Here is a 57,671-nt window from a genome sequence, read left to right on the forward strand (position 1 = left end):
CCGCATTTAAAAAAAATTACTCTGTCTGTAATATGCCCCCAAGATATTGAAAGTAGTTTCTTCCTTTCTCATCTGTCTGCAGTTTCGCATTAACGTTAAACAGTTCCCGCATCAATTGTTCGGTTATGACATCCTGTGGCTTTCCGGTCGCCGCAATCCTCCCCTTTTCCATCGCTATTACATAGTCGCAATAGCGTAACGCCATATTCATATCATGTACCGAAGTAAATATCGTGGTTCCTTCATGCTGTTTCATAATATCCAGAATCAAAAACTGATATCCGATGTCAAGATGATTTGTCGGTTCATCCAGAATAATCAGACTCGCCCGTCTCGCAAATGCACTGGCAATCAATACCCTTTGTTTTTCGCCGCCGGACAAACTCAGAAAGCTCCGTTCCGCGAATTCGAGCATTCCTACCGATGCCAGCGCTTCCCGGCAGATTACTTCATCTTCCCTGTTCAAATTTGAGAAAGTGCTCCGGTGTGCGTACTGACCGATCATCATCATCTCCATAACAGAAAAGTCAAAGCTTATATCATTTTCCTGTGTCACAACAGCCATTTTTTTCGCGACCTGGCGATTTGACATCCGGGTAATTTCACTCTCCCCGATATAGATCGTCCCTTCAGATGCCTTATTGACACGATAAATCGTTTTCAGAAGAGTAGATTTTCCACATCCGTTGGGTCCAATCAGTCCCACAAAACTTCCTTCCGGTATCTCCAGCGTAATTTTATGAATAATCTCTTTTTGTCCGACAATATAACTTAATTCTTTTGTTGATAACATGTCCGCCATATCGTTCACCCCCGGTTGAATGAATATCTGCTCTTGCGAAGAAGAACTAAAAAGAATGGCGCTCCAAGAAGAGCTGTCACAACGCCAATAGGAAGCTCTGACGGAGCAACTACAATTCGCGCAACTATGTCCGCGAGAACCATAAAAATACCGCCAAGCAGAACAGCGAATGGAATCAGCCTTTTGTGGACTGTCCCTACAAGTGTTCTGGAAATATGCGGTACAACCAGTCCGACAAAGCCAATTACACCACTCATGGAAACCATCACTCCTGTTACCAGTGATGAAACAATAATGATAGCTATCTTGAGTGTCTTCACATTTACACCAACCGTAATCGCAATCTCCTCCCCAAGAAGCAGCGTGTCAAGACTGTTATTCACCAGCAGCGTAAATACCAGAACCACAGACAGCGAAAATATAGCAGGCACTACATCTTCCCACTGTGCACCTGCAAAAGAACCTGTCATCCAGAACATTGCCGAGTTTATTTTCTGCTTCTCAGGACTAAGAAAAATCAGTACATTTGTACAGGCAGAGAAAATAGCTGACACTGCTGTTCCCGAAAGCACAAGAGAAGTCGGATTAAATCTGCCGGAAGAACCGGCAAAAACAAACACAATCAATGCCGAAGCCATTGCCCCCAGAAAAGCTCCCATCTGGACAGTCGAATTTTCAAACAACGGAATGCTTCCCATCAGAATTACCGCAGTGGCTCCAGTGGACGCACCAGAGGAAATCCCCAGTATATACGGATCCGCCAAAGAGTTTTTTGTCATCGCCTGCATCATAATTCCCACGAGGCTTAAGCCCCCTCCCACGCAGGCGGCTACAAGCATTTTGGGAAAACGCATTCCCCAGACAATTCCATCCATATACGGTTCCCATACGACATCAAAAATTTCTTTTCCTGAAACATGGTTGACAATAATCCGGAAAATCCAGTCGGGGCGAAGATCAACCGCCCCGACGTTAATTCCAAATACCATTGCCCCGCCCAGGAGCAACAACATTCCTATACATAATAATACAAAAGCCGTTCCTTTAAATTTTTTTAACATAATACAAACCGCCTCATACTTCCGGGTGGAAATAGGATGCAAGCAGCTCCACTGTTTCATCATTCCTCTCACTCGCGGAAATATCCGTCAGACCAAGAATAACAAAGCGTTCATTTTTCACTGCATCCAGTTCCTTAAGAGCAGGCTGCGTTTTCAGAAACTCAATTGTACCTTCCACATCATCCGCATTCGTATAATAATCAATTACAATCCAATCCGGATTTGCTTCAGCAACAACCTCCCAACTGACTTTTGTCCAGTTCAGACCTGTATCCGTGATAATATTCTTTCCGCCTGCCTTTGAAATCAGATCTGCCGGCAGACCCCCACCTGCCGTGAATGCCTGTTCTTCCGAAGAACCAATGTCACACACAAATACACTCACCGGTTCCTCATTTTTTATCCGCTCCTGTACTGCTGCTATGCGTTCCTGCATCTCTCCTACAAGTGCTTCTGCTCTGTCATCAACACGAAAAATTTTCCCTAAATTTAAAAAATCTTCATATACATCTTCCAGTGAAGAATTTTCTGTCCGCTCGCAATGGAATCCATAAGCACCAATTCCATTTTTTGACAGATTCTCATACGAAAAATAATCGTCTTCAGACCAGGATGCCCATGATAATACAAGATCCGGCTGTGCAGCCAGTACCACCTCCTCTCCCGGATCCATCCCCGGTTCGCAGAGCGGTGTCAACTTTTCAAACGCCTCCTGATACTGCGGCAATACATCATTATCCTGCCATGCATACCCTACAATTCTGTCTTCCAGTCCGAGTGCCAGCAGCATTTCTGTAGCAAATCCTGCCAGAGATACCACACGCTCCGGAGCCTTTTCAAATGTAACATCAATCTCCTCCTCACCGAATATCCCTGTTACCGTTACCGGCTCCTCCGCAAATGCCGGAGCGCTGCCAAATAATGATGCAGCTACAGCGCCAGCCAGAATCATACCTGTTACTCTTTTGCCATTCATAGCCTTTTATCCTCCATAAAATACATTTTTTTCAGATTAACAAATATTCTTTCACACAACAACCCCGGCTGGGGGATATCCTGGCATTCATATTTAGAATGGATATCTATTCAATATATAAAAAAGGGACTGCCATTCATAGCAATCCCCCTATGCTGTGCAGAATATTGAATGCACCTTATCCGGCTACTGCATACCCTGTACCTCAAACATATTTTCCACATACGACCGCATTTCTTCTCTGGAATTTACCCGGCTGGCGCCATCGATGTACGCCTGCTGCGCTTCCTCCGGCAGCGCCGAAAACTTCCGCAGCACATCCAGATGCTCCGCCAGCTCCATCGTAAATCCGATCGGCAGCTCCTGATTGTCAATCATCCGATTCCCCTCCGGGACCATCCTTGCGCGGACGCGTGGATTCTGGAAGCGGTTCTGTCTCCCACGCGGAATTTGTATCCACCTCCGGAATATTATCGTCATCATACACCGATTCCACATGCAGGTTGGCGGCATTTTTTGCCGGTTTTGCTGTATTGTTGTTCTTGCTGTTCATAGACATGCTCCCTTCGTGTTTCAAAATATCATTACTCCAGGAAGTATGTGTCAAAACGAAAAAAATATACTTTATTAAAGAAAAATACCTGCCCGCACACATTTTCCATTTCTTAAAATGCAAAAATATTTGCATGCTCAAGCTCTTTGCTAAATCATTTCTTTTTATATGTAATTATATTTTTATATTGATTTTTATTCTCTAATTGTATATAATACCATTATCTTAACACTTGGAGTTTTCTTCCTCACTATACGGGCAATTCTGCCCCATATTTCCACTTCTGAACAAATACAACCTTTAAACTACGCACTTACCAGAAAAGGAGCCCTTATGCAAAATATTCACGACATTTACGACCGGATTGCAAAACGATGTCTCTCGTTGTCCTCGCGCTGTACCATTCATTTAATAAACGGTCTTTTCGGCACACATTATCCTACAGACAGTAATGTAACCTACAACTGGACGGAACACACAGACAATGAATTAAAGCGAACGCTTGCCGATTCCATCATTACGATTGATGGACACTACAGTTATCATGTGGAATTTCAGATGACCAAGGACGGAGAGATCATGCTCCGTATGCTGGAATACGGCTTTCATCACGCTCTGAGCAGTCGAAGCGATATAGACCACATCTATTTTCCGGAGCCAATGCTGGTATATCTCTATGACAACGAAAATTTCCCGGATGACTATATCCTGCAAATTCATTTTGGCGATCAGGGAATTTTTTATTATAAAGTGCCCGTATTTAAATACCTTAAGCACTCGATAGATGAGTTAAATCAGAAAAAGCTGATTGTGCTGATTCCCTTCCAGTTGCTTCGCCTGCGCCGTGCAATTGAAAAAGAACGCACAGAAAATAATATCAACGCATTGAAAAGTCTCATCACTCATGATATACTGGATTCACTAAATCAAAATGTAGCTGCCGGTAATATCACACGGACGGAAGCATCAAAGCTTTCCCAACTGATCCTGCAGCTCTACCACCATATCTATGACAGATATGAAGAATTGGAAAGTGAGGGTATACATCATATGACAGAAGATGCCTTAATTTTTGACGTTGACATACTCGAATATCATCAAAAGCGCTTAATCCGCCTTCTGGCAGAAACCTACACACCTGAAGAGATTGCTGCCAGGGCAGACATCCCTCTGGAAGAAGTGAAGGAAGCGCTAAAAAAATACTGATACACGCTTTTTCTCCCCTGCCAATAGCAATACATCTGCTGCTGCCAAAAACATCTGCAGGGCAGTAAAAATGCCGGATGCTTTTCGCACCCGGCATTTTTATACACTTTTTTATATTTCTTCCTCTGTCATATCCTTTTTCCGATTGAAGATATCGTAAATACACGGCACAACGAACAGCGTCAGCAACGTTCCGTAGGTCAGACCGCCGACGGTTACGATTGCCATCGGCTGTACCATATCGGCGCCCATGCCGTTGCCCAGCGCCATTGTGAGCAGTCCGAGGATGGTGGTCAGCGCCGTCATGATGATCGGGCGAAGTCTCGTTCTGCCTGCCTCGATAATCGCCGCACGTTTTTCCATCCCGCCGCGGCGAAGCTGATTGATGCAGTCAACCAGCACGATTCCATTGTTTACAATGATACCGGACAGCATGACAAAGCCGATCATTGCAATGACACTGACCGGATTATCCGTCAGATACAGCGCCAGCAGACCGCCGGTGAACGCAAGCGGAATCGTAAACATGATGATAAACGGCGAGAGCAGCGACTGGAACTGCGCCACCATGATCAGATACATGAACGCAAGCGCCAGCAAAAGCATCTTAACCACCTCTGTCATTGCCTCATTGATGGTCTGGTCCTCGCCCGCCATTTCCAGGCTGTAGCCCTTCGGCAGCTCATAATTTTCCAGAGCCGCGTTCAAATCCTCAGATACCAGACCGATATTATAGCCGTCGGCAATCTGCGCCGATACGGTGACATAGCGCGTCTGTGCTTCACGGTTGATGGATGAAAAGCCCTCCGTGTCCACAAATTCCACCAGGTCGGCAACCGGGACCTCCACGTCCTTGCCTTCCTCATCCTTGCCGGTGATCGTCAGATCTTTTATCTTATCGCGCGTCAGCGTTTCATCGGTATCACTCACCACCAGCACCGGATAATCCTTGGAAAGCGTGGAGAGCGTCGTCGCGCTGGAAGCGTCCGCCAGCTTCGCCTGCAGGAACTGATAAACCTGGGCGGTCGTAAGCTGATAGCCCATCGCCTTATCCTTATCCACCACCAGGCGCAGCTCCAGCGTCTTCTCGGCAATTCCATCAGAAACGTCCGCGGTACCCTCGACGGATTCCACGATTTCTGCCACCTCGCCCGCTATGCGCTTCAGCTCATCCAGCTCGCGTCCCTTGATATTAATCGAGATTCCGCTGCCGCCAAGCGCCGACATATCCATCGTTGAGGTTTCCACGGCCAGTTCACAATCCAGATCCGAAGTCTTTTCCATGATCTGCGCCTTCAGCTCGTCATTCGAAATCGTCTTATCTTCACTGAGCAGCACATAAATCGATACGGACTCCGCGTCGGCGCTCTGGCTTCCGCCCATCATACTCATCATGCCGGAACCGCCCGACATTCCGCCCACATCCGTGACATCCGGGATCGTCCGTATACGCTCCATCACCTCATCCGCCATCTTTGCCGTCTCCGAAAGCAGACTTCCCTCCGGCATATTTAGTGTGACAGAAACCTGTGTACTCTCCATCTCCGGCATAAAAGCGGTTCCCTTCGAGAGCGCAAGCTTTGCGGAAAATGCAAGCAGACCGACCGCAAGCAGCAGCACCAGGAATTTCACCTTCAGAGACCAGCCAAGGAGCTTCGCATAGCCATTCTGTATCACCGAGAAAAACGGCGAACGCTTTTCCTTCACATTTTTCAGAAGCCCCGCTCCCATCGCCGGAACCAGCGTCAGTGCAACGATCAGACTGGCGCCGAGCGAGTAGGCAATGGTAAGTCCCATGTCCACAAAAAGCTGCCGGGTGATACCCTCGGTAAAGACGATCGGCAAAAATACGCAGACCGTTGTCAGCGTGGAAGCCGCGATCGCTCCCGCCACCTGGTTTGCGCCCTCCACCGCCGCCTTCTTCACGGAGTAGCCCTCCGCGCGCAGACGGTAAATATTTTCGATAACAACGATCGAGTTGTCGACCAGCATACCGATGCCGAGCGCCAGACCGGAAAGCGAGATAATATTTAACGTAATGTTGCTGAAATACATTGCCACGATCGCCGTCATAATACTGATCGGAATTGAGCAGGCGATGACCAGCGTCGGACGGAAACTCTTTAAAAACAGCAGCAGTACAAGGATCGCAAGTCCTGCGCCGGAGAGCATGTTCTCCAGAACCGAATCAACCACCAGGTCGATGTAAATGCCCTGGTCCATCATCTCAATGATATTAATGTTTTCGTCGCTCTCCTCCAGCTCGGCAAACTTCTCCTTGATGCGTTTTGAAACCTCGCCGGTGGAGTAGCCCGACTGCTTCTGCATGGTGAACAGGATGCCGGAATGACCGTTGATCTTTGCATAGACCTCATCACTGTTATCCAGGATCACCACATCGGCGACATCCGACAGGCGGATCGGCTCCAGTCCGTCCATGTGAAGATCCAGAAGCAGCAGATCTTCAATACTCTCCGTGCCGTCCAGCTTATTGCCAACGCGCACAAGAAAATCAACGCCGTCCTCGGTTACGTAGCCCGCGGGCATACTGAAGTTCTGCGCCGCCAGAATCCCCTTCACCATATCCGCCGTGATGATCTCCGTGACATCCGCCTGATCGTAAGCCGCTTCTTTCTGCTGCTTGATCTGCTCCAGTGCCGCGTCCAGCTCCTTCTGCCCGGCGCTCAGCTCCGCCTTGCCCGCTGCCATCTCGATGGTAGCGGAAATCTTCGCCTTGTTCAGCTCCCCGACCGCCGCGGAGACGCTCGTCTGCCCGGATGCGATCTGTGCTTTTGCCGTCTCAAGCTGTTTCTGTGCCGCGAGAAGCTGCGCGCGCCCCTCGGCAAGCTGTGCCTTGCCGCTCTCGATCTGCGCTTTACCTGCAATGATCTGCTCCATCTGCTCCGGCATACCGTCTATGGTCGTCTGCATCTGGGCGATGCCGTCCACGATCTGGATACGGCGCGCCACCAGCTCTGATTTTACCGTGTCGATGCTCTCGTCGCGCTCCTGCGCGGTGCCGTTTATGTTCACGCCAAGCGTCGCAAGCGCCGCGAGCGCCTGATTTTTTGTATTTTCCAGTGTAAGCTGCTGTGACTGCAGCTCCAGTATCTTTGTCTGAAGCGCGGCGATCACCGCTTCCTGCTGTGCATCTTGGGTAAGCCGGTCGATCTCCTCCTGGGAAAGTCCAGGATTGATCTGTGGTATCGAAACATCTGTCTGGTTCTGAGACGCTCCGCTCTCCCCTGTATTTTCTCCATCCAGAATCAGCTCCCCGTCGTCCGCCGCAAACGCATCCGCCGTCATGCTGTCATCAGAAGATACTGCTGTTGTCATGCCGTCCGCAAGCCCGACCGCCGTTTCCAGGTATTGTTCTGTCTCCGGCACAGAAGCTGCGGCTACATCTTCTGCTTCGCTTATCTCCGCCGCCTGCGTTTTTTCCGTCTCATTTTTTCGTATACCGGAGGTTTCCGGCTCCAGACTTTGGCTGTCCGCCTGCGATTCATTTCCACTGCCCGGCTGCGCGGCATCTGCCTGCGTTTCGTCCCCGGTATCCCCCTGCGCAGCATCCGTCTCCGTCTCACCCGGAACCGCCGCACCCTGCAGGTCTGCGATCTGTTTTTCCAGCTCTTTGATCGCGGCTTCCACACCGGCGATCGCTGTATCCAGCTCGGCAAGCTGCTGCGGAGCCGCCTCCAGCTGACTGATGCCTGCGTCAAGCTGCGCCTTCTGCGCCTCCAGCGCCGCCTTCTGCTCCGGCAGCTTCTGAAGCGCCGCCTCGCCCGCCAGCAGCTCCTGCTCCTTTGCAAGCAGCTCCGCCTCGGAATCATCCAGCTTTGTCAGTCCGCTCTGCACCTCCGCAAGCTTCTGGTCGATCTGCACCTGCCCGGTAATCATCTGACTGGTGCCGGAATTGATCTGGCTCTCCGCCGATGAGGTCTGGTCGGCAAGCTGCGTCTGTCCGTTCTCCAGCTCTTCTTTACCCTCGTCAAGCTTCTCCTGCGCCTCGGCAAGCTCACTCTCCGCCTCCGCAAATTTATCATCAAGCGCCTGCGTCACCCTGCGGTTCACCGCTTTGATCTTATCCTCGCGCAGCGTCACCTGCACCTGCTCTTCGATGGTACCGGTTGTGCTGACGCTCGCCACGCCCTCGATGCTCTCCAGCTCCGGCAGGATGGTATTGTTTACGAGATCGGTGAGGTCGCTCTGCGACATATCACCGTCCTCCATTGCCGCCACCATGACCGGCAGCATATCCGGATTCAGCTTCATGATGATGGGACTGCCAATTGAGTCATCCCAGTAGCCCTCAATCTGGTCCAGATTCTCCCGCATCTCGATCGTGACCGCATCCATATTCGCCGACTGGGAAAATTCCAGGATAACCATGGAAATATTCTCCGACGAAACGGAGCTGACATTTTCAATGTTGCTGATCGTCGCCATCGACTGCTCGACCGGACGTGTGACGATCGTCTCCACCTCCTCCGGGCTTGCCCCGGGGTATGTCGTGTAGACAATCGCATAGGGCAGCGTCATATCCGGCAGCAGATCAGTCTGCATACTCGTAAACGACACGTACCCCAGGATCAAAATTAAAACAACGCCCACTAATACGGTATAGGGGCGTTTTACACTATAGCGCGGTAACATACAAATCCTCCCATCAAAATCTCTCGTTTCTTCTAAAAAGATTTTAAACCAGAAAATCCGTATGTCAAGCAATTCAAAACAATTTATAAACTTTTCAGATTTACATTCAAATACCCCGCAGCAATCCGCGGGCTTTCATTTCAGGATGTCATGGAACGTAAGCCTTAACACAGCATCGCCACAACCGGAATCGTAATCACAGACAGAATCGTACTGAAAAAGATTCCCTTTGAAGCGAGACGCAAATTGCCGCCGTACTCGATCGCAAGCATAGTAGTATTGGTGGCAACCGGCATCGCCGCCAGCACGATCATAATTCCGGTAATTTCCGGCGTGCTGATGTTCAGTGCGCGCAGAAGCACCATCACCGCCAGCGGGATCACGCCGAGCCGGAACAGCGTAAACAGGTACACGCGCCAGTCGTCAAACAGCTCCCTGATCGGCATGGATGCAATTGTAGCGCCCAGGATCAGCATCGCCACCGGCGTCGTCAGATTGCCAAGGTAGTTCAGCGACGTCACCAGCACGCGCGGCAGCGACACCCCGGCAAAGAACAGCAGAACAGAAATAATTGCTGCAATAAACGGAATATTTAAAAGCCGCTTCGGTTGAAATTGAAAACCGCCTTTTCCGCCGCCGATCAGCGCGATCCCCAGTGAATACACCAGAACATTGAAGATCACATTGAAAATCACCGCGTAGATCAGCGCACTGTCACCAAAAATTGTGACGATCACCGGAAATCCCATGAAGCCGACGTTTCCGAACAGACACATAAAAAGGTAGGTGCCCCGTTCTTCCTTCGGCGCGCGCGTCACAAAAATAAAGAGTACGCCGACAAGCGCGGAAATCACATATACCAAAAAGGAAATTCCGAATACGGCAAGCACTACGCCGTTAGAAACCACGCCGCGGTTTTCCACGAACGAAGTAATAATCTGTGCGGGCAGAGAAATGTTCAGCACCAGCCGCGTGTAGCGCACGGTCGCCGCGTCGTCAATAATCTTCACCCTGTACATCACATATCCTATTATCATTATGATAAAAAGGGAAAGCATCTGATTTGCCACTGTCATAAAATCCATAATTACTTCTTTTCCTCCAGGCTCTTCCAAAAGTATTTCAGTTTTTCCGGCACGGTTCTCAGACTGCATGTCTCATAATCCGCCCACTCACGCGGAAAAATGTCGAGATACTGCCTGCGGCAGAACCGCTCGTCCAGAAGCAGGATCACGCCGGTATCTTCATCCGTGCGGATGACGCGCCCCGCCGACTGCATGACCTTGTTCATGCCGGGATACTGGTAAGCGTGCGCAAAACCGTCCATTTTGCGCCTGTCATAATACTGCTTTAAAATTTCCCGCTCGCTGCAGATCTGTGGCAGACCGGTTCCGACAATCACCGCGCCGATCAGTTTTTCGCGCTTCAGGTCGATGCCCTCGCCGAAAATACCGCCGAGCACACAGAACCCGGCAAGCGGCTGCGCGTTGTCCTCCGAAAAGCAGGCGAGAAATTCCTCCCGCTCCGTCTCTGTCATACGGGGATTCTGCGCAACCACGTGCACACCCGGATATGCCGCCTCAAAAACAGCCTGTATTTCCTCCAGCATCTTATAAGAAGGAAAAAACACCAGATAATTCCCGGTGCGCGCCTGCACCGTGCTGTAAATATATGCCGCGATTCTCTGATATTCCTCCGGTCCCCTGCGCGTGTAGCGGCTGCTGACGTCCGTTCCCACCAGCACCTTCTTTTTCCACAGTTCAAACGGAGAATGCGCATAGATCGCGTAATCATCCTGTGTGCCGGAAAGCAGATCCATATAGTAACGGATCGGCAGCAATGTCGCCGAGAAAAATACCGCCGCCCGTCCGCGGCTCAGGCACTCGCCAATCTTCCCCGCCGTGTCGATGCAGAACAGCTTTAGCTTAAACCTGCCGTCCGCCTCGTGCTCCGTGTAGATCTCGTAGCTGTCGTCCAGTTCCTCATAGATTGCAAGAAAGCTGCGCACCTGGAAATAAAATTCCAGCACCTTTTTGCGCAGGCCCTCCCCTGCGCCCGGCGCCTGCGGCAAATTTTCCGTCAGATGCGCCGCCCCGGCATACCGGTTCAAAGGGCTGTCGCCGTCCTCCAGCAGGGTTTCAAGCTGCGTGGACACGTTCATCAGCGCCAGCGCAAACGCGGCGATATCACTGTAGAGCGCATAACCGTCGCATTCCCGCTTCCACTCCAGCATATACTTGTTGCATTTATCCAGCGCCCGCGCCGCCTTCCGGCTCACCGGCATGAGCAGCTTTTTGATTTCCAGAAAATCTTCCTTATAAAGAGACGCACTGTACATCTCCCTGCCGCGCTCCACCAGGTTGTGCGCCTCATCGATCAGAAAGATATAATCGCCCTTTCCTCCGTCTGCAAAAAAACGTTTTAGCTTCGCCTGCGGGTCAAAAACATAATTATAGTCGCAGATCACCGCGTCCACCCAGAGCGACAGATCCAGAGACATCTCAAAAGGGCAGACCTGCCACTTTTCCGCGTGCGCGATCAGATCCTCGCGTGTGTAGCTGTCGTGGATGCCGGAGATCTCCTGTACGGCTGCAGTCGGCTCCGCTCCGTCATCTGTTCTTCCCCAGCCGGTCAGCAGTTCATACACAGCGTCATTTACGCGGTCAAAATGCCCCTTTGCATACGGACATTTTTCCGGATTGCAGTCCGGCTCCCCGCACATGCAGATTTTTTCCTTTGCCGTGAGCGTCAGCACCTTGTACTTAAGCCCCTGCATTTTTAAAAGGGAAAACGCCTCCTGCGCGACCGTCCGCGTGATAGTCTTTGCCGTCAGATAAAAAATCTTATCGCCAAGCCCTTCGCCCACTGCCTTTACCGCCGGGAATACCGTAGCGATCGTTTTCCCGACGCCGGTCGGCGCCTGGATAAACAGCTTCTTTTCCCGCGCAATCGTGCGGTAAACAGCCGCCGCCAGATCTTTTTGCCCCTCGCGGTACGGATACGGAAATACCGTTCCCGCGATCGACGCCTGCCGCACCTTCTTCCACTCGATCTGAAAGGATGCCCACTTTTTATACTCTTCGATCAGCTCTGCAAACCAGGCTTCCAGCTCTACAAAGGAAAATTCCTTGCGAATGCGCCGGATCTCCTCCGTTTCCCTGTGAATATATGTCATCTGTACGCCGATATCCGCAAGACTCTGCTGCGCGGCGTAAATATACGCATAGCATTTCGCCTGTGCCAGATGCACCGGAACCGCTTCCTCTAATTTATTCACATCAAAGCCGACACCCTTGATCTCGTCAATCCAGGTTTTTCCGTCCTCCGTGAAGATGCCGTCCGCACGGCCCTCCACGCTGATCACATAGAAAACGCAGTCGATCTCTGCCTTCAGGGAAACCTCCGCGCGGTAATCAGCGCCCATCTGCCCCTGTATCCTGCGGTGCAGACGGCTTCCGATCTGCATAGCCTCCCTGTCCGCCATTGCGCCGTGCCGATTGTCAATATCGCCGCTTCTTAAAATAAATTCCACCAGATTGCGGACAGAAATTCTGATTTTATCCACTGACTGCCTCCACTATGATCATTTGATCCAAATACATTTTATCATCTGGGCCGGTATTTCTCTACTAAAATTTTATTTCTTTCCTTCGGATGCATGGCAACACTAAAAAACGTCCACCGGACGTTTTTGTCGTATGCACAGCAAAAAAAGCCGCGCCCGGCATATCCCTTGCCCAGGCAGCGGCTCCTCATCTTTCTCATTTTATGCGGCAGCGTATTTGCTCAGCACATCCTCAAGCTGCGCGTCTTCTCCCCCGTATTTCACAGTAAGTACCTGCGACAGATCCAGACTCAGAACTCCCATGATAGATTTTGCATCGATCGTAATACGGTTGTAATATACATCTATATCAAAATCACATTTCCCGGCTACTGACACAAATTCCTTGACTTCCTTCATCTGACTCAGTCTGATTTTTCTTTCTGACATCATCATCTGCACCTCTCTCTATGATTTCTTTTTAGATTTGCTACATTATGTCACAACATCCAGAATTTGTCAACAGCCCCAAAATTCCTTTGCTGCAGCTTTTTGCGCTCCTCATTGTTTATTTTTCCCACATCCGTGCGTCTTTAAACACTTTTTTTAATTTTTCCGCTTCCTTCTCTATTACAAAATTAATACATTTATTGAAACTTTTATCAATTAACGCGTCAATGGATTGCATTTTGCGACAAAATGTGCTATATTTTCTTAAGTCTATTTTTATAGATTTTTTATTATTTTATGGTTTGTTTATTTTCGGACAAAGAGGTCCCTGCAAAACAGTCCGGGACTATCCTCCGGGCTTTTCTTTTTGCACGGCCCATTCCATCAGAAAAACAAACGACAAAAGGAGAGATAACATGGCGCCGGATCTGACAAGAGAAGAAATGCTGGAAAAGCTGCTCGACGCATACAGCGGATATTTTGATATTGAGCGTGCGGAAAGCTCTGCGCTTCCCCTTGTCGCTGTCTGTCACTTTAATGTGCGCACCGCAAAATACGTTCTTCTGAAAAAAGCCGAGCTGTGGAGCGCCGATTCCAACGAGCACGTTTACATATTTTCCGTACCGGAGCTTAACGAGGAGCTGTACCGCTCCTGCGAGAAGCTCGCCTACGACCGGGGAATGGCACTGATCGACCCGAAGCCCGGTCATATGTACACCTATATCACCGCAGTTTTCCTCTGTGACACCTGCACACCCGAAGCGGAAAAGCTTCTGAAAAGGTGCAGGCTTTACAAAAGTTTTCATTTTTCGCTGCACGGCTGGATGGATTTCCACACCGTGCTCGTCCGCCGGGGCGCAACGGATTTTCCGACAAACCGCAGCGGCAGGGCAAACGCGAAATTAATGAAAAATATATTCATGAAAAGAAAAAAGAAAAGGAGTGTGTGATTCATGAATGCAGCATTATTGTTAATCGTAGGCGTAGTTATTCTGGCAATTGGCTATGTCACCTACGGCAAATGGCTTGCGGAGCAGTGGGGCGTGGACGGCAAGCGCGTTACACCGGCCCACGAGCTGGAGGACGGAAACGACTATGTTCCGGCAAAAGCACCGGTCCTTATGGGGCATCATTTTTCCTCTATCGCAGGCGCAGGTCCGATCAATGGACCGATCCAAGCAGCCGTATTCGGATGGGTTCCGGTTATGCTGTGGGTACTCATCGGAGGTATCTTCTTCGGTGCGGTACATGATTTCGGTGCACTGTTTGCATCCGTAAGAAACAAAGGACAGTCTATCGGTGAGGTTATCGCAACCAGTATCGGAAGCAGAGCGAAGAAGCTGTTCATCATCTTCTCCTATCTGACACTGATCCTCGTGGTAGCGGCATTTGCATCCATTGTTGCAAATACCTTTAAGGCTACCTACGACGAAGCAGGCGCACTGGATGCAGTGGCAAGCGCGGCAAATGCCCGCACCGCTATGATCTCCATCCTGTTCATCGTAATCGCGATTATTTTCGGTGTTATGGTTTACAGAAGAAACGCTTCCCTCGTGGTTTCCACCGTTATCGGCGTGGCAGCGATCGTTGCCTGTATGGCAATCGGCTACAACTGGCATCCGCTCTATCTGAACGGAAGCACCTGGATGATCATCGTTGGTATCTACATTGCTATCGCTTCCGTCACCCCGGTGTGGATCCTTCTGCAGCCGCGTGACTATTTAAGCTCCTTCCTGCTTTACGGCATGATGATCATCGCTGTGGTAGGTATCGTGGGCGCTCATCCGTCGCTGGATATCCCGGCGTTCACCGGATTTGTTGATACCGCTGAGTACGGTGTGGGAAGCTCCCTCGGAAGCCTGTTCCCGGCACTGTTCGTAACCATCGCCTGCGGCGCAATCTCCGGTTTCCACTCTCTGGTAGGTTCCGGTACCACCGCAAAGCAGCTCGACAAAGAAACTGATGCCCGTCCGATCGCATACGGCGGTATGCTGATCGAGTGTGCGCTGGCTCTGATCTCTCTCTGCGCAGTTGGTTACATCTGGAAAGAGTACGTTCCGGGCGGTATCACCACCCCGACGGCAGTATTCGCAACCGGTATCTCCCGCATGTGTGCAACCATCCCGTTCCTTGCAGGTGCGCAGGATGTGATCTACTCCATGCTGATTCTTGCAGTATCCGCTTTCTGTCTGACATCCCTGGATACCGCGACCCGTCTGGCGCGCTACATGTTCCAGGAGTTCTGGCTGGAGCCGGGACAGACCTACAAGGATGCGACCGGTATTAAGAAAACTCTGACAAACCCGTATGTTGCTACCATCATCACCGTTGTGCTCGGCATCGCGCTTGGTATGACAGGCTATGCAAAGATCTGGGCGCTGTTCGGAGCTGCAAACCAGCTTCTCGCTGCACTCGGTCTGCTCGCTGTTGCCGCATGGCTCGGTAAGATGGGCAAGAACAATAAGATGTTCCTGTTCCCGATGGCATTCATGCTGGTTGTTACCATCGTATCCCTGGTTCAGACCATCATCACAAACGTGACAAACGCGGTTGACATGTGGAACTGGATCCGCGCAGGTCTCGGTACCCTGCTCGTTGTACTGGCAATCGTCCTCGCTGTAGAAGGCGTAAAGACAATCACAAGCCAGGCTAAGAGCAAATAACACATAACAATAAAGAGAAAAAATTTTATACGAAACGCCCGGGCACCTGTTACGATGTCCGGGGCGTTTTTCTCTCAGAGATGTATCACTATTTTATCCAATATCATTTATCCAAATGCACATCTCTCCGGCTCCCCTGTTGCCCCACAGATAATACGGTATCGCTTTTATACGAACCGGCTCTTTTTGTGCTTTTTCAAAAGAGTACAGTCGCTCTTTCCAGATCTCTTCCGATTCCCGATATCCGGCAAAGCTGACACATACGGCATTGTCTGGCAATGCATCATCCCAGTACTCTTCTGTATCCACCAGTTCCCCTACGCTCAATCCGCCCAGATTCTTTCCATTATCGGCTTCCTCCACGCAGTACACTACCGGACCTCTCATCAGCGCCGCTTTTCCGGCATCCGCATGAACTCCCGGATTGGCATATACTTTTCTGAGCGTTATCTCAAATTGAAGCGTGATACAATCCCGCTCCTTAAATTCCCGTTCTATACGGATATAGCCCTCTTCTTCCCGCAGGTTCTCCGTCTGCTCCCCATTAATTGCCGCCGCGTAACCCTTCACCCATCCCGGCACACGAATATACAATGCAAGTTTTCCCGGCAATCCATGATACCGAAAGCACACTTTTCCATTCCAACAATAAGAGCTCTCTGCCGTAAAGCCTCTCTGTCCATTATCAATAAGAATCTCTCCGCCGATAAACAGATTTACATATAGCTTTCTGCCCTGCTCCTCCCATATATATACATACTGATCCAGGGAAGCCAGCAATCTTGCGATATTCGGCGGGCAGCACGCACACCCCATCCACGCCTCCCGCCGGATTTTTACATGCTGCGTATCAAATCGCTTTTCTGCCTCTGCTGGATGAATTTCCAGCGGATTCACATAAAAATAATGTTTTCCATCTTCTGATATTCCGCTCAGCGCCCCATTATATAATGCCAGCTCCATGACGTCCGCATAGCAGCTCTTCTTCTCTAAGTGCAACATTCTCTTCGCCCAGAAAATCAGCCCGATCGAAGCGCAGGTTTCTGCATAAGCTCTGTCATTTGGCAGATCAAAGTCCGAGCTAAAGCATTCTCCATGCGCCTCGCTTCCGATAGCACCTGTAATATACATTTTTCTGGTCACAACATCTCTCCACAACCTCCGGAGAGCGTTTTTCATATCGGAATTTCCTGTTTCCATTGCCATGTCTGCCATTGCACTGTAAAGATAGACCGCTCTGACGCAATGTCCGACAGCAGCTTTCTGTTCCCATGCAGGCATATGTGCCTGATGATATTCCAGATCAAACCACTTATCCTTATATCTCTCGCCAAACCCCTCCTCCTTTAAAAGAAAAGAAGGCTGCTTTCCTCTCTCCATGATCAGATAAGTCATGAAGTCATAATATCTGACATCATGCGTGTATTGATATAATTTATACAGCGCCATCTCAATCTCCGGATGTCCGGAATAACCATGCAGCTTTCCCTCCCCTGCTCCTATCCGCTCTAAAAAAAATTCTACATACCGCTCCATCATATGCAGCATTTTCTCCTTCCCGGTGGCCAAGGCATATGCCACGGCAGCTTCTATCAGATGTCCGGCACAGTACAGTTCATGTCCATGAGAAAAATTTGTAAGCCGCTTTTCCAGATCCGTACAAATATAATACGTGTTCAGATAGCCATCCTCGCGCTGTGCTCTCTGCATTAAATCAACCAGACTATCTATCTTTTCCTCCAGCTCTCTGTCCGGACACAGCCGCAGCGACCAGGCAGCCGCTTCTATCCATTTTGCCACATCACTGTCCTGAAACAGCATTCCCTCGTACTGATCATCGGACTCCCCAGCAGCGATCCGGAAATTTTCAATCGCATGGCTATGCGGAATCCCTGCCACCGCATCATTTAACACCTCATACTGATACGGGATAATTTCCCTGCATATTTTTTCTATTCTGGGAGACCAGAATTCATCCCGGATTTTCACTTCTGCTTCCACCGCGCGCACCTCCTATCTTTCCTCAAAAAATGTTTTTATTCTCCCTGCTCCCCGGTTGTTCCACTGAAAATATGGAATCATGCGGATCTCACACGACTGAAGGGAAAACCTTTGTTTTCCATATAATCCATCCATTTCATTCCGGTATGAGGATCCCTCTGCCAAAATCGCATTTTGCTCTTTCTTCAAATATCCCCCCTGCTTCAGGCAGCACCTGGATAGCAGCGGATTATCGGTTTCCTCCGCACAATAAACCAGCGGTCCGCATATAACAGCGGCCTTTCCCTGCATAGACTCTGCTTCCGCTTTCGCATATATCTTCTCCGGTTTCATACACAGCCGGAGCGTAATCTCATGAACACTTCCTTTTTCTACAAAAATCTTTACATATCCCTTTTCTCTCTGAACAGAATAGTATTCTCCATTCTTTTGCACCATATACTTCTCGCACCATCCGGGAATTCTCAGTTTTACCGCACTGTCTCGCTCCGATTGTACTTTTATGAAGATTTCCCCATCATACGGATAATCTGTCCTCTGGCTGCACTGCCATCCATTTTCTTTCAGATCACTGCACATATACTGATGTATGCAGAGCTGTTCATCAGAGAAAGTATAAATATAATTTTGTACAGACAAAATCGTCCGCGCAATGTTCGCAGGGCAGCACGGGCAGGCAAACCACGGCTGCCTTTCCTTCATAACATGAGCATATTCTGGTCTCAGCCCGCACTTTTCCGGGTCCATTTCCAATACATTCGTATAAAAAAACCGATCTCCGCTCTGCGAAATTCCACAGAGTATCCCATTATAAAGTGCCGTTTCCATTACGTCCGCATAACAGCTGTCCTCCTTTAGCAGCATCATACGCCCCGCCCACAGCAGCAGTCCGACAGACGCGCAGGTTTCTCCATACATCAGATCAAGCGGCAGATCATATGCATACGAGAAGCTCTCCCCGCACTCCCTGGAGCCGATCGCTCCTGTCAGATACATCTTCCGCTGTGTCACATCCTCCCAGAGCTCTCTTAAGCTCCGGTAAAGCTCCTCATCCTGCTCAAGTCTGGCCATATCCGCTGCCGCGCTGTAAAAATACATTGCTTTCACAGCATGCCCCTTTGCTTCCTTCTGCCGGCGTATCGGCAAATGTGACTGCGAATGGCTGAAATCCGCTTCCTGTAATTCATAGACCAGATTTTCCTGTATTTTTTGATTTCTCTTTTCCATTTCAAAGAAAAACGGCTTTTGTCCTCTTTCTTCCACAAAAAACATTCCAAGTTTCCGGTACCGTTCTTCACCTGTACACTCATACAGTTTAAAAAGGGCAAGCTCCACCTCCGCATGTCCGTCATACCCCCGGATCTTTCCCTTCTCTTTTCCGAAGCTTCGGTCAATGCAGTCGGCATAGCGGCACGCGATATCCAGCAAATTCCGCTTTCCCGATACCTCATAATGAGCCACCGCCGCCTCTATCAAATGTCCGGCACAATATAACTGACAGGATTCCTTCAGATAAGACCAGCGCTGGCTGAGCCCGTTTAGAATATAATAGGAATTCAGATATCCATCCTTCTGCTGTGCATCTTCCAGAAGCATCACTGCCTGCTCAAGATTTTCCTCTATCTCTTTCGAGTCCTCCAGCACAAGAGCATAGGCGGCAGCCTCCATCCACTTAAACAAATCGCTGTCCTGCGAAACCAGTCCGAAAAAGTCTCCTCTTTTCTTGCCTGCCGCAATTTTAAAATTGTTTACCGCTCCGCTTCTGACAATTCCATCTATATCATCATTTAAAGCTCTCCAGATATATGGAATTGTTACCCTTTTTATTAATTCCTGTTTTTCCTTCCAAAATCCTCCGCTTATGCTTACATTACGAAAATCTGCTCTTTCGATCATGTTGTCCCTCCCTGTCTTTATCAGCTTTTCACAGCGCCTGCGGCAATTCCCTCAATAATCGTTTTCTGTGCAAAAATATACAATATCAGTACCGGTATAATTGCCATCACACCAGACGCCAGCAAAAGATTCCATCTGTTTTGCGTAAATTGATTATAAAAATTCAACTGCGACAGCGGGATCGTATAATATTCTTTTTTCGAGATCAGCACCAGGGGCAGCATCAGATCATTCCAGTAGCGAATAAAATACAGCACTGCCAAAGTCCCCGTAACCGGTTTCAAAAGCGGAAAAATGATCGCGAAAAAAAAACGATACCCGCTGCAGCCATCGAGGAACGCACATTCATCCAGTTCTGTCGGAATCCCCCTGATAGACTGACTGTACATAATTACCGCAAGCGAACAGGAAAATCCCGCATTCAGTACAGATATCCGTGTAAGATTATTCGTAATACCCATACTGGATGCCACGCTTGCCATCGGGATCATAATAACCGGAAACGGGAGCATCATGGCCATCATAAAAATCAACTGTGTTGCTTTTCCTGCCTTATTGTTCATCCGGGCAAGCTTATATCCCGCCATAGAGCCAAGTACCAGTACGATGGCTCCGCTCAGAACAGAAAAATAAATCGTATTTCCAAACACACGTACATAATTGCTGGTATTTAGTACTTCCACATAATTATCCATATTCCATACTTTCGGCAGCGCCAGCGGTTCCATCACAACCTCGCCAAACGTTTTCAAAGAATTCAGCAAAACAAACAGCATCGGCGCAAACATTCCGGCGCATAACCCCCACAGAGCCAACGCTATCAGAAAATTAACCCTCTTATTTTCCCTCATCGTCACTCCTCCTTTGTCAGCTTCATCTGAACAGCAGCGACAAGCATTACTGCAATTGTCAGAATGACCGCCAGCGCAGATGCATACCCCATATTATGGCTTTTAAATGCCTCCGTATAAATATACAGAGATATATTCTCCGATGCATGTCCGGGACCGCCGTTTGTAAGCGTCATCAGGAGCGGATACATATTTAACGTCTCTGTCACAGCCAGAAACAGACATACAAAAATCTTCGATTTCATCAGCGGAAGCTTTATATACGGGATCATCTTCAATCTTCCGCAGCCGTCAATAACCGCAGCCTCCAGCGGATCCTGCGGCAGCATCTGCAGTCCCGCAAGATAAATGACCATAAAGTACCCTACTGACTGCCACAATTTCACGAATACGACTGAATAAAGCACCAGTTTTTCATCGGACAGCCATCCCATGTTGAAAATGCCCCATCCCGTAGCCGGATACAGATCTGTCATCAATCTGCCCAGCAAAAACTGCCAGATAAACCCTACCGTAACATTATTAAAAATAAACGGGCAGAAAATGATCGCCCTCAGAGCTATCCTGGTTCTTATTTTCCGGTTGAGACACAGAGCCAGCAAAAATCCCAGCCCGTTTGCAGCAATCATGAACAAAATCGCAGATGCCGCTGTAAACCTCATGGAGCTGTGGAACACCGGATCTTTCCACGCACTCAAATAGTTTGCAAACCCTATAAATTCTTTATCCGGCGATATCCCATTCCAGCTGGTAAATGAGCACATGACCGTCTGTCCCAGCGGCACTAGAAAGAAAATTGTATAGAGCAGCAGCATTGGGCAGACAAAACGGATATAATCCAGTACTTCCTTTTTTCTTCTCAATTCTTCATCACCCCGCAAAAATTTTACAAAAAAGCCCGGAGCTGTTTTACGCCGTTCCTCCGGGCATTTTGGGTTATCCTAATGCGTCCGCATATTTATCAAATGCCGCATCAAAGTCCTTTATCAGCTGTTCGTGATCTTTCGACCCGCTATTTAAATACTGAACCGTTACCTTCCATGATTCCGCGTCAAATCCTGCCGGTTCATATGCATAATAAGTAAATACTGTTTTATTTTCTTCCAGATATTCCTGAAGAATCTCTGAAGCCTCATCCAGCTTCGGTTCCGCTACCGCATTTGCCGTCGGCACCCCGATCTCATCGTAATAATATCCGCCGCCATTTTCCGGATTGAGGAAGTATTCCATAAATGTATTGATCGCCGCCTCTTTTTCCGGATCTTCATCTGTTTTTGCCAGCACATTGATAACAAACCCATACTGTTTTGGAAATACAAGCGCTTCTTCATCTTCAGAGATCGGCAGCGGGAAAATTCCCATCTGCATGTCCGGATTTAATTCTCTGACCTGGAGGATAGACCAGTTTCCCTGCAGCATCATAGCCGCCTCTTCCTTTGCAAATACAGCATACTGTCCGGAAACATCGGTATCGAACGGCCTGTCCTGTGTATTCTCGTTTACAAGATCGAGCACGTCAAATGCAAGATCCATGCCCGGAAGATCAAACGTCCAGTTTCCTTTTTTGTAATTTTCTCCAAGCTCCACCGCCTTCGGAGTCAAAATAGAGGAGCAGCCGTATCCAAGATATTGTCCAATCGTCCACTCCGTACCGTACCCGGCGGCAAACGGTGTAATGCCGGCTGCCTGCAGCTTATCCACACATTCCCGCAGCTGCGTAACTGTTTTGGGGACTTCGGATATGCCTGCCTGTTCAAAAAGCTTTTTGTTGTAAAAAACGCCCCATGCCTGCGTATCCATCGGAATGCCATACACCCCGCCGTCAATCGTCACCGTATCCAATTCGGTGTCGCGGATGTACTTCATATACGGCTGGCCGCTGATATCCTTAATATGTCCTGCCTCCACATAGCTTGCCAGCTCGTAGCCCTGCAGCTGGCTGGTAAGATCCGGCGCTTCGCCGGTTGCAAGCCGCGTCATCAATTCTTCAAGATGGTTCGTCCCCGTCGCTGTGAATGTCACATGAACCTCAGACTGGCTTTCATTAAAGTCCTCCACGATCCTGCTGAAAATCTCCGTTCTGTTTGGATCACCGAACAAAAACTCCAGTTCAACCGGCTCCGCCGCCATTGCCGGTACCGTCATTACGGATGCTGCCAGAGCAGTTCCCAATCCAAAAAGCACTTTCCATAATGTTCTCTTCATAAATATTTAACCTCCCATAAATTTTTCTTCGAGCTCAAAGTAACCTGTATCATTATCATAATTCATTCGAAAACGTAAAACTATGGATAAAACCGACCGTTTTTAGCACAAAAAAGACAGCTCACGTTGAGCTGTCCTTTGCCTGCTCCGTCTTCACATACGCAGACGGCGGCATCCCATATTTCTTTTTAAATATGCGGCTGAAATAATTCACATCGTGATATCCGACCATTTCGGAAGCCCTGCCAACAGGATAGCCCCACAGAAGCAGCAGCTTTGCCTGCTCCAGCCGCACCGAATTAATATATTCGGTGATCCCCACTCCATATTTCTTTTTAAACAGCCGTGAAAGCACATCTTTATTTACAAAATAACGCTCCGCAAAACCGCTTACTGCAAGATTCTGTGAATAATTTTTGTCAATCTCCTCTTTAATCTGCCCGCAGATATCTTTTTCCGTTTTTTCTTTTGGAGCACTGCTGCTCAATTCCTGTCCGGTCTTTTTCAGAATCTCATTAAATTCTGTTCGGTTTACAGGCTTCAGTATATAATCCACAACACCGTAACGCAGCGCTTTCCGCACATATTCGAAGCTGTCAAAACCACTTACTACGATAATTTTTATTCTGATGTCTCTTTTTTTCAGTTCTTCCAGGATCTCTTCGCCGGACATTCCCGGCATACGCATGTCAAGAATCATGATATCCGGCCGCTGTTTTATAATAAAATCAAGCGTTGCGTAGCCATCCTCTGTTTCCCCGCATATCTCCATATCGAATGCTTCCCACTGCCCGATACGGCGGATCGCCCTCCTCACAATAAATTCATCATCTGCGATCAGTACTTTCAGCAAAACCTCACCTCCAACCATTTCCGGCCTACACTACGGGATATAAATAATAAGGACTGCGCCTTCTCCTGCGTTATTTTTCAGTTCAACCCCATATGCCTGTCCGAACTGCTGTTTTAAACGCTCGTTCAGATTTCTGAGTCCCTTTCTGTCATATACATTCTGCGGATATTCCTCTGTCCTCTCATGCAGCATCTTATTAATTTCAGCCAGCTTTTCTTCTGCAATGCCGCTCCCGTTATCTTCCACAAAAATCCTCTGCGTATGTTCCGATATCCGGTCTGCGTAAATTCGGATAATGCCTGGACCAACTTTTGTCTCCAGTCCATGCTTCATTGCATTCTCTACCGCAAGCTGCAGCGTAAACACCGGCACCATACACCCAAGCACTTCCTCGGATAACTCCCATTTCAGACAAATACGCTCCCCGTAACGATACTTTTGTATACACATATAGCTTTTTATATTTTCCAGTTCCTCTTCCAGCTTTACAAGACTCTTTTTCTTGCTCAGGCTATACCGCAGCATTCTGCTCAGATGATTATTAATCTCTTCTATTTCATATACATTTTTTTCAATTGCAATTCCGCTCACGGTCTGGAGCGTATTATAAAGAAAATGAGGATCAATCTGTGCCTGCAGCGCTTCCAGTCTCGCTTCTTTTTCAAGTATCTGACTTTTATATTCAGACTCGATCAGCTCTTCTATCCTGTCATGCATCTTCTGATAGCTCTGGTAAAGCACTCCTATCTCATCTTTTCTGGCTGACATACCGTCATCCTCAACCACAGCCCCCTGCTGATAATTGCGCATAATGCCTGCCAGCTTCTCGATCGGTCGCGTAATACGTCTGATATTCCTCTGCAAAAAAAGAAATCCCGCGACAAAAATAAGAAAAATAATACTGCAGTTCAGCAGCACCGTCCGCGCCGTATCCCTTAAAATATACTTTTCCGGAATGATCTTCAGCATGGTCCATGCATATTTTTCTGCTTTATTCTGTATCCCGATATAGGATATCCCATCCAGTGCTATTTTAAACCATTCCTGTTCATCCGCCCTTTCCGCTTTTACCATCTGGCAATAAGCCTCATTGTTTCCAAAATAAATATCATTTCCCTGGTCGTCCAGAAGAAAGACAAATTCCCCTTCCTCGCAGACCTGTCTCTCCAGCTGCTCAAAAAAAGAATGATCAATATTGATCGTGATGGCGTAATAGTCTTCGTTTCCCAGCAGAGGATACTTTAAGTATCTGGAAAAGCTTATCATAGATTCGTTTCCTCTGCGCATTTCCCGATTTCGTGTGACTGCCATCTTTCCTTCTTTATTCTGCGCTTCCACAAACCATTTTTCCTCGCTGATGTCCTCATACCCCGCGGAAAATGTATTACTCTGTTCTGTTTTTACCGGAAGTCCCAGAAAAGACGCTTCGTCCATCATATACAATTTATCCGTCCTGCTGCAAAACAGATAAATACTGTTTACGCACGCCATGGTATGCAGCTTGTTCGCCAGAATACTGTAAATCCGGCCTTCCAGCTCCTCCGAATTATCTGTATCCCAAAACACCTCATCATAAAAAATATCTCTCGTAATATTTTCCATTTCGCCGATGATCAGCGAAAGATAATTATTATTGGCCTGCTCCAGAACCCTTATATTGGCGCTGATAATTTCCTGTTTTCTGTTTTGGTAGGAAAATCCATAGATCACGAGCGAAGCGATCATCTGCAGTGCACAGATGATCACTACCAGACATAAAATTTTATTCCCTATTTTTTGCCTGAAGCCAACCAATCTTTTCATTTCTTTACCCAATCCGCTCCTTTTTGTAAATCATATCATACTCTTTTTCTTTGAGCAACCCATCCTCTTTTTTGAACTTTTTATTTTAAAATTGAACTTCTTGATTTTTCTATTGAACTTTCCATTCCATTAGTGTATAATCATCTTTGAACTTTTTTTGGAACCCCATTTTTCATAAGGAGGGCATCTATGGTAAACGAAACCTTTGCAGACAGACTCCGAAAAGCAATGGGCGATCGCGGTATCAAGCAGGTGGATCTTGTGCGTGCCGCCGCCGGGCAGGGCGTAAAGCTTGGCAAAAGCCATGTAAGCCAGTATGTGAGCGGAAAAACCGTCCCGCGGGCGGATATCCTTCATTTTCTCGCCGCCGCCCTGCAAGTGGATGAAGACTGGCTGTTAAACGGAAATATAAAAAAACCGGAAAAGATCAATGAGAGAGAAAATAAATCCCCAGGAGGAAGCATCATGCGTGAATTTAAAAAATCATCGAAACTGGATAATGTATTATATGACGTCAGAGGTCCTGTCGTGGAGGAAGCGAACCGGATGGAGAGCGCCGGAACTCACGTATTAAAGTTGAACATCGGCAATCCCGCTCCCTTCGGTTTCCGGACGCCGGACGAGGTTATTTACGACATGCGCCAGCAGCTCACCGAAAGCGAGGGTTATTCCGACGCAAAAGGGCTGTTCTCTGCCCGTAAGGCAATCATGCAGTATGCGCAGCTCAAACTCATCCCGAACGTCTCCATTGACGACATTTACACCGGGAACGGCGTCAGCGAGCTGATCAACCTTTGTATGTCCGCACTTCTGGACGACGGCGATGAAATCCTCATCCCCTCTCCGGATTATCCGCTGTGGACGGCATGCGCCACCCTCGCCGGAGGCAAAGCGGTGCACTACATCTGTGACGAGCAGTCCGACTGGTACCCGGATATCGACGATATCAAAAAGAAAATATCCGACCGCACGAAAGCGATCGTTATCATCAATCCCAACAACCCTACCGGAGCGCTGTATCCCCGCGAGGTTCTGCAGCAGATCGTGGACGTTGCACGGGAGCATCAGCTCATCATTTTCTCCGATGAGATTTACGACCGCCTGGTGATGGACGGCGAAGAGCATATCTCGATTGCTTCCCTCGCGCCCGACCTGTTCTGCGTCACCTTCAGCGGGCTGTCCAAGTCACATATGATCGCGGGCTTCCGCATCGGCTGGATGATCTTAAGCGGAAATAAGCGGCACGTGCAGGATTATATCGAAGGGCTTAATATGCTCTCCAACATGCGTCTCTGCTCCAACGTGCCCGCACAGTCCATCGTGCAGACAGCGCTCGGCGGTCATCAGAGCGTGAAGGATTATATCGTTCCCGGCGGACGCATCTATGAGCAGCGTGAAGTCATTTACAATGCGCTGACCGATATTCCCGGCATCACCGCCGTGAAGCCGAAGGCTGCCTTCTACATCTTTCCCAAAATTGATGTAAAGCGCTTTAATATCACAAACGATGAGCAGTTCGCCCTCGACCTGCTGCGCGAAAAAAAGATTCTCATCATCCACGGCGGCGGCTTCAACTGGAAGGAGCCGGATCATTTCCGTGTGGTATATCTCCCGCGTGTTGAGGTACTGGAGCAGGCGTCAAGGAAAATCGGCGACTTTTTAAGCACTTACCGGCAGTAAATACAAAGCAGGTGCTCTCCTGAAATTATGAGAGCATCTGTCATTTTAAAAGCCCGTTCCCTTTCATTTGTTCTGCTTTCACTTATAGGATACGTTCCAGATCTACCGAAACAAAATGTTTATGAACCACTCTTCTCCTGTTCCTCTTTGCTCTTTTTTATCAGGCTCTGGTACCTTCTCACATAAAGCACAAGCGATAATGCCATGAAGCCTATGCACACAATGATCAGCGTATTTGCCGCCGCTGTCGGCATATCCGGCAAAAAGATGAGAAGCAGCATGACGATGTAAAACACGGTCGTATTCACCTTGCCGTACCACATTGCTCCATCATTCCGGTTCGTTCGCTCCAGCACCTTGATCCCGGCAATTGCCATGTAACTCTCCTTCAGCAGGAAAAAGACGAACATCCATTTCAGGAGATCATATTTTGACAGCAGGCAGATCAGCAGTACGCCCTGCGTGATCTTGTCCGCTACCGGGTCAAGAATCTTTCCAAGCTCACTTACCATATTGAATCTCCTGGCAATTTTTCCGTCCAAAAGGTCCGAGATTGCGGAAACCACCAGGATCAGCGTCAGAACCGCCCGCTTATTCTCCACATCAGGATTATAAAACACTCCCAGAAATACCATCGCCAGAATCACTCTGAAAAAACTCAGAAGATTTGGAATTGTCAAAACATCTTTTCTGCTGCGAGCAACTTTCATACCATTACCCCTTCTTTCCGTTCGTATTTTTCCATTTTAAATCCTTTTTTGTTTAAATTCAATTTATATACCACTAAATTTACCAAGTTTATAAAATTTTCAGAACTAACAGGGCAGAGAGCCTGCCGACCCGTCAGGAAATATTGTAGATTCGCAGGAAGTCTGATATAATTCTAAGGGAAAGTAAGATGCCTCAATAAAAGAAAAACCAGCAAAAAACTTGCTGGCATCTTACTTTCCCGAATTGTACCGAGACGCGGACGGGAAGCTAGTATGTAAATTGTATCGATCTTTCTCTGCCATTGCTTTTCTGGATTATGGATACCTGAAAACAGATTCTGTCAGCCACAGCTGTCAGCAGGACATGCGGAATAAGCTCCCTGACGGAAGCTGTTGTGGGTATTCGGTTTCGGAGCCTTAGGCAGGGGATGTTCGTATCCCCCTGCAGCAGGCTAACCGGAGCATTGCATGAGCCTTACAGTGAGGGCACGCGGTGACGTCATGCCCCCATTTTTGAAAGATGACCTCTGCCGGGGAGAGGCCTTTGTATTTCTGGATATATTGCCTGTAGCCCTGAAGGTTGAAGATCAGGGCAAGGTTGTCTTTCCGAAAACGGTTATTGAGATAACCATAGTAACGGATCTTTTGGAAGCCTTTCGGAAGCACGTGGAGCAGGAAACGCTTCACAAACTCCAGAGGAGTGACGGTAAGTGTCCGGGATTGCCTGCCATCTTCGCCGCGTGCCGTGAAGACCACTTTATCCTCTTCCACGGAAACGATCCGGGAGTCCGAGATCGCCACTTTATAAGTATAGCGTCCCAGGTACTCGATGGCATTGCCGTTTCCGTTAAACGTTTCCTTGACTTTGGCGACCCATTTACATTGGTACAGCCTGTCCCGGAAAGCAGCCCATTCATAATGATTGCGCAAACAGGCTGCCGCTCCGGTAAGGACCAGACCATGCTGGCTATAAGCGTGGTCAAGCATGGAAAGGAACTTTCCCCGGAATTTTGCTGCGAGGATGCTTTCCGGAATAAAAAAGGAGTCCCGGTCAAGTGTTTTAAGCTGCCTGTCTGCCGTAAGCCCGCCGCCGGAGATCACGGCGTGGATATGCGGATGGAACAAAAGCTCCTGTGACCATGTGTGGAGTACCTGTATAATGCCAGGGGCAGCCCCGAGGTACTTTGGGTCTGCGGCCAGTTCCATGATCGTCTGTCCGACACACTTATGGAACATGGCGAACAGCTGTTTCCTGTTGGCAAGGAACAGGGAGTTGAGTTCATGGGGGCAGGTAAAAACCGCATGGTAATATGCGGAGTCGATCACCTCGCTGCTGCGTTCATCTACCCAGAGTTCCTTGCGCAGGCCGCCGCAGACCGGACAGTTGCGGTTTCCGCAGGAGTTGTAGTGGATCCGTTTAAAGCCACATTCTGTGCAGGTATCCATGTTAAATCCGCAGGCAATGGTACGGCATTTGCAGATATCGGAGACCAGTTTCTTCTGCTCCGGGGAAAGGACGATGCCTTTATCTTCCAGAAGCTGTCTGGAAGCCAGCTGAAAAATCTGCCGGATCTTAGAGCCGCTTCCGGAAGGCTCCGATAAAACAAAGGAAGAGGAGCCTTGCGGGATAAAGGGGGATAAGGATTCCGGGAAGTCCATCACAGCACCTCCATTCCATCCATGGGGCTTTTGATTTGTTCCATAGAGAGCATGGCCAAATGGACATAGTAACGGGTGGTGTTGGTGGAAGCATGCCCAAGCAGGCGGGAAAGGGTCTCCAGATCCATCCCGTTCTGATAGCTGTGTGTTGCAAAAGCATGGCGGAACGAGTGGCATGTCAGGCGGTGGGGCCAGTGGAGTGCTTCTTCCTGTTTGAAGAGGAAGGACTGAATGAACTGAGGGTAGATCGGCTTATCCACCGAGTGCTGCTGGGTAAAAAGCCAGTCACGGGTACGCATGGAGGCAGGAAGGTCCCGCCAGTAGGCACACAGGATCCGGTAAACATCTGCGGAAAGGATAGTGTAACGGTCGCGGTTGTTTTTGCTGGGCGCTACATAGATTCGGGAATTGGAATGTTCAATATGGGCGCATTTCAGGGTGCAGACCTCTGAGATACGCAGGCCTGCAGAATACATGAGGGAAACCATGGCTTTCTTTTTGAGGTCCTGAATACTGGAAAGGAAGTTTTCCACGATATCGGGGGTGGGGATAAAGGGGAGATGGAAGGTCTGCCTCCGGAGAGGGATCTGTTTTGCATTCCAGGGAAGCCCGAGGACCGCTTCATATAGGAAACGGATTTCGGAAAGGGCATGGTTGGTTGAATTATCGCATAGATTCCGTTCGGTCTGGAGTTGGGTGATAAAAGCGCGTATCTGAGCAGGAGAAACCTCAGCGGGATCTTTGTGCAGGGTACTGGAGCAATAATCCAGAAAAGGAGCGGTATATGTTTTATAGGACTGGATCGTATTGGGGCTGTATTTACCGAAGGAAAGGATTTCTTCGATCTGGTCAAGGTAATTTGTCATGGGAAACCTCCATTAAAGAATAGAACTACAGGTACAGAGATGGATCTGCAACAGGCGGAGGCCTGACAAAAGAAGTAAAAATTTCAAATATGTAGTTGTTGGGTTTAAAAATCCGTGATAAACTAAGCATAGCAGTTCTTGTGTATGTGTTTAAGGTTAAGTGTGGTAACTCAACAATACAACATATATTCAAAAACTGCTACTTTTATTTAGAAAAAATTTATTAATTATGAAAAAAAGTGGTGGTTTTACGTACTTAGGGCTAGCCGCCGCGCTAGCGGCTTGGTACAATGTGAAACAAAGAGTGAAAAATGAGTAAAGAGGACTTGCTGCTTGCCGCCGGTCTTACCAGAACTTGTAACGCTCAACTAAGCGTTTAGTATGGAATCAACGCTTAGTATGTTCTAAATAGATTCTCTTTTTGATATACTGCGGTCAAATATAGCAAAGGAGATTCGTCGTATGGATCAGAAAAAAATAGGTGCATTTATTGCACAGTGCCGAAAAGAAAAAAATCTGACGCAAATGCAGCTTGCCGAACTATTAGAGATTACCAGTCAGGCCGTTTCTAAATGGGAAAACGGCAGAGGAATGCCGGATGTATCGCTTTTACAGCCTTTGTGCAATGTTTTGGATATTAGTTTAAACGAGCTTTTTTCAGGGGAGCATATATCAACAGAAGAATACAAAGGGAAAGCAGAAGAAAATATTTCCAGACTTTTCAAAGAAAAACAGATTGCCCATCTTAAGCCTGTAAAGTACTTATTCTCCATATGTGCTAATATCACTTTGCTTGTAGCAGTGATTGAATTAACGATTGGTCTTGTTGGGAATTTTTTTAATTCAACTATATTGGAACCTATGTTAATCAATGCCTCTGTATGGCTAATATTGTTTCTGCTTTCAATGAGTAAACTGTTACATGACAAGAGAAAATTGCAAAAGCTGAAGCATTCGGGCACTTGTATGGATTCCGAGATAGAGGACATGATTCCGGCAGTCTGGATTCGCGTAGCAAACTACACCAGCTGCAGAATCGTCTGTCGGTTTATTTATGAGGGCAAAGAATACCATGCAGTAAGTAACTATTATGTTTTGACCCCATTTAAGCGAAAAGAAGATTTATATGCGAATGTTTATATCAGCAAAGATAATCCTGCCAAATACAGTGTAGAGCTTTTTCAAACATAAGCATAGCATAGCAAAAAATGACCGGCACCCCATCTGGTAACGTCGGTCATTTTTCTGGTATGATCGTTTTATTTATTCCGGCTGCTGATACTTTCCAAATGAACGGGAGCTAACAGCGTCCCGGATCAGGCTATTAAACCGCCTGGCATTCCATGCCGCTCTGCCGACAAACAACCCGTCGATCGATTTCTGCACGATCAGTTGGCTCGCATTGTCTTCATTGACGCTTCCTCCGTAGAGCACCGGGATCTGCACCGAAGCGTCACCGAAGATCTCGCCAAGGCACTGTTTGATCGTGCGGTGCATCGATTCGGCATAATCGGGCGTCGCCGGCGTCCCGTTGACGCCGATCGACCAGACAGGCTCATAAGCCACCCAGATATCTTTCGCCCTCTCTGTCGGCACCCCATGAAATCCGGCAATCAGCTGCTTTCTCAGTGTTTCAGCACCGACGCCGTATTCTTTCTCCTGGGCGGTTTCTCCGATACACAGCAGCACCTTCATGCCATGCCTTAAGCATGCCTTCACCTTTTGATTTTCCTGCACATCCGTCTCGCCAAACACATGCCTTCGTTCGGAATGCCCGACCATGACAAGGCCGATCCCCAACTCTTTGAGCATGAGCGGAGAAATTTCTCCGGTAAACTGCCCCTGATCCTCCCAGCTCACATTCTGCGCTCCGATGAGGATGTGGCGGACGTGCTTCCTGGCGCTCTCCAGCGCCGTGAACGAGGGGATAATAAACAATTCTATATCCGCGCCCCCAAGATCTGCCGTCAGGCTTTCCAGCTCCGTTAGATAGGACACCGTGTCCTGAATATTTTTATACATTTTGAGGTTGCTGCCAAAATACAATTTCTTCATACGTCATCCCCTCTTTTGGTCGTATTCCACGAAGGAATCGACCTTTTCCTGCGAGGCACACCCATGAACAAACTGCTTTGTCAAAAACTCATCGACCATCAGCTCTCTGGTCTTCGGCCCTGTCGTAAGCGCTCCCATACAGAGAATATTCGCATCGTTGCTCAGTCTCGCTCTCTGCGCCGTGTATGTATCGTATGCAAGCGCCGCATAGGCCCCTTTGACTTTATTGGCCGCCAGAGAGACGCCGATACCCGTCCCGCAGATCAGGATTCCGCAGTCATATTTTTTTGCCGCAACCTCCTCCGCCACCTTGATCGCCACATGGGCGTAGATCGTATCCTCACTTCCGAAATCTGTAACCGCACCATATCCTTTCCTGTTAATATGTACGATCAATTCTTCTTTTGCTTCCTGCGCATTTGGATCGCATCCAATCGCTATCTTCATATCTTTCCTCCCTGTCGCAAAAATGATCCCTCACGCATCGGAAGGAATCATTTTTAACCTGACTCCAACTTCGGATTACCCGTTGATTCGTCACTGTCATCCATTTTCAGGCTGTAGATCACATCGGCGCTCTTGCGTCTGTGATCCTGTACCTTGCTGTCAATGTTGATGTTATAATATAAATACAGCGTCTCCAAAACAAGATGCTCGCCGATACGCCTGGAGACGATATCTTTTGTATCTGTCGTGTCTTTGGTTCCCACATACAGCACGTACGTACAGTACCGCTGCAGCGGAGATTTTAAAGCGGCTGTGATCCCGATCACGGTCGCGCCCTGCTCATATGCGATTTTAGCCGCATTCACCACCGAGCGCGATCTTCCCGTATGCGATACGGCGATCACCACGTCCCCGACATCGGCGGTGCCGGCAGCGAATATCTGGATATCCTGATCGCTGTAATACATACACAGCCTTCCAATTTTAGCCATTTTCAGAGAAAACGATTCGCACGGGATAATTGCGTCGCCGTTTCCGAACATGAACACCTTATTTGCGTTAATAATCGCGTCTCCAGCATCCTTATACTGATCGGAAATCAGGCTAAGCGTGCTCTCCATCGTTTCTCTGTCGGAATCTATCACATTGTGCATCAAATTTTTAAACTGTTCCTTCTCCTGGTCTTCCTCGGAAACCTCACAATACTTATCGTCGAGCGCTTCGTTTCGTATGGCGTTGCGAAACTCCAAAAATCCGTTATAATCCATGCGCTTACACAATCTCGTTATGGTAGCGCTGCTGCACCCCGATTCCTTGGCGACCAGATCCAGCGTCATGAACGGTACCTGACCGAGATTGTCCATTATAAATAACGCCGCCGATTTTTCACCTTTGGGGAGCGTGGGTATCATAAATTGCAGCTTATACTCCAGTTCTTCACGTATTTCCATTTTTTCCCTCTCCAACGACTTTCCGGAAGTCATTTATTTACTAGGCATATTATACCATAAAGAAGGCTTAAATCAATAATCCAGAACGCATTTAATACCATAGAAATTACACATGTACTGCAATTCCTTTGCATAATTGCCGTATACGATCGCATAGTGGTGTCCGGTCGCATGTCTTAAAAACGAGTCCGCGTCTTTGAGCACAATGCCGCAGCCCGGCCAGCGCGTTCCGCCGGCGAACTGGTTGTTGGGATCCTCCTCGTCGTTATTTACACGAAGCGACGTCCTGGCAACCGCTGCATGAAACCTTAAACTGCCATCATTTCCTCCGAGCCGGAGCAGCGTAACCGTGCGGTCCCCTTCAAACTCAAATTCAATACACGCGCCGCCGGAATCGCCGTTCAGATACGGTTTGGCTACCGCTTCGTCCGGCACCAGCCGCGGAATCGGCCACAGCCGGTAGCCCTTGCCGTTTGCCATCGATACCGGCCCGGAGCCGCAGTTGAAAAAGTTCATGATCCCTTCCTCGGCGTTCAGCCTGGAAATATCCGCAAACATGACCGGCGCATGCGACAACTCTTTTAAAATATACATGGAGATTCCCGCCGGGATATCGCCCTCGCAGGCGGCGATCGTGGACTGCTCCTCATTTAAGAGAGCCGTTGCCAGGCAGGCTCCGTAGCTGTAGCCATAGCATTTGTTGACCAACTCCGGCATACACTTCGTCGCAAACATATCGACGTCGTATAAATTCTGAAACCGTTTGTATGCCAGATACAGTCTCATCTGCGACAGGATGGCATCTTCATTGATTTTCTCTCCGTTTTCCAGATTCCAGTTTATCTGCCGGCAATTTGCGGCAAACTCGTCGGCGAGTCGTTTTGCCTCCTCCTCGTCGATATTCTCCAGCTCCTTGAAGACCTCTGCGTGATCGTACTGCGGAAAATCAATGCCGAACACCTTCTTCCAGTTAAATTCATTTACCTGCGTCTGATACATCATCATGCACTTGCCGCCGATCAGGGCAATGTTTCTCCCACGAAGATTGTTCTTGGCCCATGCGGCGCTGAGCGCGGACTTAATATCGGCAGCTCTTTCCTTGTCGTCGATCTTTCCGTATAAGTATACAAACGGAAGCCCCATCTCCTCCAGCACATACCGAATCTGCACAGAGACTCCCAGCGATCCGTTGGCGATCTCATCGCAGAGACCATATACAACCGCTGGCTTGCCGTTCAACTCATTGATCGCCGTCGTCACGATCGAGGTATACATCCACGACCCGATAACGAACAGAAACATATCGCAGTCTGCCTTTTCCATCCCGATCACCGTCTTTTGCACATCATCATCGTCAAAGAGCGGTTCCTCTGGCATCATGATCTCGATATCAGGATCCTGCCCGAAGGTATTTTTCGCGACCTCGACATATTTCCAGATGTTTCCCTGATACTGGTTCGTCTTGCCGATCGGGACAATGCCCATCCTCGGCTTTGCATGGTAGTTGTGTTTTCCCATCTTCCCACCTCCGTTATGAAGTGACTTTTGTCAAGAGGTAAATTCAAAAAATAACAAACTTTTTTCTCTGACAAAACCCACATTTGTATTCTGGAGATATCTTGGAGAAGCCTTTTGTTTAACAGTTCCCGGCATTTGGCCACTCCGTTATTCGTGGATTGGTTACCTACAGGTCAATGGTCCGCCGTGGGCTCTGCTGTCCTAAAACGTGGATCAATGTATCGCTACCCTGCCGACAAGGAGGTGCCGCAGATAACCCGAACCTTGAAGTCTCAAAAGACTCCTTCAAGATATCTCCAGTTTTCTTTGTTTTCAGTTGCTGCTGATTAGGCAGCTACGCCTGCTTAATCAGCTTGATTGCCAGCTATCAGGATGGCAGCCGGCTGTCAAGGGCTGCGCAGCAGTTTATTTGTCCTTGACGGGCGGATGGCAGCCTGATATCACGCCATGCTGATATTGTCTGTCATCATGCCCCATATAAAGCAGGCAAGCTCCCTCGCAACGGCGGTTACCGCTACGTTCTTTTTCTTGCCGTGTCTTATCATTTTGTAATACTTCCTTCTCAGCCTTTCATTTGCTTTGTCTGCATATGCAATTACCTCCGGCGGGTTGCCGCTCTGTCTTGCTTTCAGATCTTTCGATTTATGCCCGACTGCTCCCTTGCAGATCCCTTTGGATGCCTCGACCAGCAGCTTCCTTACATGGCTGTTTCCAGCTTTTGTGATGGAAAGCCTGTTGATGTTATCGCTGCTTGAATCTTCCCCAGGCACCAGCCCCAGATACGCGGAATAGATATTCCCTTTTGCAAATCTCTGGAAGTCTCCTGTCTCAACCAGGCACGATAATGCCGTATGGGTCTTCACTCCGAGAAAGCACACCAGTTTTTTCACTTTCTCCACATACTCTGTCTCAGATGCCAGTTCCTCTATCCTCTTATCGAAAGTTTCAATCCGGTTTGTCTGATATTCATAAGTGATCAGATACTCGTTGAGCGTTTCCCTGTCCAGTCCGCCCAGTTCAAGTGATTTCAACCACTTTAAGTGTGCCTGCGTCCATTTGCCCTTGTCATAATGGAATCCCTGGCTTAAACAGAATGCACTAATCCTCTGTTTTGTCTTTTTTAAATCCAGTTTATGGTCATCCCTCATGCGGAGGTAGAGCTTTACATCGTCATCTTTATCAGTCGGGATATGCACAGCATGGTATCCGCCGTAAGACAGACACTGGGCAATCATAAGAGCATCCCTTTTATCTGTTTTAATTCTTTTTCCCTGCTGTGTCAGCATTGTGGTCGGAGCAAGGATGACACACCGGATTCCCTTTTTCACTAATTCATGATACAAAGAAAATCCCAGGCATCCCGCCTCATAGCCGCAGAGAATGTCGCAATCCTCTTTTATCTTTTTCTTAAGATTCTCAATGAACTGCACAATATTGTCTGGATCCGGCGTTACTTTAACATTTGCATAAATAATGTCGTCTCCATCAAATCTTGGCTCAATGGCGCATAAAGTGTAGTTTGTGCTATGGACATCCATTCCGATTCGTAGTATTCTTTTCATGTAAGTGGCCTCCTTTTGTATGCGGTAATCCCTGTTACCATTGTTTTTTCCAAAACTTAGTATACAGGTAAATCCACGTTGCTACAAATGTGGGGTCACTTCATATTGTCCTATGGCTGTATTTTGTTGAAGTCCTTCAGACTTTCATATAGCTTCGTATATTTTTGATAGTTCCTGTCATAAGCGGCAGTGTATTTGGGGTTCGGATGATACACCTTATCGATCTTCACGCATACCCTTACCGCTTCTTCCACTGTCTGATAGACGTTCTTGGCCTTCATTGCAATCATAGCGGCTCCCAGACACGCGGCGTCTTTTTCCACCACGTTCATCACATCGCGATTCAAAATATCCGCCTTTATCTGCATCCAGCACGGAGATTTGGAAACGCCTCCGACAACCCGGACTTCGTCAAAACAAAATCCAAGGCTCTCATAATATTCCATATTGATGCGGAACTCATAGGTAAGGGAATCCATGATCGCCTTCACAAGATCGTGCCTTGTCGTGTCAATCGAAAGCCCTACCATCGCGCCTCTGGAATCGAGGTCGTTCCACGGAGGCCCGCTGCCAATAAAATGCGGCAAAACCATTTCCTGAACCGGCCCCTCCGGCGCACGCCCGCACATGACATCGTAGACGTCCCTTCCGCTTTTTTCGGCCTCCTGTATCTCCGCCAGAGAAAAATTATTCTTATACCATTTCAGGAGCAGTCCTCCGACCTGAGACGATGACATCAGAAAATATTTGCCGGGAATCGTATAAACGTAGCAGGAGATCGCGGCGTCAAACGCCTTATCCGACGTGTACTTCTGATCCGTCACAACGCCCAGGCCTTCGATCGTTCCATGCGAATCTATCGCGGCCGAGCTGTCGATCAGGCCCGCGCCCAGAGCGGCGCATGTCTGATCCTGTCCGCCCGCCACCAGCTCTACCTGTTCGGTCAGCCCCAACGTGCCTGCCATCTCGGCACTCAGGCGCCCCACGATCTCCCCCGGCGCAAAGGCAGGACACAGCATGTCCATCTCAAGGCCGGCCTCTTTTACCAGCTCCTTTGACCATTCCTTTTTTTCAATGTCAAACATCATCGTCCTGCCAGCCTGCGGATAATCGATCGCCCCATCCGCAGCTCCCAGACGTTTCATGATAAACTCCGTAAACGTTACATATTTATATGTTTTTTCGAGAAGCTCCGGCTGATGCTTTCTCATCCACATGATCGTCGGCAGCGATCCCATCGGATGAGGCGGAAAGCCCGTCGTATCATAGATCCATCGTTTCCCCAATGCCCTGCACAGATCGTCCGTTTCCTGCTCTGCGCGGTAATCCATTCCGAGAATCGATGTCCGCAGCGGACGAAACTTCTTATCCACCGGCATAATTTCCTCACCGAGGATGGATGTGCAGATGGCAGCAAACTCTTCTGCCTTTGCGCCGTTTCTTTTTGCCGCATTTACCGACTCGGCAAGAACCTCCAGCACGCAGGCCCATACTGTCTCCGGGTCCTGTTCCGAGTACCCCGGCTGCGGGTGAAGGACATCAAACTCCCGGTAAGCTTTACCCAGGCTTTTGCCGGTTTCGTTATATACCGCCGCTTTGCACCCTGTCGTGCCGACGTCCAACCCAATAAATAACATATTCACCATCTTTCTCCGTTCAAAACACGGTTTACGCCGCTTAACTCTTTTTCATTCAGTTCATATGCTCCGCCTAAAATCTTTGTCGTCAGTACGGCATGGCAGACCGCCTCCAGGCACTCCAGCTTGTAGCAGGCATCCATAACGTCTTTTTCAGAAAAGCAGAGCACTCCGTGACCGCGCAGGATCATTGCCCGCACCCTGGGGTTCTTTTTGATGCACGCGCCCACGCACTGCGGAACCTCGGCAGTGGTCGGAACCGCAAATTCCGTTGTGTCAATTCCGCCAATATCTAAAATAGCTTCCGGCATCATGAACCGTTCCACATGATAGTTCGACATCGCAAAACCGGTAGAAATCGGCGGGTGCGAGTGGACGATCGCGCGGATCTCCGGCATATCCCGGTAAACCTCCAGGTGCATGCGGATATCCTGTGCAGGTTTTAAGCCCTCCAAAAGATTTCCCTCCAAATCAATCAGGCTGATCTGTGTTTCATTGATCGCTCCCTTGTCAAATCCGGATGCCGTCAGCAGGATGCGGTCTTCGCCGATCCGAACACTGTAATTCCCTCCTTTCCCGATCAACAGCCCTCTCTCTGCTAATCGTTTGCCGACGTCGAGCATATCTGCCTTTGTCTGCCTGATTGCCTGCTTCATAATAAATTCATCGTAAGTCATACTATCTCATACCTCCATATTTGTCTGTTTCAGCGCTTTAAAAATCAATGCACCGACATAAGAGCCGCCGTCCAGCAGCCCCAGACTTTTTTCGCCGTAATAGGCTGCTCTTCCCCAGACGGCTTTCATCTGCCGAGTCGCCTCGCTGCCGTCGAGCGCGGCCTTGGCAGCAGCCGCCCACGGGTCGTCCTGCGTATCCTCAAGCGCCCGAATCGCGGGCTCCAGCGCATCTAAAATCGTTTTCTCGCCGACTCTGGAGCCGGCCTTGTCCATCACATTTTGCAGACCAAGCCTCATAGCCGCGGCCATTTCTTTTGTATCGCAGCTTTCTTTTCCCTTTAATCCCTTTGCGATTCCCTTCATGAAAAAGGAAAGGATCGTTCCCAGCGAGCTTGGAGCCGCTTCGTTAAAGGAATTGCCGGCCCTGGAAAACAGCGCCGTCAACTGCGTCTCCTCCGTATGGCTCAAAAAGTCGCACACGGCGTGAAACCCATCGCTCATCGAAATACCCAGATCACCGTCCCCGTTTTGCTGGTCGAGAAAAATCAATTGCTCCTTATTTGCGTCTATCTCCTCGGAAATAGCCTGAAATCCTTTTACCACCGTCGTTTTATTGATCATACTCTTTTCCCCGTCTCTTCGTTCATGCTCTGTAAAAGGGTGTGCTTGCAGGAGCAAGAAGCAGCTTTTTCAGTTCCTCGTCCAGGACAAACACCGTTACCGATAACCCGGCCATCTCCATGGAGGTCGCATATTCCCCGATATGAGGCGCGATCACTGCAATCTGTTTTTCTTTCATGATCCGCGCTATCCGTCGGTATACGATCATCTGCTCTTCTATGGAGGTTGCGCCGAGGCCGTTTACCATCACAGATACTTCCTTCCCCGCGGACAGATCCAGCTCCCGACCGATTTTTTCGAGGATCATATCCGCCGTTTCGTCGGCTGTGAGAACCTTAGATTTTGAAATCCCGGTCTCTCCGTGTATGCCCATGCCGATCTCCATCTCGCCCTCGTTAATGGAAAACGTCGGCTTTCCGACCTCCGGCAGCACGCAGGGCGTCAGCGCCACGCCCATCGTGCGGATGTTTTGGAGCGCCTTTTGGGTGACGCGCACCACCTCGTCAAGACTGCGCATTTCCTCAGCCGCCGCACCGGCTATCTTGTACGCATAGACGATTCCCGCCACTCCCCTTCTGGTATCGGCCGCCTCCGCCGGCGCCGATGCAATATCGTCCGTTCCCAGAAGCTCTGCGCACCTGATATCCTCCAGTTCCTCGCAGTCCTCCATAGCCTGTCTGAAATTCATCTTATCTCCGCCGTAATTGCCGTACAGGCACAGCACTCCCGCGCCGGCGTTTGCCGCGCGGATCGCCGCCTCCATTTTTGTGTAGGAGGGCGAGGCAAAGACATTGCCGACCGCGCATGCATCAAGCATGCCCTGTCCCACATATCCAAGGAACAGCGGCAGATGACCGAAACCTCCCCCTGTCACGATCCCCACTTTTCCCGTCTTCTTTTCTCCCGCCCGGATGAGGACTCGTTTATCATTTTCAAAAAAGCTAACCTTATCGCCGTACGCCGCATAAATTCCCTCCAGCGCCTCGTCCACATAATTCTTCGGGTCATTTAAAATCTTCTTCACGGTACACCTCCACCATTCCCATGTTTTTTTGCATTTACCGATATGTTTCTCTGAACGTTTTTATTCGGGCAAACTGCTGTCTGTTGTCCGGATAAATCGCTTGAAACAATGCAAAGAGCTCGTCGTAGAGCGCTGCGTTTCTTTTGTTCGGCTCCCAGATCTGCTGCGTCCCGCTTCGTTTAAAGAGCTCCTTTAGCGCTTCCTTCCCCATCCCGCAGCCCATACCGAGGATGGCCGCACCTCTGGCACCGCAGTAAGCTCCGCTTTCCGCGCGTCTTACCGGGATTTGGAATACATCGGCAAAGATCTGACACCATAGGTCGTTTGCCGCGCCTCCGCCGGATAAAATAAGCGTCCGCGGCTCCCCGCACGCCTGAACGAGGCTCTCGGCAACTTCCCGCATACCCATTGCGATCCCTTCCAGCACCGACCGGAACAGATGCCCGATATGATGTTCAATATCCAGTCCCAAGAAGATCCCCTTTGCGTTGGTGTCCTCTATCGGATTCCTCTGTCCAAGCATAGACGGAAAAAAGAGCAATCCGCCGCTGCCCGCCGGCGTATCGCAGGCACACGCCTCCAATTCCGCGAACGTCCGCCCTTGTGCGAATGTACTGCGAAACCAGTTCGTGGTGTTTCCCACGCTCATAATCCCGGCATACGCCGTCCACATTTCGGGAATCGCAGAAGCGTAAAACTGTATGGCTCCGTTTTTATTCTCATAAAACGTATCGGAAGCCGCCGAGATATTGCCACCGGATCCCAGGACCACGCTGTAGATCCCCTTTTCTACCGCACCGGCGCCGGCTGTCTGCACAATCGCGTCGCCTCCTCCGATTACGATTTTGGTAGTTTGAGGGACGTGCAGTTCCCTGGCAATCTCGGGCAGGATATCCCCGGCATATGCGTTTGAGGGCTTTACCTTCGGCAATATCGACTCCGAAATGCCGATCATCTCCAAAAGCTCCCGGCTCCAGCATCTGTTTTTCACGTCGTATAGGCCATAGCCGCTGGCGTCCGATTCATCCGTGGCCGTCTCCCCTGTCAAAAGCAGCCGGAAATAATCCTTCGGCGTGACCACAACGTCCGTCCGCTCAAACAATTCCGGTTCATTCTGCTTCATCCAAAGCATTTTGCCACCCGTACAGGAGGCGACCATACGATTGTTGGTAAAGGATAAAAACCGATCCATGCCTCCGCATTTGTCGTAGATTTCTAAGATCTGCGCGTCGTTTCTGGCATCCACGCAGCTTATCATTGGCCGCAGCACGTTTCGTTGCGCATCCAGCGCGACCAGTGAGTGCATCTGGGCAGTCACGCCGATCGCCCGCACCGCATTGCCGTTCAGACAGGAAACCGTATCCATCAGGCACTGCATGCCCATTTTGCGCAAGACAGAGGGATCCTGATCGTACGCCTTATTTTCTCTTGCGATCAGTGAGCCGTCATATCTTTTTTCGTCCGACGCTAACACCTTCCCGTTTTCATCGATGGCAACGGCTTTGCAGCCTGTACATCCGAGATCCAATCCTAAATATATATTCATACGCCGCCTCACGTAAGCTTCAGGACATTCTGCGCATACTCAACGCTCTCCTTTACCAACGCCCATTCCTGCTTAACTGTTTCCTCGTGCGTATCGCAGCGGTCGATATACAGCTCCACAAAGCAATTCCCGTCATAACCGTTTTCCTCCAAAATCTTCAGAATCTTCGGGAAGTCCACATAGCCCTTTCCCAGCGCCACGCCGGTAATCACATCGCCCCGGGGATTGAGCGTTACCACATAGTCCTTGATATGCACTGATTTTGCATAAGGCGCCAGCGTGCGCACGGCTTCCTCCGTGGGTGTGATGAATACCGTTGAATTGCAGGTGTCGACCACCGCTCCCAGCGCGGGATCATGGACGCCTTCAATAATTTCCTTTACTTCACTTACCAGATTCCCTTTGCCGTTTTCGATGCCGATCTCGATCCCGTATTCATGCGCCAGCGGCATCAATGACCTGATCGTATCGATCCCGTTCTGCACCTGTTGTTTCAGCCCTTTGGCATCCGCGGTGCGGTCCATATCCCAGCCGATCCGCATGACCTTTGCGCCGAGGATCTTCGATACGTTGAGCATTCTGATAAAGTAATCGCGATCCGTTCCGCGGGAGCCGGTTTCAACGACAATCCCTTCTTTTTCGAGGCGGTCATGAAGCTGACGAAGCTTCTCGTCCGAATATTTTTCCAATTCCATATTGTTGCAGTACAGCAGCGCCTTTACCCCGTATTCTGCGCAGCGGTCGATCAAATCGTCGGCTGACATCGGATTCTGCGGGCGGTAATACGGCCTTCCAACCGACCAGCGGTAAGCAAACGAACCAATTCCTAATCTCATATTTTTTCTCCCTTTCTTTTTCTATTTTAACTACGAAATCTCTTCTTCTCGAGATAGCCCAGCAGCGTCATCGTAAATACGATCACGATTCCGTATGCCAGCTGCTGGATCGGCAACCCGAATCCGAGAAACGTCATAGCGCTCATCAGTAAAATGATAAATACTATACCCAGAAATGCCTGCAGCATGTTGCCGTATCCGCCGTTCTGGCTGATTCCGCCGATCGTCACCGCCGCAACCATCGGCATCAAAAATGTTGTGCCGACGTCCGGATTCACGGCTCCTATACACATCGGAATAAACATTCCGGTCAGCCCGGCAAAAAATCCAGATATCACATATACGATAAGGTATATTTTCTTCGACGGGATACCGGCATGATCCGCGCCGGAAGGATTGCTTCCCGTCAGGATAACCTGTCGGCCAAACGTCGTTTTCTCCAACAGCACACCCATAAGAATGATAATAATAAACGGGAGTATAGCGGCCACCGGGATGATATTGTCCCCAATCCGAATACCTATTAATGTCGATAATTTTGACAGTTCTCTGGGCGCTCCCGATACTGTATAGCCGTTTGTGTATACATAGCTGAGGCCAAGAGAAAGAAGCTGCGTCGCCAGCGTGATAATAAACGGCGCAATATTAAATTTTGCAATCGCTATTCCATTAAAGAAGCCAAACGCCATACCGATTCCTACCGAGATCAAAAGCCCGAGCAAAATAATCAGCCACGGATTCATCGTCCCCAGATCATTTAACGCGGACATCACGCTGGTGGAAATCACCGCCGAAAACGCAGCCACGTTTCCGATGCTGAGATCGATACCCGAATTACCGGAAAGAAAGACAAAGACAAGACCAATGGCGCCGACCGTAAAATAAGCATACGATGTAAACATCGAGATGATGCTCTGCAGCGAGAAGAAGTTCGGATTCCGGAAGGCCATGAAAACACAAAGTACTATAATCATGTAGACAACCGGATAATCCAGTGAAATATGTTTGATCGTTTTTTTCATGATCCAACTCCTCTTCATTCTTAAAAATTCCCCGGCCGGTGCCTGGCGACCGGGGAAATAAGTCCTATTACAAGCATGGTTTGTTTAATTATCCAAGGAGATCGGCATATTTGATGGTCCAGATATCGTCCGATTTTTCTTCCAGTTCGTCCGGAGCCACGCCGAATGTCGGCATATAGAATACGTCGCTTTCCAGCTCTTCGCCGTTGGCGAGGGCTTTCGCCGCGTTATAAATCTGCTCGCCGGCCGTGTCTGCCGGAATTACAAATATCATATCCGTATATCCGTCTTCCATATAAGAAACTGCGGGCGGCTCGCCGGAAAGAGAGGTGTAATAAACATGACCCTCTTCGTCTCGCTTAATCTTTAATCCAGCTTCCTCCAGCGCCTGATAACAGGAGCCGTCCATATGTGCGGAAACGTTCGCCACTGCCCACGGCGTTTCTACCTGAAGCGCGTTCTGCATATTGGTCAGGCAGGTATCGACATCCCAGTCTGTCATGATCTCGGTGATCTTCAGATTGTCGTGTCCGCTCGCTTCAATCGTTTCCTCAAAGCCCTCTCGTCTGGCAATTCCGTTCGGGTCTGCCAGAGAACCAACCGTCAGGAAAATGGTATGTTCCTCGCCATCGTCCACAGAGATCAGATATTCGGCAAGCTGCTTTGCGTCGCTGTAGGAATCATACATCGCGGTAAACGCTACGCCCTCATGCTCTACCTTTCTGTCGTAATTGATGATCGGAACGCCTTTGGAAAGGGCATAGTCATAGGAGCTGAGGATCGCGTCCTGATCAATCGCACAGCACACGATCACATCCACGCCCTGATCGATCAGCGATTTGAACTGCGTCGCCTGCGTGGTCGTATCATTGTCCGCGTTCAGCTCGATAATCTCCATATCCCCGTTTTCCTCCGCCATATCATACAGCCCCATCAGCTCAACCTGACGGAATACGGTTGTGGCGGTGTCTGTAGAAACCCCGACTACAATCTTGTCACCATCCTCGGCCATTGCTGGCAGCGCAGCAAATGCGGCGACAGCCGTTGCAGCAATCATAGTTGCAAATAATTTTTTCTTCATAAAAACACCTTCCCTTCTTATTTTTTAGTTGCTTGTAACAACGGACCTTCTTAATACTGTAAAAACCTTCTTCTTCTTTCTTTTCTCACCGCAATATCGTTTCGATACGCGGTAAAGGTATCAATGGAAATTGCGAACAGCATCAGCAGCGCTCTGGCAAGCGTCTGATAATAGCTGGAAATATTCAGCATCGTCATCGCGTTCTCAACCAGATACAGGAACACGCATCCGAGCACCGATCCGGCCACGGATGATTTTCCGCCGCTCATTTTTGTACCGCCGAGCACGACCGCCGTAATAACGGTAAATTCGTAGCCGCTGCAGGAATTGGGGGAAATAGATCCTACGCGCCCGGCATACACCAAACCGCCGATAGCCGCGCATGTACCGCACAAAGCGTACGCGCCCATGCGGATCTTCACCACATTCAGCCCGGAAAAGACCGCCGAATTTTTGTTTCCTCCAACGGCGAGCACATAGCGCCCGAACCTCGTGTTATTCATGATAAAGGCGCCGATCACCGCGATCACGAGCATGATAATCATAGGAACGGGCACGATGCCGATTCTCGATACGCCGATAACGCGAAGGCTGTCCGGAACAAATTTCTGCGCGCTTCCGATCAGCAGATATCCCGCGCCGCGCAGGATCGACATACTGGCCAGGGTGGCGATCATGTCTGGAAAATTCAGCACCGCAGCCATAAACCCGTTGCACAATCCGATGATGCATCCAAACGCGATCGCTATTATAAAGATCAGCCACGTCGGCAAAAATCCGGAAAGCCTCCATATCAGCGTCATGGTAAAAAACGCCGTCATGCCGACCGAGATATCGATACCGCCTGTGGAAATGACAAACGTCATGCCGACCGACATAATGCCGTACAGCGAGCACTGCGACAGAATATTCATGATGTTTGTCATCTGCAGAAACGCCCGCTGTGAGACTGCCAGGATCACAAAGAGAAGAATGTTTCCGATCGCCACCGCAATCCACTGCTTCTGGAATACTTTTTTAAGCGAAAACCCCTGCTTCATCCGATCACCTCCTCTTCATTCTCTTGCGACGAAGATACCGACAGGATTTTGCGAATATCAAATTCGTCTTTTTCGACTTCTCCCACAAACCTGCCCCGTCTCATAATGATAATTCTATGGGAAAGCTGCACCAGCTCGTTCAAGTCGGAGGATACCAGAATAACCGCTGCCCCGTTTTTGGCAAGCTCGACAATGAAGTCTCCGATTTCCGCTCTCGAGCCTATGTCTACACCCCGCGTCGGATCGTCAAACATACAGATCTTCGGCTCGTGTGACAGCCACCTTCCCACGATGACCTTCTGCTGGTTGCCTCCCGACAGCTCGTGAATATACGCCTGAATGCCCGGACATTTTACGCGGTATCTTATGAGCACGTCTTCTGCATTTTTCCTTTCATTCTTAAATCCTATAAAGGGAATTTTGCGGTCGACAAATTTGTCCAGCTCTGCCGCCGTGATATTTTCCTTCAGATCCCTTTTGGGAAAGATTCCGCAATTCTTGCGGTCTTCGGGGATCATCACCATCCCCTCCCGGATCAGCTTTTCGGTGCTCCATCGCTTATACCGTTTGCCGAAGATCTCCATCTCGCCAGTACACTTGCGAAGACCGAAAATAGATTCCATCAGTTCGGTGCGACCCGCGCCGATCAGCCCGGCAATGCCAAGGATCTCGCCCTTTTTCACTTCAAAATTGATATCGGTGAAGTTTTCCGAATCAAAACCAATCACCTTTAAAGCCGTTTCCTGCCGGATCTCGCCCAGTTTAAAGACACCGTCTTTTACCGAATGGCCGATCATCAGCTCCTCAACCTGACGCTTGCTCACATTCGCAACCTTGTCGTCGCAGACCTTCTCCGCGTTTCTGAGAACGACCACCCGGTCGCAGACCTGAAAAACTTCATCGAGAAAGTGTGTGATAAAGATCATCCCGATGTTTTGCTTTTTCAGCGTGTTCATGATCGCAAACAGATGTTCTCGCTCGGGAGCTGTGAGTGAAGCGGTCGGTTCGTCAAGGATCAACACTCTCGGCTCATGGCTGAGCGCCTTCGCAATCTCAACCAACTGCTGCTCGCCAGGCCCAAGCGTCCCTACGATCGCGTCGGGATCCAGCCTGATATCCATAATGTCCATATATTTCATGGCTTTTTCCCGGCCTGCCCTCCAGTTGACCATTTTGTTTTTGCCCGGAAAATCTTCTATACAGATATTTTCCGCTACCGAAAGATTGAGAAACAGCGACAGCTCCTGATGCACGGCTGCGATTGGGAATTTCTCTTTTTTGGTATTTTCAACCGTTTTTCCGTCAAAGGATATGGAACCTTCCGTCGGTTCCAAAAGCCCGACGATCATATTTTTAAACGTTGATTTTCCCGCCCCGTTTTCTCCAAGTAACGCGCATATCTCGCCTTCATATAATTGGAAATTAATATCGGAAACAACCGTCTTTCCGGAAAAAGCCTTCGACAGCCCTTTCGTCTCCAAAATCGCTTGTCCCATTTTATTCCACCCCTTTCTTTTATTTTCTTTTTTCAATTTCAAAAATTAAAAATATTTTTCCAGCAATAATCATTTTATTTTCGCATTTTTACCATATATATGCGTATATTTTACGAATAATTTATTTATTTTACACATTTTCGTTTTTGTTTTCCGTCTTATTTTTATTTTTATATTCTATAATATACATATTTATTTTTATTTTTTCAATACTAAAAATGAATATTTTTATGTTTTTCCGTTTTCAACAAAAATGAAAGTATAATTTTGTGAAATATTCCCTCTGTCAAGCATTTTTGAAAATGTCCCGAAAAAACTGAAACATTAGCACCGGTTTTCCGGTGCTGATTTCATATGGCTACGTGGCAGATGTCCTCTGGAAGCTTAGGGCTCTGCCCTAAGAACCCGCAAGGGACCTGTCCCTTGACCCATAATCGGGCCCTGCCCGAACCCGCCCCGCAGGGGGCAGGAGAAAGGGCATATATCCTTTCTCCTTAGAAACAGCGTTTTCCGTGAGGCTTATCTCAAGAGACTTTCGCGGCATAACGGGGCCCCAACCCCATTATTCCACGGTTCTCCTGACAACGCCTCCGCTCCCTGTTCCTTCCGCCTTTTTTCGGGCGATCTCCTCACGGATCAGCCGTTTTACGGCTCCCTGTTTTGACGGCTGTTCCCAAAACCAGCGGATGATATCAAGGTCTGTGCGGAGGTTCAGTTTTAAGTAAATTCCCTGTGTATGTTCTTTATCATATTTTTTCTGTGCTTTTGTATGCGCTTCGATGCAGTCGATCCAGTCCCTCATGTGATCTCTCCTTTCGGTAGGTATATACCTATCATCTTTTTCTGCTGCTTTTTATGCTGGAACGTCATCCATTAGATGGTGCTCCTGTGTCTTTACGAATTTCTGGAAAGTTTTGCTGCGCCAGGGATGGCTCATTGGCGGAATATAATGTCTTTTTGCTTTGGGCGGCTGATAGTCTGCATCCAGATCCCGGGATCTTTCCATATGTTCGGGGATCTCCTCCAGTGCATGGACATCCTTGTCATTGACACAGCAGAAAAGGCTTCCGTCAAAAGCCTGGATAACCATTATTTTTGTGCCTTTGCGGTAATGTACCTGTTTCCCTCTGGCGTCCAGCATCCGGTAATGGCGGTGCCGGAACTGGATCGCATGCCCGCAATCCACGGTCCGTTCTGTCAGGACAGCGAGAACCAGGTTGATTTTTTCATTTTCCGGTTGCGTTTCAAACACAGATTTGATACCATTAAGGGGAAGCGCGAACTTCTCATTGAATTCTTTTATGTATGAGTGGAGGAATTCATTGGCAGCATCTATGGTCGTGATCCCTGCTAATCGTAATTCGATTGGCAGGCGCGACTGTAGTGTCTGGTTGAGGCGTTCTACGCGGCCTTTGGCCTGCGGGACACTGCTGGATTCCAGCTGAACACCAAGCTGCTTGCAGGCATAAGCGAATTGGGTATAGGTATCCTCATCAAGAGATGGGGAGTTTTTCTTTTTATAGGTAAATACCGTACGGCGGTCTGTGAAGATCCTGTAAGGGATGCCGTAGGTGGTCAGGATCTGGTGGAATACGTGATAGTAGCCCTTTAAGGTTTCCTGCGTGTCAAACCAGGCTCCGGTGACCCGGCCGGTAGCATCGTCAATAGCCAGGTGGAGGTGCCATACCTGCCCGGGGATCCATTCATAGGGAGTTGCGTCCATCTGCTGCAGTTCCCCAAAATAAGCACATCTTGGACGTCTTGAATGAGCATCTTCAACCGCTACGAGATTGGTTTGGAGCACAGCGGCTTCTTTCAGGCTGCAGGCACTTTTCTTTTTATCCTGAAGCTCCTTTTCCATACGCTTTTTCTTGGCCTTTGTAACTTTCGGAGAAAGAATATATTTACTTTCCAGGATCTTAGCTACAGAAGAAGGTGAGACGCAGATGTGTTCATGGGCCTCAAGGAGTTCTGAATAATGCTGGAAATTAGCATCAAAATATTTTGTAAGGTAGAGATCGATGATGCGATTGCGGGTCTCGTCAGGGATGCTGGTGGACGGTTTACGTCCCCTATTGCCATGGATAAAGAAAGCCTTTCCTTCTTTGCGGTATCCAGCCAGCATACGGTTGATATGGCGTTTGGTGCAGCCAAGGGTGAGGGCAGCCCTGTCCTTATTCCCATCCGGGTGATCTGCCAGAGATTTGATCACTTCGTATTTTTTCTGTTCATCCATTGTAAGTATTACCTTTCTGATAATGATTTCCTCCAATCTAAAATAGATAGAGGATATTTTACCACATCCGGGACATTTTCATATGTGGTATACTAGGACATTATCATAAATGGCTTATAAAGTATAATTTTGTGAAATATTCCCTCTTGACACCGCCAGTCATTGAACGCACACCGCGATTGTATGATTGATAAGAGTTTCTGTCATACTGTTATACTTACAATCCAAAGGCCGCTTTCGCTGGCTTTAAAAATAATAGACAGCGAAAGCGGCCTCACATTTTGGGCTGCTTATGGATCCCTTTTAGAGGGATTTTAAAAAAATTTTTGAGTTCTTCCCGGGGCGTATCCAGGGAATTTCCATTGCGGATAAAATCCTCCACCTGATCATAATACCAGAATCACACAGGATTTCAGAAACAACCGCTGCAGTGCAACCAACCAATGGCTGCAATCGTGTTTAATCGCTACTTTTTACTGAAAATGTCAATATGTCTTTTCTCTTTTCTGAATTCCTTTCATTGCATAAATTACCATCAGCAGTGTCAAAACTGCCGAAGAGAAATCTGCGATCGGGCCGGCCCACAAAACTCCTTCCACTCCCAAAAAGCGCGGTAATATCAGCGCTGCCAGCACAAAAAAGATCAGCTGTCTGGAAAGTGCGGAAAACATGGACGGTACCGGCTTACCGATTGCCTGCAGAAAGAATCCGGATGAAACCTGATACGCTGTTGCAATACACATCAAAAGAAATGTACGGATAGCTTTCACTGCAAACTCATTATATAATTCACTTTCGGAACCGAAGACATTCACAATACTCTGGGGGAAGCACTGAAATACCACAAAAGCTGCTGCGCTGAAGATCAGCGATGCCGTCAGCATAACCCCATATGTTTTCTTCACTCTCTTCATGTTGCCCGCGCCATAATTATACCCTAAAATCGGCTGTGCTCCGACAGATATGCCCACAAGAACGGCAAGCAGAATCTGATTTATTTTCAGCACGATCCCCAGGACAGTCATGGGAATCTCCGGGCCATATTTGGACATTGCACCATACTTAGTCATCAGATTATTACAGAGAGCTGACATAATTACAATGGCAAGCTGAGTGATAAAATTGGAAGCCCCAAGAGTAAGGCATTGACAGAGGATTCTTCTGTCAATGTGAAAACTACTACGGTTCAGCTTTACGGACTTTAGCTTAAAGGCAGAAATTCCCGATACAAGAAATGACATGATCTGTCCGAGAATTGTTGCAAGCGCCGCGCCTTTTACGCCCCAATGAAATAAAAATATGAACATCGGGTCAAAGACCGTATTCACCACGGCTCCCAGCAGCATAGAAAACATAGCCAATTGAGGTTTCCCATCTGCGCGAAGGATGGAATTTAATCCAGTCGAAAGAATCATAAACGGTAATCCGATTATAATAATCCTCCCGTATTCCTGTGCATATGGCAGTGTGGCTTCTGTTGCGCCAAATAAAGTAAGCAGAGGATTAAAAAACGCCAGGAATATGACAAGCATGATCACACTTGTTATAATCAGCATGACAATACCGTTTCCGATGCCTTTTCCTGCTTCCTCCTCCTGCTTTTCACCAAGTTTCAGGCTCAGAAAAGTTGCGCTTCCATCACCGATCAGCAATGCGAAAGCGGTTGCTATCACAGTAATAGGAAATACTACGGTGGTTGCACCGTTTCCAAGATAACCAACACCTCTTCCTATGAATATTTGATCGACAATGTTATACAGTGCGTTCACCAGAAGAGAAATCACACTCGGAATAGCAAATCTGGCAATCAGCCTTCCAATAGGTGCCGTTTCAAAATAAGAATTACTCTTTGTTGCTTCCATAAATTCTACTCCCTTTCTTCATCACAGTTGGCATGCCAACCATATATGCAAAAATTCAAGTCCCTTTCGGACCCTTTTAGTTGGCACGCCAACTATTATACAAAGCATCTCACTGATTGTCAACCATAACATACGCTCATTTTTGGCAAGAAAAGTAATTATTTATTGACTTACCTGATTTTTCCTTTTATAATGTGGGTTGAACAGCCAACTATATTTGAGATTAAGAGGTAGTGACATGGATACTCCGAAAGATATTTCAACCTTATACCGGAAAATGAATATGAGTGTCAACGCAAAGCTTGCACCATTAGGTCTGTCAAGCTCAAAAGCGATGTTCCTTTTCTGCCTTTATGACCATAAACAGATGTCCCAGGTAGAAATCTGCCGTGACCTTGAAATGGATAAAAGCACGGTAGCAAAAATGCTGTCACGGCTTGAAAAAGATGGTTTTATCACAAAATCTGTGAATCCGGATGATATCCGCTCTTTTCGTGTAACCTTGACAGATAAAGCCCTTGCCCTGGTTCCGCAGGCAAGGGAAATCCACAAAAACTGGATAGATGACATTACGGGCAAGCTTACTGATCTTGAAAAACGAAATTTTCTCGAACTGTTGAAAAAAGTGGCTGATACAGCCAATGAGATAAGCCAATCATAAAAAGAATGGACATATCCCGGCTTTCATTGCACTTTCTCCAGCTTTTCGCTCTTTTTCGCTCTGTACAGAAGCGCAATATAAATGAGATCATATACGGTACACAACAAACCGCATGCCAGCACTACATAATTCGTAGACATAATACCCATTGTGATCGTTGGAGCCAGAGTTCCGATCCATTTGGCAACTGCCAGCAGCACACTTTGCCCGTTTGTATTCCCACGCTTTACAAGCATATGAATAAAAGCAATCGACATGATCAGATTCTGCGCAAATGCAGAATACTGTGCGGACAAACGTCCCTCCAGCCCGAATTCTTTTACATAAGCCAATTGTACAAAGAACATTGCAGCTATTCCAAGGATGGTCCACAGGTAAAACAAAGCGTCGCTGTCGGCCTCATGATGTTTCCTGCCATATTTGAAATACAGTGCAAGAATTACCACATCCAGGCAGAACCATAACACATTTACAATTCCCTGAACACCGCCCCCGGCCCGCAGGTCATAATATGTATAAATTCCCTCCCAGGTAATATTTAAGGCCAGCGCCCAGAATGGCATCGCATATGTTTTATCTTTCAAAGCAAGCCTGATACACTCTTCATAGACAACGCACCAGCAGATTCCGCTTAACAAAGTCAAAAACATCTCCATTATTTACATCTCCTTTTCTTTGACACTTGTCAATGTTTGTTATATAATACGAACAGATTTCATCAATGTCAATACTTTGAAATGAACTTGTACAAAACGGAGAATATGTCAATGTATGAAGGAAATAACCCTACCGCCTTAAATTCCAGAGAATGGCTGATCAATGCCCTCCTTACTCTGATGAAAACAAAGCCCTATGCAAAGATTACCGTAAAAGATATCTGCCAGAAAGCTGATTTATCACGTCAGACATTTTACAATTTCTTTGAAACGAAAGATGATATCATTCTTTTTTGTATAAAGAAATGTTATCTGGAGATGATGGATGAGCTGAAAGCAAAATCACCGCTTTCCCTTTCTGATATCACGAAAGAATTAGTAAAAACATTCCACAGGCATCAGAATATGATTCATTTAATGATCTCGCAGAATCTGGAATACCTTCTTGATTTCGAGCTTGCCTCAGTCATTCAGATTTTTGCAGAACAAGTAAGTCCCAGGATCAGCGGTGACACCTATAAGTATGGAACAGCCTTTCTCACTGGTGCGATCGCCCACACAGTCATATACTGGTTCAAAGACCCTCAGCCAATTCCATCAGAACAATTGGCCGGACTTTTGACGGACATTCTGTGCGGTAATTATTATGTAATTAAAGATAAACTATAAATCCTCCTGCCTCATCATGGGAAACAGATAAATCGCTATATATGGCAGTGCCCTCCTTGCCCTGCCATATAAACATACGCATCTTCAGCCATTTTTTTACTGCTTTTCCATATAAAACAGCCGGTCGCAGACTGTCTCTAAAAATTCTCTGTCATGACTAACCACTAATACCAGCACGCCTTTTCCTGCCAGCCGCTTCAGGACCTCCCCCACTGCCAGCATACTACGGTAGTCCAATCCGCTGGTAGGCTCGTCCAACAATAAAAACTGTTTTCGGGCTGCACAGGCGACCGCAATGGCAAGACGCTGCTTTTGTCCGCCGGACAGACTCTGCGGGTGCATCCCAAGACAAGGCAAGAGTCCCATCTCCTTTAGGATCTCCATAACCGTCTCCCGGGTAATTCCCGGATTTCCCAACATACATTCGTTTTCCACACAGTCAGAAAAAAGCTGGCAATTAACATCCTGCATCACCATCCCGCACAGTTTTCTCCTCTGCCGCCCTTTTGTACCTTGCCGGTCATGATAACGTACAGGATTCCGATAAAGAACGCTGCCACCGCCGGATAAAAGACGGCAGTATAGCCCGACAGGTTTGTAATGGCCGCCAGCACCATGGACACCATGCATAATAAGCTGAAAATTCCGCAGGTGATATAATCCTTTCCCTGCATTTTCTGACTGCTGTTCTGTTTCATTGTTTCTCCCTCCATTTTATGCTTTTATCTGCCAGCTTCCGGCATTCTGCTGCTCCTGCCAGAGCCTGCAATAGGTTTCCTTTTTCCCAAGAAGCTCCTCATGAGTCCCGGTTTCGCTTACGTTTCCATCCTCCAGTACCACGATCTGATCGGCATTGCTGACAGACTGCAAACGGTGGGCGATCACCACCACCGTTTTTTCCTCTACCAGTGCCGAAATGGCCTGCTGGATCAGAACCTCATTCTCCGGATCCAGGGACGAGGTGGCCTCGTCCAGCACCACGATGGGCGTATTGCGCAGAAACACCCGGGCAATCGCTACCCGCTGCTTTTCACCGCCGGACAGATATGCATCTTTCTCTCCGATCACCGTCTGATAGCCTTGCGGAAGCCGCATGATCACCTCATGGATCCCTGCATTTTTCGCTGCTTCCTCCACCTGCTCTATGGATGCACTCCGATCGCCCATGCGGATATTATTCTCCACCGTATCGTGGAACAGAAAGCTCTCCTGAAAGACATAGGAGACAATGTGAGTCAGCTGTTCCTGGGAAATATCCCGGATGTCAACACCACCGATCCTGATTTTTCCTTCTCCTGTTTCATAAAACCTCAGCAGAAGCTGCGCCAGGGTGGACTTCCCGCCGCCGGAGGATCCCACCAGACCAGTCACGCTCCCCTGCTTCATCTCAAAGGACACATGGTCCACTGCTTTGATGCCATCCACATAGGAAAAGGAAACATCCTCAAAAGACACATCATAGTTCTGCGGTACCAGGCCAATCCCCTCTTTCATTTCCTGTGCCCGGAGGATGCCGTCCATCCGATTGACTCCCTCAATGATTTTGCCGGAAACAATCACCATCTGCATCATGTTCTCAATGGGTTCCTTCAATCCGCTTCCTACTAAGAAGAACAAAAAGACAACTGGCAAAAATCCCAAATAGCTATCCGCGCGCAGCAGCAGTAAAACCCCGGCCGGCAGCAGAAATAAAAGCTGCGCTCCAAAAAAGGCATAGTAAGCTGCCATGGGCCAGGCATTCGCCTTCGCAGTCTTTTCTACCGCCTTTACAAAGTGCTCAATGTCACCCTCATACCGCCGGAAAGCGCTCAGACTCCGGTTAAAGATCTTGATCACGGCCATCCCGTGTATGTACTCCACGATGGTTCCCTGCATGGCTTCCTGAGCGTCGTGCATCTCCACCTGCAGAGCCGCTTTATCCGGGCGGGCCAGACAAATCCCCAGCAGGATAAAGGAAATCAGGATTGGGATCAATGTAACAAGGGCCAGCCGCCAGTCCATGAAAAAAAGATACAGCAGCGTAAACACCGGCGTCGCAATCGCCGCCGCAATGTCGCAGAGATGATGGGCAATGAAAACCTCTATCTGCTCCGTATCATCTGACATGATCTTCTTGATGCTGCCCTGGGTAGTTCCGGTGAAATACCCGGAAGGCAGCTTCGCCAGCTTATCCATCAGCCTGATCCGCAGTTCATAGATCACATCATAGGCCGCCGTATGGGCCAGTGCCGAAGAGACATAGGCACAGACGCCGTAGACCAGCGCAGATACCAAAGTAATTCCGGCTAATGCCCCAATAGGGCCCTGCGATATCTTTGATAAATCCAGGCGCGCAGAAATCAGTATGGAAATCACTCCATAGATCGTAAAAAACGGAACCATCCGTGCCGCCGCCGACAGTACGGACAGTGTGCAGGCCACGGTCAATTTCCGTTTCTTTTTGCCTGCCAATTCCATCAGCCGGGCAAACCCGGTCTTTTTTCGAACCTTTTCTTTTTGCATCGTTTCCCTCCGTGTTAGCCAAAACTAACTATATCTCAAAAAATAAATGTCTCACTTGTGACATCACTGCAGTTATGATATAATAGCCTTGATTTTTTGTCAATGCCTTGCGGAAAAGTGCTACAAATCGGCGTTTTTGTGACATAGCTGGACAGGAGAAACATTGGAGGTACAAAATGGATAAAGAAATAGACAGAACACTAAACCGTGCCCAGAAATACTTTATTAACGCCCTGCTTACTTTGATGGAAGAAAAGCCCTATGGAGAGATCTCCGTCTCTGAGCTTTCCGAACGGGCGCAGTATGACCGGCGCACATTCTACCGGTATTTTAAATCCAAAGACGATATCCTTTGTCTGTATTACGCGAAACTGCTGCAGGAGATGGCGGAGCTGACAAACCAGAAAGGCATGCTAACGCCCCGCTCCTTCTGTCTGGCTTATTTTGAGTTTTGGAACGGACACAAAGATTTCCTCATGCTGCTGGACAGACACCGTCTTCTGCACTTTCTCGGAGAAAGCCAGGAGCTGATGATCTATCATCATGTGGGCCACCGGGTGCAAAAAAATCTGCCGGATACCCTGTCAGAAACTGCAGAATTCAGCCAGTATTCCTTCTACTTCACCCAGGGCGGCCTCTGGTCTGTTCTCATCTATTGGGTCCGCACCGGGATGAAACAGAGTCCTTCCGTTTTGACAGAACATATCCTGAATACATTTATTGAAATGGAAAAGCTGATCTGAGCAATTATAAAATCACCTGTTTCCTTATTTGCACTTATTTTGGCGCATCTCTAACAGGGGCTTGCTGATATGCTAAATCGGTGTTATAAACACTCCTATCCATCTGATGAGGCAGTGGAATATCCCGCACCTGGTCCAGACCGCTGTTAATTAACATTTCAAAGATTTCCCACAATCTCATATCATCATTGCAGAAAACCAGCAGTGAGGCATTGCATAATTATTGAGTATTTCGGACAGTTTTACACCGCAATTCCAGAGGCTGGAAACCTCTGTTCCAGTATGAAGAAAACCGTGATTCTACTGTACAGGAAACCTGCATTCCGCACCCAGATGAAGGCCCAGGATGAAGGAAATCCCTTTTGAACACAGAAATCTCTTTATCACCGGGGCTGTGG

At 48.4% G+C, this 57,671-nt stretch carries 49 protein-coding genes; 8 read left to right on the plus strand and 41 right to left on the minus strand.

Going from position 1 to position 57,671, the window contains the following annotated elements:
- Nucleotides 1–16: 16 nt before the first annotated feature.
- The 5 genes from ACLU9Q_RS01680 to ACLU9Q_RS01700 all read right to left on the minus strand — a co-directional run bounded on the left by ACLU9Q_RS01680 (nt 17) and on the right by ACLU9Q_RS01700 (nt 3,392).
- Nucleotides 17–802 carry an ABC transporter ATP-binding protein gene (locus tag ACLU9Q_RS01680; protein ID WP_296837649.1) on the minus strand — a complete coding sequence of 262 codons (786 nt, stop codon included), beginning with the start codon at nt 800–802 and terminating at the stop codon, nt 17–19.
- Nucleotides 803–807: 5 nt separating this feature from the next.
- Nucleotides 808–1,863, minus strand: coding sequence for a FecCD family ABC transporter permease (locus ACLU9Q_RS01685; protein ID WP_296837646.1), 1,056 nt, complete (start codon nt 1,861–1,863; stop codon nt 808–810).
- Nucleotides 1,864–1,876: 13 nt separating this feature from the next.
- Nucleotides 1,877–2,839 (minus strand): ABC transporter substrate-binding protein, encoded by a 963-nt coding sequence (locus tag ACLU9Q_RS01690; protein ID WP_296837643.1) that lies wholly within the window; start codon nt 2,837–2,839, stop codon nt 1,877–1,879.
- Nucleotides 2,840–3,025: 186 nt separating this feature from the next.
- On the minus strand, nt 3,026–3,217 hold the full coding sequence (locus ACLU9Q_RS01695; protein WP_296837639.1) for a hypothetical protein: 192 nt from the start codon (nt 3,215–3,217) through the stop codon (nt 3,026–3,028).
- A complete protein-coding gene (locus tag ACLU9Q_RS01700; RefSeq protein WP_296837636.1) occupies nt 3,210–3,392 on the minus strand; it encodes a hypothetical protein in 183 nt (60 codons plus the stop codon). The genes ACLU9Q_RS01695 and ACLU9Q_RS01700 overlap by 8 nt, the downstream gene beginning before the upstream one ends.
- Before the next feature lie 333 nt (nt 3,393–3,725).
- On the opposite strand from ACLU9Q_RS01700, the gene ACLU9Q_RS01705 reads away from it, so the two are divergent.
- Nucleotides 3,726–4,598: a hypothetical protein gene (locus ACLU9Q_RS01705; protein ID WP_296840962.1), complete on the plus strand. Its 873-nt coding sequence runs from the start codon at nt 3,726–3,728 to the stop codon at nt 4,596–4,598.
- 111 nt (nt 4,599–4,709) lie between these two features.
- On the opposite strand, the gene ACLU9Q_RS01710 is transcribed toward ACLU9Q_RS01705, so the two are convergent.
- From ACLU9Q_RS01710 to ACLU9Q_RS01725, 4 genes are all read right to left on the minus strand, one after another.
- On the minus strand, nt 4,710–9,251 hold the full coding sequence (locus tag ACLU9Q_RS01710; RefSeq protein ID WP_302591197.1) for an efflux RND transporter permease subunit: 4,542 nt from the start codon (nt 9,249–9,251) through the stop codon (nt 4,710–4,712).
- Between the two features lie 164 nt (nt 9,252–9,415).
- A complete protein-coding gene (locus tag ACLU9Q_RS01715; protein WP_296834624.1) occupies nt 9,416–10,336 on the minus strand; it encodes an AEC family transporter in 921 nt (306 codons plus the stop codon).
- Nucleotides 10,337–10,338: 2 nt separating this feature from the next.
- Complete coding sequence (locus tag ACLU9Q_RS01720) at nt 10,339–12,816, minus strand: ATP-dependent DNA helicase (protein ID WP_296834621.1); 2,478 nt, start codon at nt 12,814–12,816, stop codon at nt 10,339–10,341.
- Nucleotides 12,817–13,017: 201 nt separating this feature from the next.
- Entirely contained in the window at nt 13,018–13,251 is a 234-nt protein-coding gene (locus ACLU9Q_RS01725; protein ID WP_330490501.1) for an HPr family phosphocarrier protein, read from the minus strand.
- 410 nt (nt 13,252–13,661) lie between these two features.
- Between ACLU9Q_RS01725 and ACLU9Q_RS01730 the strand changes: the two genes are divergently transcribed.
- A complete protein-coding gene (locus ACLU9Q_RS01730; RefSeq protein WP_296834618.1) occupies nt 13,662–14,195 on the plus strand; it encodes a hypothetical protein in 534 nt (177 codons plus the stop codon).
- A 3-nt stretch (nt 14,196–14,198) separates the two neighbouring features.
- Nucleotides 14,199–15,908: a carbon starvation protein A gene (locus ACLU9Q_RS01735; RefSeq protein ID WP_296834616.1), complete on the plus strand. Its 1,710-nt coding sequence runs from the start codon at nt 14,199–14,201 to the stop codon at nt 15,906–15,908.
- A 93-nt stretch (nt 15,909–16,001) separates the two neighbouring features.
- Here ACLU9Q_RS01735 and ACLU9Q_RS01740 read toward each other — a convergent pair whose 3' ends face one another.
- The 7 genes from ACLU9Q_RS01740 to ACLU9Q_RS01770 all read right to left on the minus strand — a co-directional run bounded on the left by ACLU9Q_RS01740 (nt 16,002) and on the right by ACLU9Q_RS01770 (nt 25,517).
- The gene (locus ACLU9Q_RS01740) at nt 16,002–17,909 is read right to left on the minus strand and encodes a glycoside hydrolase family 127 protein (protein WP_302591194.1); all 1,908 of its coding nucleotides are present in this window, start codon (nt 17,907–17,909) and stop codon (nt 16,002–16,004) included.
- 12 nt (nt 17,910–17,921) lie between these two features.
- Nucleotides 17,922–19,805: a glycoside hydrolase family 127 protein gene (locus ACLU9Q_RS01745; protein ID WP_296834612.1), complete on the minus strand. Its 1,884-nt coding sequence runs from the start codon at nt 19,803–19,805 to the stop codon at nt 17,922–17,924.
- A gap of 20 nt (nt 19,806–19,825) precedes the next feature.
- Nucleotides 19,826–20,656, minus strand: coding sequence for a carbohydrate ABC transporter permease (locus ACLU9Q_RS01750; RefSeq protein ID WP_302591192.1), 831 nt, complete (start codon nt 20,654–20,656; stop codon nt 19,826–19,828).
- Between the two features lie 2 nt (nt 20,657–20,658).
- Complete coding sequence (locus ACLU9Q_RS01755) at nt 20,659–21,519, minus strand: carbohydrate ABC transporter permease (RefSeq protein ID WP_302591191.1); 861 nt, start codon at nt 21,517–21,519, stop codon at nt 20,659–20,661.
- A gap of 73 nt (nt 21,520–21,592) precedes the next feature.
- A complete protein-coding gene (locus ACLU9Q_RS01760; RefSeq protein ID WP_302591189.1) occupies nt 21,593–22,861 on the minus strand; it encodes an ABC transporter substrate-binding protein in 1,269 nt (422 codons plus the stop codon).
- 121 nt (nt 22,862–22,982) lie between these two features.
- Nucleotides 22,983–23,714, minus strand: a complete 732-nt coding sequence (locus ACLU9Q_RS01765) for a response regulator transcription factor (protein WP_302591187.1) — start codon at nt 23,712–23,714, stop codon at nt 22,983–22,985.
- A 30-nt stretch (nt 23,715–23,744) separates the two neighbouring features.
- Entirely contained in the window at nt 23,745–25,517 is a 1,773-nt protein-coding gene (locus ACLU9Q_RS01770) for a sensor histidine kinase (protein WP_296834601.1), read from the minus strand.
- Between the two features lie 189 nt (nt 25,518–25,706).
- Here ACLU9Q_RS01770 and ACLU9Q_RS01775 point away from each other — a divergent pair, with 189 nt between their 5' ends.
- Complete coding sequence (locus tag ACLU9Q_RS01775) at nt 25,707–27,197, plus strand: aminotransferase class I/II-fold pyridoxal phosphate-dependent enzyme (protein ID WP_296834597.1); 1,491 nt, start codon at nt 25,707–25,709, stop codon at nt 27,195–27,197.
- 119 nt (nt 27,198–27,316) lie between these two features.
- Here the strand turns inward: ACLU9Q_RS01775 and ACLU9Q_RS01780 are convergent, their stop codons facing one another.
- From ACLU9Q_RS01780 to ACLU9Q_RS01790, 3 genes are all read right to left on the minus strand, one after another.
- Nucleotides 27,317–27,877, minus strand: a complete 561-nt coding sequence (locus tag ACLU9Q_RS01780; RefSeq protein ID WP_296907922.1) for a CDP-alcohol phosphatidyltransferase family protein — start codon at nt 27,875–27,877, stop codon at nt 27,317–27,319.
- Between the two features lie 447 nt (nt 27,878–28,324).
- Entirely contained in the window at nt 28,325–29,566 is a 1,242-nt protein-coding gene (locus tag ACLU9Q_RS01785; RefSeq protein WP_412624585.1) for an IS91 family transposase, read from the minus strand.
- The gene (locus ACLU9Q_RS01790) at nt 29,566–30,432 is read right to left on the minus strand and encodes a tyrosine-type recombinase/integrase (RefSeq protein ID WP_412624586.1); all 867 of its coding nucleotides are present in this window, start codon (nt 30,430–30,432) and stop codon (nt 29,566–29,568) included. Before ACLU9Q_RS01790 ends, ACLU9Q_RS01785 begins: the two co-directional genes overlap by 1 nt.
- Nucleotides 30,433–30,894: 462 nt before the next feature.
- On the opposite strand from ACLU9Q_RS01790, the gene ACLU9Q_RS01795 reads away from it, so the two are divergent.
- The gene (locus ACLU9Q_RS01795) at nt 30,895–31,623 is read left to right on the plus strand and encodes a helix-turn-helix domain-containing protein (RefSeq protein WP_296834593.1); all 729 of its coding nucleotides are present in this window, start codon (nt 30,895–30,897) and stop codon (nt 31,621–31,623) included.
- A gap of 72 nt (nt 31,624–31,695) precedes the next feature.
- On the opposite strand, the gene tpiA is transcribed toward ACLU9Q_RS01795, so the two are convergent.
- The 18 genes from tpiA to ACLU9Q_RS01885 form a co-directional block, all read right to left on the minus strand.
- Nucleotides 31,696–32,487 carry a triose-phosphate isomerase gene (gene tpiA / locus ACLU9Q_RS01800; protein WP_296834591.1) on the minus strand — a complete coding sequence of 264 codons (792 nt, stop codon included), beginning with the start codon at nt 32,485–32,487 and terminating at the stop codon, nt 31,696–31,698.
- Between the two features lie 3 nt (nt 32,488–32,490).
- Nucleotides 32,491–32,934: an RpiB/LacA/LacB family sugar-phosphate isomerase gene (locus ACLU9Q_RS01805; RefSeq protein WP_296834589.1), complete on the minus strand. Its 444-nt coding sequence runs from the start codon at nt 32,932–32,934 to the stop codon at nt 32,491–32,493.
- A 53-nt stretch (nt 32,935–32,987) separates the two neighbouring features.
- Nucleotides 32,988–33,884 carry a MurR/RpiR family transcriptional regulator gene (locus ACLU9Q_RS01810; protein WP_296834587.1) on the minus strand — a complete coding sequence of 299 codons (897 nt, stop codon included), beginning with the start codon at nt 33,882–33,884 and terminating at the stop codon, nt 32,988–32,990.
- A gap of 72 nt (nt 33,885–33,956) precedes the next feature.
- The gene (locus tag ACLU9Q_RS01815) at nt 33,957–35,402 is read right to left on the minus strand and encodes a hypothetical protein (RefSeq protein ID WP_296834585.1); all 1,446 of its coding nucleotides are present in this window, start codon (nt 35,400–35,402) and stop codon (nt 33,957–33,959) included.
- Nucleotides 35,403–35,842: 440 nt separating this feature from the next.
- Nucleotides 35,843–36,964 carry an IS110 family transposase gene (locus ACLU9Q_RS01820; RefSeq protein ID WP_296834583.1) on the minus strand — a complete coding sequence of 374 codons (1,122 nt, stop codon included), beginning with the start codon at nt 36,962–36,964 and terminating at the stop codon, nt 35,843–35,845.
- A gap of 110 nt (nt 36,965–37,074) precedes the next feature.
- Complete coding sequence (locus ACLU9Q_RS01825; protein WP_412624587.1) at nt 37,075–38,610, minus strand: FGGY-family carbohydrate kinase; 1,536 nt, start codon at nt 38,608–38,610, stop codon at nt 37,075–37,077.
- Nucleotides 38,604–39,278: a class II aldolase/adducin family protein gene (locus tag ACLU9Q_RS01830; protein ID WP_296834578.1), complete on the minus strand. Its 675-nt coding sequence runs from the start codon at nt 39,276–39,278 to the stop codon at nt 38,604–38,606. Before ACLU9Q_RS01830 ends, ACLU9Q_RS01825 begins: the two co-directional genes overlap by 7 nt.
- A gap of 6 nt (nt 39,279–39,284) precedes the next feature.
- Nucleotides 39,285–39,899 carry a dihydroxyacetone kinase subunit L gene (locus tag ACLU9Q_RS01835; RefSeq protein WP_296907643.1) on the minus strand — a complete coding sequence of 205 codons (615 nt, stop codon included), beginning with the start codon at nt 39,897–39,899 and terminating at the stop codon, nt 39,285–39,287.
- Between the two features lie 22 nt (nt 39,900–39,921).
- Nucleotides 39,922–40,923: a dihydroxyacetone kinase subunit DhaK gene (locus ACLU9Q_RS01840; RefSeq protein ID WP_296840126.1), complete on the minus strand. Its 1,002-nt coding sequence runs from the start codon at nt 40,921–40,923 to the stop codon at nt 39,922–39,924.
- A 34-nt stretch (nt 40,924–40,957) separates the two neighbouring features.
- Nucleotides 40,958–42,469: a xylulokinase gene (locus tag ACLU9Q_RS01845; protein WP_296840131.1), complete on the minus strand. Its 1,512-nt coding sequence runs from the start codon at nt 42,467–42,469 to the stop codon at nt 40,958–40,960.
- An 8-nt stretch (nt 42,470–42,477) separates the two neighbouring features.
- Entirely contained in the window at nt 42,478–43,305 is an 828-nt protein-coding gene (locus tag ACLU9Q_RS01850) for a sugar phosphate isomerase/epimerase family protein (protein WP_296840135.1), read from the minus strand.
- Nucleotides 43,306–43,331: 26 nt separating this feature from the next.
- The gene (locus tag ACLU9Q_RS01855; protein WP_296840137.1) at nt 43,332–44,327 is read right to left on the minus strand and encodes an ABC transporter permease; all 996 of its coding nucleotides are present in this window, start codon (nt 44,325–44,327) and stop codon (nt 43,332–43,334) included.
- Between the two features lie 88 nt (nt 44,328–44,415).
- Nucleotides 44,416–45,408, minus strand: a complete 993-nt coding sequence (locus tag ACLU9Q_RS01860; protein ID WP_296840141.1) for a sugar ABC transporter substrate-binding protein — start codon at nt 45,406–45,408, stop codon at nt 44,416–44,418.
- 50 nt (nt 45,409–45,458) lie between these two features.
- Nucleotides 45,459–46,448, minus strand: coding sequence for an ABC transporter permease (locus tag ACLU9Q_RS01865; protein WP_296840144.1), 990 nt, complete (start codon nt 46,446–46,448; stop codon nt 45,459–45,461).
- Nucleotides 46,445–47,944: a sugar ABC transporter ATP-binding protein gene (locus ACLU9Q_RS01870; protein ID WP_296907640.1), complete on the minus strand. Its 1,500-nt coding sequence runs from the start codon at nt 47,942–47,944 to the stop codon at nt 46,445–46,447. The genes ACLU9Q_RS01865 and ACLU9Q_RS01870 overlap by 4 nt, the downstream gene beginning before the upstream one ends.
- A 562-nt stretch (nt 47,945–48,506) precedes the next feature.
- On the minus strand, nt 48,507–48,746 hold the full coding sequence (locus ACLU9Q_RS01875) for a hypothetical protein (protein WP_412624486.1): 240 nt from the start codon (nt 48,744–48,746) through the stop codon (nt 48,507–48,509).
- 51 nt (nt 48,747–48,797) lie between these two features.
- Nucleotides 48,798–50,180 carry an ISNCY family transposase gene (locus tag ACLU9Q_RS01880; protein ID WP_412624485.1) on the minus strand — a complete coding sequence of 461 codons (1,383 nt, stop codon included), beginning with the start codon at nt 50,178–50,180 and terminating at the stop codon, nt 48,798–48,800.
- Nucleotides 50,181–50,665: 485 nt separating this feature from the next.
- Entirely contained in the window at nt 50,666–52,042 is a 1,377-nt protein-coding gene (locus ACLU9Q_RS01885; RefSeq protein WP_296837877.1) for an MATE family efflux transporter, read from the minus strand.
- 238 nt (nt 52,043–52,280) lie between these two features.
- Between ACLU9Q_RS01885 and ACLU9Q_RS01890 the strand changes: the two genes are divergently transcribed.
- On the plus strand, nt 52,281–52,703 hold the full coding sequence (locus tag ACLU9Q_RS01890) for a MarR family winged helix-turn-helix transcriptional regulator (protein WP_296837874.1): 423 nt from the start codon (nt 52,281–52,283) through the stop codon (nt 52,701–52,703).
- 23 nt (nt 52,704–52,726) lie between these two features.
- On the opposite strand, the gene ACLU9Q_RS01895 is transcribed toward ACLU9Q_RS01890, so the two are convergent.
- Complete coding sequence (locus ACLU9Q_RS01895) at nt 52,727–53,359, minus strand: hypothetical protein (RefSeq protein WP_296837870.1); 633 nt, start codon at nt 53,357–53,359, stop codon at nt 52,727–52,729.
- Between the two features lie 111 nt (nt 53,360–53,470).
- On the opposite strand from ACLU9Q_RS01895, the gene ACLU9Q_RS01900 reads away from it, so the two are divergent.
- Nucleotides 53,471–54,028: a TetR/AcrR family transcriptional regulator gene (locus ACLU9Q_RS01900; protein ID WP_296837867.1), complete on the plus strand. Its 558-nt coding sequence runs from the start codon at nt 53,471–53,473 to the stop codon at nt 54,026–54,028.
- A 96-nt stretch (nt 54,029–54,124) separates the two neighbouring features.
- Here ACLU9Q_RS01900 and ACLU9Q_RS01905 read toward each other — a convergent pair whose 3' ends face one another.
- From ACLU9Q_RS01905 to ACLU9Q_RS01915, 3 genes are read right to left on the minus strand one after another with little or no spacing between them, the layout of a single operon-like run.
- A complete protein-coding gene (locus ACLU9Q_RS01905; RefSeq protein ID WP_296837864.1) occupies nt 54,125–54,505 on the minus strand; it encodes an ATP-binding cassette domain-containing protein in 381 nt (126 codons plus the stop codon).
- Nucleotides 54,499–54,726 (minus strand): MptD family putative ECF transporter S component, encoded by a 228-nt coding sequence (locus ACLU9Q_RS01910; protein ID WP_296837861.1) that lies wholly within the window; start codon nt 54,724–54,726, stop codon nt 54,499–54,501. Before ACLU9Q_RS01910 ends, ACLU9Q_RS01905 begins: the two co-directional genes overlap by 7 nt.
- Nucleotides 54,727–54,742: 16 nt before the next feature.
- On the minus strand, nt 54,743–56,530 hold the full coding sequence (locus ACLU9Q_RS01915; RefSeq protein ID WP_296837859.1) for an ABC transporter ATP-binding protein: 1,788 nt from the start codon (nt 56,528–56,530) through the stop codon (nt 54,743–54,745).
- Between the two features lie 176 nt (nt 56,531–56,706).
- Here ACLU9Q_RS01915 and ACLU9Q_RS01920 point away from each other — a divergent pair, with 176 nt between their 5' ends.
- Nucleotides 56,707–57,273 (plus strand): TetR/AcrR family transcriptional regulator, encoded by a 567-nt coding sequence (locus ACLU9Q_RS01920; RefSeq protein ID WP_296837856.1) that lies wholly within the window; start codon nt 56,707–56,709, stop codon nt 57,271–57,273.
- The last annotated feature ends 398 nt before the right edge of the window (nt 57,274–57,671 follow it).

This window comes from Marvinbryantia sp. (assembly GCF_047017445.1).
Lineage (GTDB): Bacteria > Bacillota > Clostridia > Lachnospirales > Lachnospiraceae > Marvinbryantia.

What these genes read in the sequence shown, in the direction of transcription:
- ACLU9Q_RS01680 (WP_296837649.1), bottom strand. Translation starts at nt 802, where the DNA reads ATGGCGGACATGTTATCAACAAAAGAATTAAGTTATATTGTCGGACAA.
- ACLU9Q_RS01685 (WP_296837646.1), bottom strand. Translation starts at nt 1,863, where the DNA reads ATGTTAAAAAAATTTAAAGGAACGGCTTTTGTATTATTATGTATAGGA.
- ACLU9Q_RS01690 (WP_296837643.1), bottom strand. Translation starts at nt 2,839, where the DNA reads ATGAATGGCAAAAGAGTAACAGGTATGATTCTGGCTGGCGCTGTAGCT.
- ACLU9Q_RS01695 (WP_296837639.1), bottom strand. Translation starts at nt 3,217, where the DNA reads ATGATTGACAATCAGGAGCTGCCGATCGGATTTACGATGGAGCTGGCG.
- ACLU9Q_RS01700 (WP_296837636.1), bottom strand. Translation starts at nt 3,392, where the DNA reads ATGAACAGCAAGAACAACAATACAGCAAAACCGGCAAAAAATGCCGCC.
- ACLU9Q_RS01705 (WP_296840962.1), top strand. Translation starts at nt 3,726, where the DNA reads ATGCAAAATATTCACGACATTTACGACCGGATTGCAAAACGATGTCTC.
- ACLU9Q_RS01710 (WP_302591197.1), bottom strand. Translation starts at nt 9,251, where the DNA reads ATGTTACCGCGCTATAGTGTAAAACGCCCCTATACCGTATTAGTGGGC.
- ACLU9Q_RS01715 (WP_296834624.1), bottom strand. Translation starts at nt 10,336, where the DNA reads ATGGATTTTATGACAGTGGCAAATCAGATGCTTTCCCTTTTTATCATA.
- ACLU9Q_RS01725 (WP_330490501.1), bottom strand. Translation starts at nt 13,251, where the DNA reads ATGATGATGTCAGAAAGAAAAATCAGACTGAGTCAGATGAAGGAAGTC.
- ACLU9Q_RS01730 (WP_296834618.1), top strand. Translation starts at nt 13,662, where the DNA reads ATGGCGCCGGATCTGACAAGAGAAGAAATGCTGGAAAAGCTGCTCGAC.
- ACLU9Q_RS01735 (WP_296834616.1), top strand. Translation starts at nt 14,199, where the DNA reads ATGAATGCAGCATTATTGTTAATCGTAGGCGTAGTTATTCTGGCAATT.
- ACLU9Q_RS01745 (WP_296834612.1), bottom strand. Translation starts at nt 19,805, where the DNA reads ATGATCGAAAGAGCAGATTTTCGTAATGTAAGCATAAGCGGAGGATTT.
- ACLU9Q_RS01750 (WP_302591192.1), bottom strand. Translation starts at nt 20,656, where the DNA reads ATGAGGGAAAATAAGAGGGTTAATTTTCTGATAGCGTTGGCTCTGTGG.
- ACLU9Q_RS01760 (WP_302591189.1), bottom strand. Translation starts at nt 22,861, where the DNA reads ATGAAGAGAACATTATGGAAAGTGCTTTTTGGATTGGGAACTGCTCTG.
- ACLU9Q_RS01770 (WP_296834601.1), bottom strand. Translation starts at nt 25,517, where the DNA reads ATGAAAAGATTGGTTGGCTTCAGGCAAAAAATAGGGAATAAAATTTTA.
- ACLU9Q_RS01775 (WP_296834597.1), top strand. Translation starts at nt 25,707, where the DNA reads ATGGTAAACGAAACCTTTGCAGACAGACTCCGAAAAGCAATGGGCGAT.
- ACLU9Q_RS01785 (WP_412624585.1), bottom strand. Translation starts at nt 29,566, where the DNA reads ATGGACTTCCCGGAATCCTTATCCCCCTTTATCCCGCAAGGCTCCTCT.
- ACLU9Q_RS01790 (WP_412624586.1), bottom strand. Translation starts at nt 30,432, where the DNA reads ATGACAAATTACCTTGACCAGATCGAAGAAATCCTTTCCTTCGGTAAA.
- ACLU9Q_RS01795 (WP_296834593.1), top strand. Translation starts at nt 30,895, where the DNA reads ATGGATCAGAAAAAAATAGGTGCATTTATTGCACAGTGCCGAAAAGAA.
- tpiA (WP_296834591.1), bottom strand. Translation starts at nt 32,487, where the DNA reads ATGAAGAAATTGTATTTTGGCAGCAACCTCAAAATGTATAAAAATATT.
- ACLU9Q_RS01805 (WP_296834589.1), bottom strand. Translation starts at nt 32,934, where the DNA reads ATGAAGATAGCGATTGGATGCGATCCAAATGCGCAGGAAGCAAAAGAA.
- ACLU9Q_RS01810 (WP_296834587.1), bottom strand. Translation starts at nt 33,884, where the DNA reads ATGGAAATACGTGAAGAACTGGAGTATAAGCTGCAATTTATGATACCC.
- ACLU9Q_RS01815 (WP_296834585.1), bottom strand. Translation starts at nt 35,402, where the DNA reads ATGGGAAAACACAACTACCATGCAAAGCCGAGGATGGGCATTGTCCCG.
- ACLU9Q_RS01820 (WP_296834583.1), bottom strand. Translation starts at nt 36,964, where the DNA reads ATGAAAAGAATACTACGAATCGGAATGGATGTCCATAGCACAAACTAC.
- ACLU9Q_RS01825 (WP_412624587.1), bottom strand. Translation starts at nt 38,610, where the DNA reads ATGGTGAATATGTTATTTATTGGGTTGGACGTCGGCACGACAGGGTGC.
- ACLU9Q_RS01830 (WP_296834578.1), bottom strand. Translation starts at nt 39,278, where the DNA reads ATGACTTACGATGAATTTATTATGAAGCAGGCAATCAGGCAGACAAAG.
- ACLU9Q_RS01835 (WP_296907643.1), bottom strand. Translation starts at nt 39,899, where the DNA reads ATGATCAATAAAACGACGGTGGTAAAAGGATTTCAGGCTATTTCCGAG.
- ACLU9Q_RS01845 (WP_296840131.1), bottom strand. Translation starts at nt 42,469, where the DNA reads ATGAATATATATTTAGGATTGGATCTCGGATGTACAGGCTGCAAAGCC.
- ACLU9Q_RS01850 (WP_296840135.1), bottom strand. Translation starts at nt 43,305, where the DNA reads ATGAGATTAGGAATTGGTTCGTTTGCTTACCGCTGGTCGGTTGGAAGG.
- ACLU9Q_RS01855 (WP_296840137.1), bottom strand. Translation starts at nt 44,327, where the DNA reads ATGAAAAAAACGATCAAACATATTTCACTGGATTATCCGGTTGTCTAC.
- ACLU9Q_RS01860 (WP_296840141.1), bottom strand. Translation starts at nt 45,408, where the DNA reads ATGAAGAAAAAATTATTTGCAACTATGATTGCTGCAACGGCTGTCGCC.
- ACLU9Q_RS01865 (WP_296840144.1), bottom strand. Translation starts at nt 46,448, where the DNA reads ATGAAGCAGGGGTTTTCGCTTAAAAAAGTATTCCAGAAGCAGTGGATT.
- ACLU9Q_RS01870 (WP_296907640.1), bottom strand. Translation starts at nt 47,944, where the DNA reads ATGGGACAAGCGATTTTGGAGACGAAAGGGCTGTCGAAGGCTTTTTCC.
- ACLU9Q_RS01875 (WP_412624486.1), bottom strand. Translation starts at nt 48,746, where the DNA reads ATGAGGGACTGGATCGACTGCATCGAAGCGCATACAAAAGCACAGAAA.
- ACLU9Q_RS01880 (WP_412624485.1), bottom strand. Translation starts at nt 50,180, where the DNA reads ATGGATGAACAGAAAAAATACGAAGTGATCAAATCTCTGGCAGATCAC.
- ACLU9Q_RS01885 (WP_296837877.1), bottom strand. Translation starts at nt 52,042, where the DNA reads ATGGAAGCAACAAAGAGTAATTCTTATTTTGAAACGGCACCTATTGGA.
- ACLU9Q_RS01890 (WP_296837874.1), top strand. Translation starts at nt 52,281, where the DNA reads ATGGATACTCCGAAAGATATTTCAACCTTATACCGGAAAATGAATATG.
- ACLU9Q_RS01895 (WP_296837870.1), bottom strand. Translation starts at nt 53,359, where the DNA reads ATGGAGATGTTTTTGACTTTGTTAAGCGGAATCTGCTGGTGCGTTGTC.
- ACLU9Q_RS01900 (WP_296837867.1), top strand. Translation starts at nt 53,471, where the DNA reads ATGTATGAAGGAAATAACCCTACCGCCTTAAATTCCAGAGAATGGCTG.
- ACLU9Q_RS01905 (WP_296837864.1), bottom strand. Translation starts at nt 54,505, where the DNA reads ATGGTGATGCAGGATGTTAATTGCCAGCTTTTTTCTGACTGTGTGGAA.
- ACLU9Q_RS01910 (WP_296837861.1), bottom strand. Translation starts at nt 54,726, where the DNA reads ATGAAACAGAACAGCAGTCAGAAAATGCAGGGAAAGGATTATATCACC.
- ACLU9Q_RS01915 (WP_296837859.1), bottom strand. Translation starts at nt 56,530, where the DNA reads ATGCAAAAAGAAAAGGTTCGAAAAAAGACCGGGTTTGCCCGGCTGATG.
- ACLU9Q_RS01920 (WP_296837856.1), top strand. Translation starts at nt 56,707, where the DNA reads ATGGATAAAGAAATAGACAGAACACTAAACCGTGCCCAGAAATACTTT.